Source organism: Leclercia adecarboxylata, from assembly GCF_023639785.1.
Classification (GTDB): Bacteria; Pseudomonadota; Gammaproteobacteria; order Enterobacterales; family Enterobacteriaceae; genus Enterobacter; species Enterobacter adecarboxylatus_D.
On sequence record NZ_CP098325.1, the window covers coordinates 458,014 to 515,332 of the forward strand.

Below are 57,319 nucleotides of genomic sequence, written 5' to 3' on the forward strand. Positions count from 1 at the left end.
GGTGAATCGCGCCAGCTTGCTACAGATTTTCCTGAAATGCGTTTCTCTGCTGCTGACATATGCGTAAAATGTGCGCCACATTGAAGAAGGATAGTGACGTATGCGCATTCATATATTGGGGATTTGTGGCACTTTCATGGGCGGCCTGGCTATGCTGGCGCGCGCTCTTGGCCATGAGGTGACAGGTTCGGACGCCAATGTGTATCCGCCGATGAGCACGCTGCTGGAAAACCAGGGCATCGATTTGATTCAGGGTTACGACGCCAGCCAGCTGGAACCGCAGCCGGATCTGGTGATCATCGGTAACGCCATGACCCGTGGTAATCCCTGCGTAGAAGCCGTGCTGGAAAGGAATATTCCCTACATGTCAGGCCCGCAGTGGCTGCATGATTTTGTCCTGCGCGATCGCTGGGTGCTGGCCGTTGCCGGTACTCACGGTAAAACCACCACCGCCGGTATGGCGACCTGGATCCTCGAAGCCTGCGGCTACAAGCCGGGCTTTGTGATCGGCGGCGTACCGGGCAATTTCGACGTCTCAGCCCGTCTGGGCGAGAGCCCGTTTTTTGTCATCGAAGCAGACGAATACGACTGCGCGTTCTTTGATAAACGCTCCAAATTTGTCCACTACTGCCCGCGCACGCTGATCCTCAACAACCTTGAGTTCGACCACGCGGACATTTTCGACGACCTGAAAGCGATTCAAAAACAGTTCCACCATCTGGTGCGCATCGTGCCGGGCCAGGGGCGGATCATTCTGCCGGAAAATGACATCAACCTGAAGCAGACCCTGGCGATGGGGTGCTGGAGCGAGCAGGAGCTGGTGGGCGAGCAGGGCCACTGGCAGGCGAAAAAGCTGACCAACGATGCCTCTCAATGGGAAGTGTTGCTGGATGGCGAAAAAGTCGGGGAAGTGAACTGGGCGTTGGTCGGCGAACACAACATGCATAACGGCCTGATGGCGATTGCCGCGGCCCGTCATGTGGGCGTGCTGCCCGCCGATGCGGCCAGTGCGCTGGGCTCATTTATCAATGCCCGTCGCCGTCTTGAGTTGCGCGGCGAAGCCCATGGCGTGACGGTGTATGACGATTTTGCCCATCACCCGACCGCGATCCTGGCCACCCTGGCGGCCCTGCGCGGCAAAGTGGGCGGCACGGCACGCATTCTGGCCGTACTGGAACCACGCTCCAACACCATGAAGATGGGGGTCTGCAAAGACGATCTGGCGCCCTCTCTGGGCCGTGCAGATGAGGTCTTCCTGCTGCAGCCGCAGCACATTCCGTGGCAGGTTGCGGAAGTGGCCGAAGCCTGCGTCCAGCCAGCGCACTGGAGCGCTGATGTGGATACGTTAGCGGAAATGGTGGTGAAAACCGCACAGCCTGGCGATCACATCCTGGTGATGAGTAACGGCGGGTTTGGTGGGATCCATCAGAAGCTGCTGGACGGTCTGGCGAAAAAAGCGGAAGCGACGCTGTAACGCAAAAAATGGCCTTGTGAAACACAGGGCCATTTTAATATTTTAAACGGAAGCAAAGCCCTGGTTGGCGCCGCCGTAGGATGCGCGGTATTCAGCGGCCCAGACTGCTGCTGCATCGCGGCCGTTGTTGAAGCCTTCAACGCCACAAGAAAAACCGCAGCTGACAAAACCGATTGCCGCTGAAACCAGCTGGTTAATAGCGCCGGTAATAAAGCTGCCAGAACCACTTACCTTGCCGGCCACCGCTGCGCCGGTCAGGCCGCCGTCCAGTATACCCCAGAGCGCACCGATTAAACGTTGTTCCCTCGTTAAATCAGCTGCACCGCCTACTGTACTTAACTCTACTGCATTTAATTCACGCATTTCAGAATCCTTCATTGATTACGCTGCGTTATTTCATCACCGGTAGTCGGACATTCATGACCCGCTCTCGTTTCTTTATGCTATGCGCATGTTGTAAAAAATGGCCCTGTATTCATACAGGGCCATGAGAAATAGCGCTGAATCTATACCGGTAAGGGGAAGGGTTTAGATAGTACCAAACGCCTGGCTCGCGCTACCGAAGGTTTCACGGTAGTTCTGAGCAACGACCTTGATTTCGTCACGGCCGTACAGGAAGCCACCGACAGCGCCAAAAAGACCACCGCCCACAATACCAATGATGGCGGAAACCAGCTGGTTAACCGCACCCGCGATGAAACCGCCAGCACCACTCACTTTACCGCCGATTGCAACGCCGGTCAGGATGCCATCCATCGCACCCCAGATTGCACCCTGAACACGTTCATCCATGGTCATTTCACCAGCACCGGTAACAAAACTCATATCCATAGCATTTAATTCACGCATTTTATATCCCTTAATAGTTAATTGGTTATTGTTATTAATAACCTAAAGAACCGCCAAATCAGATTGGACGATTTATACATTATGCAGATAATTAAACGAAAGCTATCGCTTCAATATATATTATTCACAAATGCATTGAAGAGTGAGGGTTAAAAGGTTTCTAAGAAATGATTAATTTTTAAAAACATTACCCGAGTAAATTATGGCTTAAATAGTACCAAACGCCTGGCTCGCGCTACCGAAGGTTTCACGGTAGTTCTGAGCAACGACCTTGATTTCGTCACGGCCGTACAGGAAGCCACCGACCGCACCAAAAATGCCGCCGCCCACAATGCCAATAATGGCGGAAACCAGCTGGTTAACCGCACCCGCGATGAAACCGCCAGCACCACTCACTTTACCGCCGATTGCAACGCCGGTCAGGATGCCATCCATCGCACCCCAGATTGCACCCTGAACACGTTCATCCATAGTCATTTCACCTGCACCGGTAACGAAGCTCATATCCATAGCATTTAATTCACGCATTTTAATACTCCATATCAAAATCAAAAAAGATGTGTTTCGCATAATGATAAAAACGATACAGCTATACACGCAGGTCGTCTTTATATTTGCGGCGCAGACATTAGCAAATCCATTTGTGCCGGGTAAATATTAATTAAGAAAATTCATTTTAAAAGGGGAAGGGTAGTGAATTGCCAGGTGTTTTTTTAACGTGAATTAATAAATGAAATGCCCCTGGAGCGGTAAGCTGAAAAATACCTTAAGGGGCGATTATTACACACTGTAGTGTAATGCTTGCGTTAACAACGCTAACAGAGAAGGACGATGATGAAGCTTTGTCAGGGGGCTAATTCATAGAGGTAAATTACAAAATCGAAGGGTAAAGGAGAGAGGAGCAGTTGCAATGTGAAGTACGCAAGCCAATGCCTGCGTACCCTTTTACAGAAAGTGGTTACTCCGCTTCCGCCAGTTCGCGCAGATACTGGAAAATCAGTCGTGCGGATTTTGGCGGCTTGTTCCCTTCTTTCTCTTTCTTCGCGTTACGGATAAGCGTACGCAGCTGCTGGCGGTCAGCGTCCGGCCACAGGTTCAGCACTTCCGCCAGGGCGTCATCACCATTATCAATAAGGCGATCGCGGATCTGCTCGAGCTTATGGAACAGCGCAACCTGCTGGTTGTGGCGGTTTTTCAGCTTATCCAGCGCCTGGCGGATCGGATCCACATCGCGCTGACGCAGCAGTTTACCAATCAACTGAAGCTGGCGACGGCGGCCCTCTTTCTTGATGCGTTGTGCCAGTTCGATGGCGGCACGCAGATCGGGGTCGAGCGGGATTTTATCCAGCGCGTTTTTACCCAGCTCTACCATTTCCGCACCAAGCTGTTTTAACTCTTCGGCGTCGCGTTTAATTTCACTTTTACTGACCCAGATGATCTCATCATCTTCGTCTTCGATGTCATCACCGGGAACGTCGTCGAGCCAGTCTTCGGGCTGCTTAGTCATGTCAGGCTCCTTAAAAAAAGAGGCTAATGTTACCAGTTTAGACGCGTACTGAGAAACGGTTCTCTGTTAGACTTCAGCTAACTACACCTTACATTATGGCATTTACGATGAAAGTGATCTCACAAGTTGCAGCGCAGCGTAAAGCACTGGAAGAGGCCGTCTCCATGGCCCTGGAGCTGGCGTCAGCGAAATCCGACGGGGCAGAAGTCGCCGTCAGCAAGACCACCGGCCTGAGCGTCAGCACCCGCTACGGTGAAGTGGAAAACGTTGAATTTAATAGCGATGGCGCGTTAGGGATTACTGTTTATCACCAGAACCGTAAAGGCAGCGCATCCTCTACTGATTTAAGTCCGGACGCCATTGCCCGCACCGTGCAGGCGGCGCTGGATATCGCTGCCTACACCTCGCCCGACCCTTACGCCGGCGTTGCAGACAGGGAGTTGCTGGCTTTCGAGGCCCCGGATCTGGATCTGTTCCATCCGGCAGAAGTGACCCCGGACGAAGCCATTGAGTTCGCGGCCCGCGCGGAACAGGCCTCCCTTAACGCCGATAAGCGCATCACCAACACCGAAGGCGGCAGCTTTAACAGCCACTACGGCATCAAAGTCTTCGGCAACAGCCACGGCATGCTGCAGGGCTACAGCTCCACCCGCCACTCGCTCTCCAGCTGCGTGATTGCCGAAGAGAACGGCGACATGGAGCGCGATTATGCCTACACCATCGGCCGGGCGATGGGCGATCTGCAGTCGCCAGAGTGGGTTGGGACGGAGTGCGCAAAACGCACATTATCCCGCCTTGCGCCACGAAAACTGTCTACCATGAAAGCACCGGTGATCTTCGCCAATGAAGTGGCGACCGGGCTGTTTGGTCATCTGGTGGGCGCGATTGCCGGTGGGGCGGTGTACCGTAAATCCACCTTCCTGCTCGATGCGTTGGGCACGCAGATCCTGCCGGAGTGGCTGACCATTGAAGAGCATCCGCACCTGTTGAAAGGGCTGGCCTCCACGCCGTTCGACAGCGAAGGGGTGCGCACGGAACGTCGCGATATTATCAAAGACGGCATCCTTACCCAGTGGCTGCTGACCAGCTACTCCGCGCGCAAGCTGGGGCTTAAGAGCACCGGCCATGCGGGCGGGATCCACAACTGGCGCATTCCGGGCCGTGGCCTGAGCTTTGAGCAGATGCTGAAAGAGATGGGCACCGGGCTGGTGGTGACCGAGCTGATGGGGCAGGGCGTGAGCGGGGTGACCGGTGACTACTCGCGCGGCGCGTCTGGCTTCTGGGTGGAAAACGGTGAGATTCAGTATCCGGTGAGTGAAATTACCATCGCCGGCAACTTAAAGGATATGTGGCGCAATATCGTGACCGTGGGCAACGATATCGAGACGCGGAGCAATATCCAGTGCGGTTCTGTTCTGCTACCGGAAATGAAAATTGCCGGTCAGTAATACTCAGGCGCACTTCGGTGCGCTTTTTTTCATAATAAAAAAGGAAGTGAGCAATGCGTAAAACCCTGTTAGCTATCCTCGCAGCGTCAACGCTGGTCATGAGCACGTCGGTCCTTGCCGACCTGGAAGACAATATGGACACCCTCAGCGAAAACCTGAAGGTGGTGCAAAAAACCGATAATGCCGGCGAGATGAAAGAGGCGTTAACCAAAATGCGTACCGCGGCGGTGGACGCGCAAAAAGAGACCCCGCCGAAGCTGGAAGGCAAAGCGGAAGACAGCCCGGAGATGAAAGATTTCCGCCATGGTCTTGAGACGCTGGTCGGTCAGATCGACGGCGCGCTGAAGCTGGCCAACGAAGGCAAAGTGAAAGAGGCCCAGGCGGCAGCCGACGGGTTTGTCGCAACACGTAATACCTATCACAAAAAATACCGTTAATGGGTGCCTGAGCCTTACGCCCTGTCCCCGTGTGCGGAGGCGCACTACACGCCTCCGCCTGTTTGCCCCTACGATCCGGAGCGACACTCCATTTGCGCAATCACTTCAAGCGAACCGTTTCGAAAACGGATCTCGCACAGTGTTTTCCGCGTCACCAAAGTTAAGATGATTATTGTCAAAGAAATAATCATCAAAACCCCGATACTGGGATCTCTGCGTTTCATGGATGCCTCCTTGCTTTTTAAGCGGGCGAGGTAGCGAACTCCACGTGGTTGGACGTGTCGTTTCGAGCCCCCGCCCTGATTTTTTATCAGGCGGGGCTTTCCACTTTCCGTCCCATGCAAGAGACGGTCAGTCTCAAGCACCCACGGCCACTCTACCCAATCCGCATAAGAAAACCTTATCCAGCTCACATTTCTACGAGTCTGCTCGTAAACTTTTTCACTTCCGGAACAGCGGGTTTGCCGTGCAGAAGCGTGATATTCATCACGTAAGACCAGCTCAAAATCGTTATTTGGGGCAATTATGTGGCACAGATCACTGGTGCCGCTCTCCTTTCCACTTCGAAGTGGAAAACAACTCGCTACAAACCCATAACCGCCAGCGTTAGTTTTATCCCAGAGCCAATAACGGGGTAATACGAGTGATTAACGGAACGGTAATAAACGACACTGGAGACCAGGCGGCACAAACTGAACAGCTTGCCGACAGCATGCTCAAGCAGACTTTCGCGCTGCTTAGTCATCACCACATTATCCCCAATGCCGTTCAGGAGCAGATGCTGACCTCCCACGTTCGCGCGATGGCGCACCGGTCGGTAACCGGCGAACCGCTGCCGGAGGTTGAAGCTGACCTGTTTGACGAAATTTCACCAGAATCCATGCGGCTTGCCCGTGAAGTGGTCGCGCTGTTTGGCAATCTTCCTGATGAAGAGGCCTGGCTGCTCTCCGTTCACTTCGAAGTCGCAAAAGACAACCTTTAAGGAGCACATCATGGAACAAATTACAGTTGTCATCGGCGATCGCCTGGGTAAAGGCCAGAAGGTTGCAGCAGGCGTTGAAAAAGCAGGTGGCCGCGCGGTTGTGGTCCCGGGCATGGCGGCGGATATGAAGCTCGGCGACGTCATGAAAGCGGAAAACGCCACCTTCGGCATCTCCTTCTGCGGCAGCGGCGGCGCGGGTGCCATCACCGCCCAGACCAAATATGGCTACAAAGCGAAGTACGGCATGCGTTCGGTGGAAGAGGGCGTGACCGCCATCAACGAAGGCTGCAACGTGCTGGGCTTTGGCTTTATGGATAAAGAAGAGCTGGGCGAGCGTCTGGTTCAGGCGTGGCAGAAGAAGCACGGCGCATAAGCATGAAAGAACAGTTCACCACCACGGTGAGAGTGAAAGGCAAGGGTGACGCCAAAGCGCGCGCCTTTGCCGACGCGCTGAACCACGTTCAGGCCGCGGTGATGAAAGCATCGCCGCATATCTTACTGCGTATTGAGCCACAGGATGTGCAGGTTGTTCAGGCGCAAGAAGCGGTGCGTAAAGAGGCGTTTCTGTTCTTCTTTTTGCGCCGGGAAAGACGCACCTACAGCGTGGAGCTGGACGTGACCGTCAACGTGACTGCCATCAATCTGGACCAGGTGGATTTCGTCACGCAACGCTGATTCTTACTAATAGGGCAGACTAATGTTCCTGATAATTTTAATAAAATCGCTCATCATCGGCGGCCTGGTGGGCGTCGGCGTTGGCGCCGGGGCTGCACGCATGTTTCATGCGCCTACCACACAGGGTATGGGCGCGTTTCGTACGTTGGGGGAACTGAACTCCTGCGAAGGGGATCCCGCGTCCCACTTCTCCTTTGGGTTAGGTTTCTTCTTCAACGCCTGGGCTTCGTCGGTTGCGGCGGGTTCCTTCACCCAGGACGTTGACCACCGCATCATCCCTAACTGGGGTGCCGCGGCGCTGATGATCAAAAACCGCAACGTCGGCGAGACGCTGCACGATCCCCGCAAAATGGCGATTGCCTGCGGCCTGATCGGCATGATTGTCGTCACCTTCCTTAACCTGACTGCCTCGTCCGTTCCGGCCGCGCTGCAGGTGACTGCCGTGAAGGTACTGGTACCGGCGGCAAACCTGCTGGTCAACACCGTGATGCCAGTGATCTTCTGGCTGGCGGCCATCGACGCGGGCAAAAAATCGGGCTTCTGGGCAACCGTCTTTGGCGGCGCGGCGCAGCTGATTATGGGTAACGCCGTACCGGGCCTGGTGCTGGGCATCCTGATCGGCAAAGGCGTGGAAGAGAGCGGCTGGAACCACGTTACCAAAGTGATGATGGTGGCCATCGTTCTGCTGTTCGTGCTGAGCGGTTTCTTCCGCGGCTTCGACATGAAGATGATTGAATCCTTCCATCTGACCGTGCCGAACTGGCTCGACATGATCCACAACTCGCTCAGCGGCAAGTAACAGGAGCCTCTAAATGGAACAGAATAAAGGTTTTTGGTATGCCGACTGGTCGTTCCCGATCTTCGTTGGCCTGCTCTCTTCCGGCGTCTTCGCCGGGACGCACATGTACTACCTCTACGGCATTGGCGCTTTTAACGAAGTGGCCTTCGTAGCGATGCTGAAAGCGGGCATCGATACCGGGGCTTACGGCGCGGTCGCGGCGTTCGGCGCCAGCTTCCTGTTTGCCCGTATTATCGAAGGTTCGCTGGTGGGGATCCTTGATATCGGCGGCGCGATCCAGACCGGCGTGGGCTTAGGCGTTCCGGCGCTGCTGCTGGGCGCGGGCATCATGTTCCCGGTGACCAACTTTATCGCCTCGCTTGCGACCGGCCTGGTGATTGGCCTGGCGATTGGCTACGTCATTATCCTGGCGCGTAAGTTCACTATCAATCAGAGCAACTCCACCTACGGGGCAGATGTGATGATGGGAGCCGGTAACGCCTCGGGCCGCTTCCTCGGGCCGCTGATTATCCTCAGCGCGATGACCGCGTCTATTCCAATCGGCATCGGTTCCCTGCTGGGCGCACTGCTGTTCTACATCTGGCAGAAGCCGATTACCGGTGGCGCCATCCTCGGTGCAATGCTGTTGGGCTGGCTGTTCCCGGTCGCCCTTTAATACCCGCGGGCGCTCAGGCGCCCGACTTATCAGGAGAACCCCATGTTTGATTTACTCCTGCGCCGTGCGCGCCTCACCGACGATACCCTGACCGATATCGCCATTCAGGACGGGAAGATCGCGGCGGTAGGCGACATTACCGATCCCGCACAGCAAACCGTTGAGCTTAACGGCGACACTTACGTCAGCGCGGGCTGGATCGACTCCCACGTCCACTGCTATCCGAACTCGCCGATTTATCACGATGAGCCGGACAGCGTCGGCATTGCCACCGGCGTTACCTCCGTGGTCGACGCGGGCAGCACCGGGGCGGACGACGTGGACGATTTCTACGACATTACCCGCAAAGCCTCCACCGAGGTTTTTGCCCTGCTGAACATCTCCCGCGTGGGGCTGATTGCCCAGAACGAACTGGCCAACATGGCCAATATCGACGCCGACGCGGTGAAGCAGGCGGTACAGCGCCACCCGAATTTTATCGTTGGCCTGAAAGCGCGCATGAGCAGCAGCGTGGTCGGTGAAAACGGCATTACGCCGCTGGAGCGTGCCAAAACCATCCAGAAAGAGAACGGCGACCTGCCGCTGATGGTGCACATCGGCAATAACCCGCCGAACCTCGATGAAATCGCTGACCTGCTGACTTCCGGCGACATCATTACCCACTGCTACAACGGCAAGCCGAACCGCATTCTGACGCCATCCGGCGAACTGCGCGCCTCCATCACCTCCGCCCTGCAGCGCGGCGTGCGTCTTGACGTGGGCCACGGCACGGCGAGCTTCAGCTTTGAAGTGGCGAAACGCGCCATCGCGATGGGCATTCTGCCGCACACCATCAGCTCGGATATCTACTGCCGCAACCGCATTAACGGCCCGGTAGGATCGCTGGCGAGCGTGATGTCGAAATTCCTCGCCATCGGTATGACGCTGCCGCAGGTGATTAACTGCGTGACCGTCAACGCTGCGGACGGTCTGCGCCTGGCGCACAAAGGCCGCATTCAGCCGGGTCTCGATGCCGACCTGACGCTGTTCACCCTTAAACGCCAGCCGACGGTGCTGGTGGACGCCGAAAACGACAGTCTGCAGGCTGAACACATTCTGGTGCCGCTTGCCGCGATCCGCGCGGGCAAGGGCTACATGACCGAACAAGGGAGCACGGAACATGCCTTCAATTTTTGAGAAATACAATTTAAAGCAGGTGATTAACACCTCCGGGCGCATGACCGCGCTGGGCGTCTCCACCCCGCGCCCGGAAGTGGTACAGGCGGCAATGGAGGGGATGAACCAGTACTTCGAGATGAAGGATCTGGTGAACAAAACCGGCGAATACATCGCGAAGCTGCTGGATGTGGAAGGGGCGACCGTCGTCTCCTGCGCGTCGGCGGGCATCGCCCAGTCGGTAGCGGCGGTGCTGGTGAAGGACAGCGACTGGCTGCTGGAAAACCTGCACGTCACCCCGGTTGAGAATAACGAGATCGTCATGCCGAAGGGCCATAACGTGAACTTTGGCGCCCCGGTTGGCACCATGGTGGCGCTGGGCGGCGGCAAGCTGGTAGAAGCGGGCTACGCCAACGAATGCTCCGCCGATCAGCTGGCGGCGGCGATCACTCCGCGCACCGCGGCGATCCTCTATATCAAATCTCACCACTGCGTGCAGAAGAGCATGCTCAGCGTGGAGCAAGCGGCCGTGGTGGCGCGTAAGCACGACCTGCCGCTGATCGTTGATGCCGCGGCGGAAGAAGATCTGCATACTTACTACCGCTCCGGCGCGGACCTGGTGATTTACAGCGGCGCGAAGGCCATTGAAGGCCCAACCAGCGGCCTGGTGATCGGCAAAACGCAGTACGTCGAGTGGGTAAAACGCCAGACGGCGGGCATTGGCCGGGCGATGAAGGTGGGCAAAGAAGGCATTCTGGGCCTCACCTGCGCCATCGAACACTACCTGACGGCAACTAAAGAGAGCGGTGCTGAGATGGTGGCGAAGATGACGCCGTTTATTGACGCGCTCAACACCCTCAACGGCGTGACCGCTCGCGTGGTCTGGGACAGCGCCGGTCGTGACATCGCCCGCACCGAAATTAAGTTTGACGAAGCCACCACCGGCGTCGGCACCGGCGACCTGGTGCACGCGCTCAGGCAGGGCGAATACGCCATCTACTTCCGTGGCTACAAGGCCAACGAAGGGATCATCGAAGCGGACGTGCGCAGCGTCAGCGCAGACCAGCTGAATATTGTTTATCGCCGCATCAGCGAAGTGTTAGGCCAGGAGAAAAAGGCATGAAACTGACCCCAAACTTTTACCGTGACCGCGTCTGCCTGAATGTGCTGGCCGGATCGAAAGCCAACGCCAGCGCCATCTATGAGGCCGCAGAGGGGCATGTGCTGGTGGGCGTGCTCTCCAAAAACTACCCGGACGTCGACAGTGCGGTGGCCGATATGCGCGAGTACGCCGCGCTCATCGATAACGCCCTCTCCGTGGGCCTGGGGGCAGGCGACCCGAACCAGTCGGCGATGGTGAGCGAAATCTCCCGTCAGGTGCAGCCGCAGCACGTGAACCAGGTCTTTACCGGCGTGGCAACCAGCCGCGCGCTGCTGGGGCAGAGCGAGTCCGTGGTTAACGGTCTGGTCTCCCCGACCGGTACTGTCGGCATGGTTAAAATCTCCACCGGTCCGCTGAGCAGCGCGGCGCCTGACGGCATTGTCCCGGTGGAAACGGCGATTGCCCTGCTGAAAGATTTTGGCGGCAGCTCAATCAAATACTTCCCGATGGGCGGCCTGAAGTGCCGTGATGAATACAAAGCGGTGGCGGAAGCCTGCGCCCGTCACGACTTCTGGCTCGAGCCAACCGGCGGCATCGATCTGGATAACTTCGAAGAGATTTTGCAGATTGCGCTGGACGCGGGCGTGAGCAAAATCATCCCGCATATCTACAGCTCGATTATCGACAAAGCCAGCGGCGACACCCGCCCGGAAGATGTGCGTACGCTGCTTGCAATGACGAAGAAGCGGGTTAAGTAATAAAAACAACACCCCTCAACCCCTCTCCCCTTTGGGGAGAGGGGTTGAGGGGCAGTAAAAAATTTCAGGATCCCCATGCACACCCAACACACGCAGTACGCCTGGGTCGGCACCTACCATCCCCACGGCGAAGGCTTATACCGCTTTACCCGCGACCCTGTCACCGGCGCGCTCAGCAACAGAACCCTCGTGCATACCCTGACAAATGCCGCGCAGTTGGCCATTGCGCCGGATGGCAACAGGCTCTATGTAGCAAGCGAAGTGGAGCAGGGTGTTGTCCAGGCGCTGCGTATTGATGAAGCCGGGAATGTGCATCTGCTGAACGAGGTGGCGTCCGGCGGCGCAGGCCCGGTATCGCTGTCGTTTACCCCCAATGGACGTTACCTGCTGGTGGCGAACTACGGGGGCGGAACGGTGGCTGTCCTGCCGGTAAATGCGGACGGCAGCCTGAGCGAGGCGAGCGATATTCATCTGCATCGTGGCGAGCCCGGCGCGGCAAAACCGGCCGCCGCCGTGGAGGGCAGTTTTGCCATCAGCGGGCATAGCGCCCCGCATGCCCACATGATCGCCGCGGATCCCCATAGCGGCGCAATATTTGCCACCGATCTGGGCCTCGATCGCATTTATCAGTACCAGTTTGACGATCAAAACGGCAGGCTTATCCCCGACGATCCGCCGTTTATCCCTGCGTCGTCAGCGGGCGCCGGGCCGCGTCATTTTGTCTTTACTCCACAGGGGGAAGGGCTGTGGCTGATTAATGAGGAGGCCTCCACGCTGACCTACTATCAGCGGGATCCGGTTTCCGGCAGATTGCACGAAGGCAAGAGCTGGTCTGCGCTGCCGGCAGGCTATAAAGGCACCAGCTTTGCGTCCGGCCTGGTACTGAGCCGCGATGGCAGACAGCTGTATGTCGCGAACCGGCTGCACAACAGCATTGCGCACTTTACCGTGACGTCAGAGGGCGAACTGATCCATCAGGATGATGTCTGGACGCGCGGCGATTACCCGCGCACCCTGACCCTCGATCGCGACGGGCGCTGGCTCTATGTGCTGAACCAGCGCAGTGATAATATCACCCGCTTTAGCGTGGAGCCGCACAGCGGCACCCTGCATTTTGAGCCAGACTACACCCCTGTCGGCAGTCCATCCCAGATGGTCATTTCCCCCTGAGCAGTAAGAGGATAACCACGTGCGATTTCCCAACCAACGTTTAGCGCAACTGTTTGAGATGTTGCAAAACGAAACGCTGCCGCAGGATGAACTGGCGCAACGGTTGTCGGTATCCACGCGTACCGTCCGGGCTGATATCACCGCGCTGAACGCTATGCTCGGCGACCACGGGGCGCAGTTTGTCCTCAGCCGGGGCAACGGCTACCAGCTGAAGATCGACGATCCGGCGCGCTACCAGCTGCTGCAGGATTCTCATCCGCGTATGCTGCGTATTCCGCGCACCGGCCCGGAGCGGGTGCACTATCTGGTGGTGCGTTTTCTTACCTCGGCATTCTCCCTCAAGCTGGAGGATCTGGCCGACGAGTGGTTTGTCAGCCGCGCCACGCTGCAGAGTGATATGGCGGAGGTGCGGGAGTGGTTTCATCGCTACCGTCTGACCCTGGAGACCCGTCCGCGCCACGGCATGAAGCTGTTTGGCAGTGAAATGGCGATCCGCGCCTGTCTGACCGATCTGCTATGGCAGCTGGCGCAGCAGGACAATCTCAACCCGCTGGTGACCGAAGTGGCGCTGAATACGGGCGTGCCGGAGTCGCTTGCCGCCGTCCTGCATGAGACCTTCACCCGGCATCACATCCGCCTCACCGATGAGGGCGAGCTGTTTTTGCGCCTCTACGGCGCGGTGACGGTGCGGCGCATCAGCGAAGGCTACCCGCTGCAGGAATTTAACGCCGAAGAGGTGGCTGAGAACGTGCATGCCGCCGCGCGGGATATCGCCAGCGCTATCGCCCGGCTGGCAGATAAAACCCTGGCACCCCCGGAAGTGACCTGGCTGGGAGTGCATATCGCCGCCCGCCAGGTGCAGGAGATCTCCCCCAGCGCGATCAACGCCGATGACGAAGAGGCGCTGGTGAACTACATCCTGGGTTATATCAACACCCACTATAACTACAACCTGCTCGACGACGCCCAGCTGCATGCGGATCTGCTGACCCACATTAAGACCATGATCACCCGGGTGCGCTACCAGATTATGATCCCTAATCCGCTGCTGGATAACATCAAGCAGCACTATCCGATGGCATGGGACATGACCCTCGCGGCGGTCTCCAGCTGGGGGAAATACACCCCGTACGCGATCAGCGAAAACGAGATTGGCTTTCTGGTGCTGCATATCGGCGTCGGGCTGGAGCGGCACTATAACATCGGCTATCAGCGCCAGCCGCGAGTGATGCTGGTGTGCGATGCGGGCAACGCAATGGTGCGGATGATCGAGGCGGTATTACAGCGCAAGTATCCGCAAATTGACGTCACCCGCGTTCTGACCCTGCGGGAATATGAGCAGTGCGAAAACATCAGCGAAGATTTTGTCATTTCCACCGCGCGCGTTGGCGAAAAAGCCAAACCGGTGGTGATGATTGCCCCGTTCCCGACGGACTATCAGTTAGAGCAGATTGGCAAGCTGGTGCTGGTGGACAGAACCCGCCCGTGGATGCTGGAAAAGTACTTCGACGCCAGTCACTTCCGCGTGATTGATCAACCCATCGACCAGCAGACGCTGTTCCAGGAGCTGTGCGGCCAGCTGCAGGAGGAGGGGTTTGTGGACGCGGAATTTCTCGACTCGGTGGTCGAGCGTGAAGCCATCGTCAGCACCCTGCTCGGCGACGGTATCGCCCTGCCGCACTCCCTGGGTTTGCTGGCGCAAAAGACCGTGGTTTACACCGTGCTGGCCCCGCAGGGCATCCAGTGGGGCGATGACACCGCACACGTCATCTTCCTGCTCGCCATCAGCAAAAGCGAGTATGAAGAGGCGATGGCGATCTACGATATTTTCGTGACCTTCCTGCGTGAACGGGCGATGGCGCGTCTCTGTCAATGTCGCGACTTTGTGGCGTTTAAAGCCGTGGCGATGGAGTGTTTGAGCCGGTTTTGAGCTCAACGCAAATGATGCACCACCTGGTTACTGCTGCCGCGCCAGATCAGCATCGGATCTTTCAGATCCTGCACAAACTTGCCGTCGATCAGCACGTTGATCAGATCCACCACCTGCATCTGGTCATCGTTCAGCTCGTCCAGCTTATAGCCCGTCCATACCCAGATATCTTTTCCGGCGCACTCGCGGCGGATACGTTTTACCAGCTTGAGAATATCCGGCACGTTTTGCGGATGCAGCGGATCGCCGCCGGATAAGGAAATTCCCTGACGTTTAATGCGCGTGTCGTTGAGATCGTCAACGATCCGCTGCTCCATCTCTGCGGTAAACGGCATCCCGGAGTTCAGCCGCCAGGTGCTTTTGTTGTAGCAGCCCGGGCATTCGTGGATGCATCCGGACACAAACAGCGTGCAGCGGGTGCCGGGGCCGTTGACGATGTCGACGGGATAGTACTGGTGATAGTTCATCGCGAATAACCACGCCGGGTGGCGCTACGCTTACCCGGCCTACAAAAGAGTGCGGTCCGTAGGCCCGGTAAGCGTAGCGCCACCGGGCATCAATGTGGCAGAGATGTTACCCGATCTGCCCATTCCCTAAATGCTTCACCCGGCGCTTCACCTCTTCCTGCTTACCGGCGTTAAACGGACGGGCGTCCGGGCTGCCGAGATAACCGCACACGCGGCGGGTCACGGAGACGCGGGTGGCATCGTGGTTACCGCATTTCGGGCAGGTGAAGCCTTTGCTGGTGCACTCGAACTCACCGGTAAAGCCGCACTCGTAGCACTCGTCGATAGGCGTGTTGGTGCCGTAATAAGGCACGTGCTGATAGCTGTAATCCCACACGTCTTCCAGCGCCTTCAGGTTGTGCTGAATGTTCGGGTATTCGCCGTAGCAGATAAATCCGCCGCTGGCGATGGGCGGATAGGCCGCTTCGAAGTCGATCTTGTCATACGGGTTCACCTTCTTCTCCACGTCGAGGTGGAAGCTGTTGGTGTAATAGCCTTTATCGGTCACACCCTCCACCACGCCAAACTCGGCGGTATCCAGGCGGCAGAAGCGGTCGCACAGGTTTTCGCTCGGGGTGCTGTAAAGGCTGAAGCCGTAGCCGGTTTCCTCTTTCCAGCGATCCACCGCGTCGCGCAGGCGCTGGACGATAGCGATGCCTTTCTCACGCAGGGCCTCGCTGTCATAGATGTGCTTGTCACCGCACAGCGCGTTAATGGTTTCGTGAATACCGATATAGCCCAGCGAGATGGACGCCCGGCCGTTTTTGAAGATCTCAGACACGTCGTCGTCGGCCTTCAGTCGCACCCCGCAGGCCCCTTCCATGTAAAGTATAGGGGCGACGCGGGCTTTGACGCCTTCCAGGCGGGCGATACGGGTCATCAGCGCTTTACGCGCCAGCTGTAAACGCTCGTCCAGCAGCGTCCAGAAGGCCGCTTCGTCGCCTTTGGCTTCCAGGGCGATACGCGGCAGGTTAAGGCTGATGACACCCAGGTTGTTACGCCCGTCGTGGATCTGCTCGCCGTTCTCATCTTCGTAGACGCCGAGGAAGCTGCGGCAGCCCATCGGGGTTTTGAACGAGCCGGTGACTTTCACTACCTGGTCATAGTTCAGAATGTCCGGGTACATGCGCTTGCTCGCGCACTCCAGCGCCAGCTGCTTGATGTCGTAGTTGGCATCGCCGGACTTGTGGTTCAGGCCGTCGCGGATGGCGAACACCAGCTTCGGGAACACCGCGGTTTTGCGGTTTTTGCCGAGGCCGGAGATGCGGTTGCGCAAAATGGACTGCTGGATCAGGCGCGACTCCCAGCTGGTGCCCAGCCCAAAGCCAAAGGTGACGAACGGCGTCTGGCCGTTGGCGGTGTGCAGGGTGTTCACTTCGTATTCCAGCGACTGGAAGGCGTCGTAGCACTCTTTCTCGGTGCGGGAGCGGGCATAGCCGTCCGCATCCGGGATCTGCCACTCTTCTGCCACCTGGCGATGCTTATCAAAGCTGGCGGTTACAAAGGGGGCCAGCACTTCGTCGATACGGTTGATGGTAGTGCCGCCGTAAATATGGCTGGCAACCTGGGCGATGATCTGCGCGGTCACCGCGGTGGCGGTGGAGATCGACTTGGGCGGCTCAATCTCGGCGTTACCCATTTTAAAGCCGTGGGTCAGCATGCCTTTCAGGTCGATCAGCATGCAGTTGAACATCGGGAAGAACGGGGAATAGTCGAGATCGTGGTAGTGAATATCCCCGCGCTCGTGCGCCTGCACCACGTCGCGCGGCAGCAGGTGCTGACGGGCATAGTGTTTGGCGACGATACCCGCCAGCAGGTCGCGCTGGGTGGGGATCACCTTGCTGTCTTTGTTGGCGTTTTCGTTGAGCAGCGCGGAGTTGGTCTGTTCCACCAGGCCACGGATCTCCTGGTTCAGGCGACCGCGTTTTTCACGTTCGATATCCCGGTCGTGACGGTATTCAATATAGGCGCGCGCCAGCTGCTTGTACGGGCCGGACATCAGCTGGTTTTCCACCGCGGTCTGGATCTCGTTGATATCGACCTTGCTGCGACCCTGCATCTGCTGGCTGACGACCTCTGCGACGGTGGCGCAGTAATCTGCGTCATCGACTCCCGCTGCTTTAGCTGCACGCAGAATCGCTTCCTGAATGCGCTCTGATTTGAAAGGCACGTTACAGCCATCTCGTTTCATCACATGCGGTGTCATGATCACTCCATTTTAAGAACAGGTTATCCACAGAGGCAGGGAAAAGGGGCGGGGCCGTAACTGCCGACGCGCGCGCGATTTCTCCTGATTTCGACCCTTTTTATCCACAAATTTATGTTGTGTGGTTTCCGTAGGCTTGTGGCAATAATAGACCATGGATACAACATCTTGGGTCGGCGAGCATTCTAAGTTCTATATGTAGTGATTTGCATCAAACTTGTTTGCGATTTATTTGATTCAGGACAAGGTAAAAAACGAAGTGTACAGATGGCGGGCGATCCGGGGTTTGTAAATTCTTCAGGGGTTAATCTGGTTGATTTTCCACCAAAAAAAGCGTGCGCCGGGCAGCCCTGCGGTGCCCGGCGGATAACATCAGCTCTGCAGCCACCATACCGCTTCAAAGGGGCGCAGGGTCATGGCGCCAGGCTGCGGTGACACCTCGGCATAGTTGCTCATCACCACCTGCCAGTTGCCGTCCACCGACTGCGGCTGCCACGGCTGGCACTCGCGGCTCAGGTTCGCCGCCACCATCAGCGTCTGGCCCTGCCACTGGCGGCGATAGCACCACAGCGACGGGTGATCCGGGAGCAGATCCTGATAATCTCCCCATGTCAGTACCGGCAGGGTTTTCCGCAGCTGAATAAGCGCCTGGTAGGTGTAAAACACCGAGCCGGGATCGGCCAGCGCCGCCTCGACGTTGATCCCCTCTGCGTTATCGGCCAGCGCAATCCACGGCTCGCCGGTGGTGAACCCGGCATTCGCAGAGGCATCCCACTGCATCGGCGTGCGGCTGTTATCGCGGGATTTACTCGCGAGGATGGCCAGCAGTTCGTCGGCATCCCGTCCCCGGGTACGCTGTTCGGCGAACATATTGTGGCTCTCCACGTCGCGGTAATCGGTGATGCGGCTGAAGTGCGGGTTGGTCATGCCAATCTCTTCACCCTGATAGATGTAGGGCGTGCCCTGCATGCCGTGCAGCACCATCCCCAGCATCTTCGCCGCCGGGACGCGGTACTCGCCCTCATCGCCAAAGCGTGAGACGATGCGCGGCTGATCGTGGTTACACCAGAACAGCGCGTTCCACGCCCGGTTGTGCATGCCCTGCTGCCAGTGGCTGAACAGCGCTTTTAGCGCCACATAGTCCGGTTTCGCCAGGGTCCACTTCTCGCCGTTGGGATAATCCACCTTCAGGTGGTGGAAGTTAAAGGTCATCGACAGCTCGCGCCCGTCGAGCGCCGCGTACTGCTGGCAGTGGGCAAGGCTTGTAGAGGACATCTCGCCCACCGTCATCAGGTTGCGCGGGGTAAAGACATCCCGGCTCATCTCCTGCAGATAGTCATGGATGCGTGGCCCGTCGGTATAGAAGCGACGACCGTCGCCGATCTCATCCTCCGGGAAATCCTGATCTTTCGACACCAGGTTGATGACGTCGAGACGCAGGCCGTCCACGCCGCGATCGGCCCAGAATTCGCACACCTTTTTCAGCTCGGCGCGCACCTGCGGGTTCTCCCAGTTCAGGTCCGCCTGTTCCGGGGCAAAAAGGTGCAGATAGTACTGCTCGCTCTCGGCATGCCAGCGCCAGGCGTTGCCGCCAAACTTGGAGCGCCAGTTGTTGGGCGCCTGCTCCGGGGTGCCGTCGCGCCAGATATAGAACTCCCGGTACGGGCTGGCTTTATTGAGCGACTCGCGGAACCACGCGTGCTGGGTGGAGGTATGGTTAAACACCATATCCAGCACGATGCGGATCCCGTGTTGATGGGCTTCGGCCACCAGCGCGTCGAAGTCGTCCAGCGTGCCGTAGGCGGGATCGATGCTGACGTAGTTCGCCACGTCGTAGCCGTTATCCACCTGCGGAGAAATATAGAACGGCGTCAGCCAGAGGGCGTCAACGCCAAGGGTTTTGAGGTAGTCGAGACGCGACGTCACGCCGCGCAGATCCCCGGTGCCACGCCCGGTAGTGTCCTGGAAGCTCTTCGGGTAGATCTGGTAGATGACGCCGTTTTGCCACCAGTGAGGAAGGGTATTCATCATGCGTTCCTGCAAATGCGAAGGGGGCGCAACTGCGCCCCGAAGAAGATTAAACGGCCTGCAACGCGCCCTGACGGTGCTTGCGTTGATAGACAACGGTGGTCAGCGCCATCGGGACGATGATCGCCACGGCCATGGCCAGAGAGAACACCTGCCAGTACGTCGGCTGAATGGAGAGGATGCCCGGCAGGCCGCCGACGCCAATGCCGTTGGCCATCACGCCGTTCAGGCCGCACAGCAGGCCCGCCAGCCCGGAGCCGATCATCGCGCACAGCATCGGGAAGCGGTATTTCAGGTTGATGCCGTACATCGCCGGTTCGGTGACGCCAAGGTAGGCGGAGATGGCCGCCGGCACCGAGATTTCACGCTCGTTATGCTTGCGGCTGACCAGAATAATGCCGGTGACCGCCGAGGCCTGGGCAATGTTCGACAGCGCAATCAGCGGCCATACCGGCGTGCCGCCGAGGCTCTGAATCATCTGCATATCAATGGCCAGGGTGGTCTGATGCACGCCGGTGATCACCAGCGGGGCATAGAGGAAGCCAAACAGCGCGGCGCCAATCGGGGCGAAGCTGCCGGTCATCAGGTGACGCACCGCATACGCCACGCCGTCGCCAATCAGGCGGCCAAACGGACCGATAAAGGCGTGGGCGAGGAACACGGCGAGGATCAGGGAGCACACCGGCACCACCACCAGATAGAGGTAGTCCGGCACCATGCGCTTGAGGCGGGTTTCAATCATCCCCAGCGCCAGGCCAGCCAGCAGGGCCGGGATCACCTGCGCCTGATAGCCCACTTTGGCGATAGTAAACAGACCAAAGTTCCACACCTCGGGCACCTGCTGTCCAAGTAAGTAAGCGTTCATTAACTGCGGAGAGACCAGCGTCACGCCCAGCACGATGCCCAGAATCGGCGTACCGCCCATTTTGCGCACCGCCGACCAGCAGATCCCCACCGGCAGATAGAAGAAGATGGCCTCGCCAATCAGCCACAGGAAATCATAGATGCTCTGCAGCGCCGGATACATCTGAGCCAGGGTTTTGCCGCCGCTCATCGGCACATCACCAATCACGTTACGGAAGCCGAGAATAAGCCCCCCGCTGATCAGCGCCGGCAGCAGCGGGAAGAAGATCTCCGCGAAATGTGAAATGAGCTGTTCATGCCACTTCATATTCTGGCGCGCCGCTTTTTTCGCCTGCTCTTTATCAGCAGATGAGTGGCCGGTGGTCGCCAGCAGTGCCTTGTAGTAGTCGCCCACTTCGGTGCCGATCACCACCTGGAACTGTCCGGCGTTGGTGAAGCAGCCTTTCACCATCGACAGATCTTCGATGGCTTTCGGGTCGGCTTTGGCCGGGTCGTTTAACACAAACCGCAGGCGGGTGATGCAGTGGCTGACCGTGGCGATATTGTCACGTCCGCCAACCAGCACGATCAGCTGGTCGATATCCGTTTGTTTTACTTTGCTCATCATGAAACCTCATGACACTCGTTCAGGGGGAGGAAGATAACTGACGGCAAGCCTACTCTTTCGCATTCATTACGAAAATGGGAACGTTCCCGAAACCGGGCGAGGATCACAATAAAGCGTTTTTTAACGCTCAGGAAAGGGTGGCGGGAATGACGATCTGGCGCGGTTTGCTGCGGCCGTTAATCTGCTCAATCAACTGCATCGCGGCCTGGCGGCCGGAGTTGGCGTAGCCCGGATCCACGGTGATGATCTCCGGGTGGAGGAACTTCATCAGCGGCGTGTTGCCCACGCTTGCCAGCTGCAGGCTATCAATACGCTGTTCTTGTAAGTACTTACTTGCGCCCAGAGCCAGGGTATCCGTGGCGCAGAGCAGCGCGGTAGTCTGTGGCATCAGCACGTCGGCCACTTTTTCATAGCCCTGCTTCATGCCCAGGCCGGGCAAGGCGGCCACGGCGGGCAGCCCGTGCTGCTTGCAAAAGGCGAGGTAGGCGTCATGTCGGCGCTGGCCGGTGGTGACGTCGCTGTGGGGCACCCCGAGATAGCTGATATTACGATGGCCGCTCTCATACAGGCGCTGCATCAGTATGTGGATCGCCCCTTCATCGTCATAGCATACCGAGGCAAACCCGCGGGCATCGCGCGCCATCAACACCAGCGACGACTGCCACGAGGTAAGCATCTCCTCAGTGATGCCGGTAAAGCCAAACAGCACCACGCCGTCGATATTGCGACGCTTGAGCATGCCGAGATGCTCTTCCACCATCTGCGGCGAAAACTGGCTCTCCATCATGATGGGATCGTAGCCCTGCTCGTAGAAGGCGGGAAGCATGGTCTGAACGGCCAGGTTCTCTGACAGCGAATCCAGACGGGTAAGGATGATCGCCACCACTTTGTCGCTCTGCCCACGCATGGCGCGCGCCGAGCGTGAAGGAGAGAAGCCGTGCTGATTCATTACCGCCTCGACGCGCTCGCGCGTGCGCTGGCTGACACCACTTTCGTTATTCAGCACCCGCGAGACGGTGGATTTACCCACGCCGCTCAGACGGGCAATGTCTTTAATGGTGAGGCGGTTCTGCATGCTTTATATCCTGTTATGCATCAATGAAATAATCAGTAAGCCTAAATCGGGTATCGCGTTGTGCAATGGGCAATGTCTGGTTTACGTTTGGTTTAATGCCCGGGCGGTATCATACCGCCCGAATTGTCACGAACGGTATGGCTAAAACACGATACTGCGCGCCGACTTCCCTTTTTTTACTTACCGGAGGCTGTATGGATCCCGATCCCACCCCTCTCCCGACAGGGAGAACCCCTTCACGCCGGTAAGCCTGTACTCACTGTCTTACCGGATGCGTAAGGCAGTGACGTTTCATACGTCCCTGCATAACTGATATCGCCGCTCAGGCGTGGCTTTGTCACGTCTGATGGTAAAAACTGCGCCCGTTTTCTGCGGGTGCGGGGGACTTGTTATGTTCAAAAATTTCACCCAACTGCTGTTTACCCGGCTGAGCCGTCACCTGCCGCGTCGTCTGGTGCAGCGAGCGCCCATGGCAACCGGTAAAACCGACACCGCGGTTCCCGGCGCCCTTGCCGCCCACTGCCTGCGGGTAGCCGCGATGGACGAGCCTGCCCTGTGGCGGACGTTCGGCAGCCACCCGGAAGGGCTGACCGCCGCCGAGGTTCAGGCGACCCGCGCCCTTCACGGCGACAACACCATCCCGGCGCAACAACCGGCCCGCTGGTGGGTTCATCTGTGGAGCTGCTACCGCAATCCTTTTAACCTGCTGCTGACGGTGCTGGGGGTTATCTCCTATGCCACCGAAGATCTGTTTGCCGCCGGGGTGATCGCCCTCATGGTGGGCATCTCCACGCTGCTGAACTTCATTCAGGAGGCCCGCTCAACCCGCGCGGCGGATGCCCTCAAGGCGATGGTCAGCAACACCGCCACCGTTCTGCGCACCCTTAACGACAAAGGCGAAAGCGGCTGGCAGGAGGTGCCCATTGACCAGCTGGTGCCGGGGGATCTGGTTAAGCTGGCGGCCGGGGACATGATCCCGGCGGACCTGCGCATTCTCCAGGCCCGGGACCTGTTCGTGGCGCAGGCCTCGCTGACCGGGGAATCCCTGCCGGTGGAGAAAGTCGCCCACAGCCGCGATCCGCAGCAGGACAATCCGCTGGAGTGCGACACCCTGTGCTTTATGGGCACCACGGTGGTCAGCGGCACCGCGCAGGGGATGGTTATCGCCACCGGGGGTAACACCTGGTTTGGACAGCTGGCCGGGCGCGTCAGCGAGCAGGAGAGCGAACCCAACGCCTTCCAGCAGGGAATTGGCCGCGTCAGCATGCTGCTGATCCGCTTTATGCTGGCGATGACCCCCGTCGTGCTGCTGATTAACGGCTACACCAAAGGCGACTGGTGGGAGGCGGCGCTGTTTGCCCTCTCGGTGGCGGTGGGACTCACCCCGGAAATGCTGCCGATGATTGTCACCTCGACGCTGGCGCGCGGGGCGGTAAAACTCTCGAAGCAAAAAGTAATCGTTAAGCACCTCGACGCCATCCAGAACTTTGGCGCGATGGACATCCTCTGCACCGATAAAACCGGCACCCTGACCCAGGACAAGATCGTGCTGGAGCACCACACCGACGTCTCGGGCAAGGTCTGCGAGCGGGTGCTGGAAACCGCGTGGCTGAACAGCCACTACCAGACCGGGCTGAAGAACCTGCTCGACGTTGCGGTACTGGAAGGGGTGGATGAGGCCGCCGCGCGCACGCTGTCAACCCGCTGGCAGAAAGTGGATGAGATCCCCTTTGATTTTGAGCGCCGCCGCATGTCGGTGGTGGTGAGCGAAGAGCAGGGCGTGCACCTGCTCATCTGCAAAGGGGCATTGCAGGAGGTCCTGAATGTGTCGACCCAGGTGCGGCATAACGGCGAGATTGTTCCGCTGGACGAGAGCATGCTGCGGCGCATCCGGCGCGTCACCGACAACCTAAACCGTCAGGGGCTGCGCGTGGTCGCGGTTGCCAGCAAGTTTCTGCCGGAACGCGCCGGGGATTATCAGCGCATCGATGAATCCGATCTGATCCTCGAGGGTTACATCGCCTTCCTCGATCCACCGAAAGAGACCACTGCCCCAGCGTTGAAAGCGCTGAAAGAGAGCGGCATTACGGTGAAAATCCTGACCGGCGACAGCGAGCTGGTGGCGGCGAAAGTGTGCCGTGAAGTGGGCCTGGACGCGGGCGAGGTGGTGACGGGCAGCGAGATTGAAGCGCTGACTGACGACGCGCTGGCAAACCTTGCGAAGCGCACCACGCTGTTCGCGCGCCTGACTCCGATGCACAAAGAGCGCATCGTCACCCTGCTGAAACGCGAAGGGCACGTGGTGGGCTTTATGGGGGATGGCATCAACGATGCGCCCGCCCTGCGTGCCGCGGATATCGGTATTTCAGTGGACGGGGCGGTGGATATCGCCCGGGAAGCGGCGGATATCATTCTGCTGGAGAAGAGCCTGATGGTGCTGGAGGAGGGGGTGATCGAAGGCCGCCGCACCTTCGCCAACATGCTCAAGTACATCAAAATGACCGCCAGCTCCAACTTCGGTAACGTTTTCAGCGTGCTGGTGGCGAGCGCGTTTCTGCCGTTCCTGCCGATGCTGCCGCTGCATCTGCTGATCCAGAACCTGATGTACGATCTCTCTCAGGTGGCGATCCCGTTTGATAACGTCGACGAGGATCAAATCCAGAAGCCGCAGCGCTGGGATCCGGCAGAACTGGGTCGTTTCATGCTTTTTTTCGGCCCGATCAGCTCCATCTTCGACATTCTGACCTTCTGCCTGATGTGGTTCGTGTTCCACGCCAACACCCCGGAACAGCAGACCCTGTTCCAGTCCGGCTGGTTCGTGGTCGGGCTGCTGTCGCAAACGTTGATTGTGCATATGATCCGTACCCGGCGCATTCCGTTCCTCCAGAGCCGCGCCGCATGGCCGCTGATCCTGATGACCGGCCTGGTGATAGTGCTCGGTATCGCGCTGCCGTTCTCGCCGCTGGCAGGCTACCTGCAGCTGCAGGCCCTGCCGCTCAGCTACTTCCCGTGGCTGGTGGCGATCCTCGCCGGGTATATGGTGCTGACGCAGCTGGTGAAAGGGTTCTATAGCCGTCGATATGGGTGGCAGTGAAAATTCTGCCCCTCACCCTAACCCTCTCCCCACAGGGGAGAGGGGACTGCAAGGAGCCGTTTTTTCTCCCTCGCCCCTTTGGGGAGAGGGCCGGGGTGAGGGGCTCCGTTTTCTCCCAAATTCAACAACCTGTGATCTCCATCATCCGCCGCGCTTGACGACAAATTGAACGCATGTTAACAGAATGTTTTGCCTTTTTTCGGCCCGTCAAATAAGGAACATTCATGTTACGGTACAGCCTCTTAACCGCCGGGCTTATGCTCGGCTTTTTCGCGTTTGCCGCTCCGGCAGGCGATCTCCCCCTGATGCCCTGGCCTGCGAAGGTTGAACGGCCTGCCACCCAGGGGACGCTGGTCATCAACAATACTTTCCAGGTGAGTGTTTCCGGGGACGATCTCGGCGATGCGGTCACCCGCCTGCGCCAGCGCGTGGCGCTGCAAACCGGCTGGACGCTCCAGCCCCAGGCCGACAAGCCGGAAAAACCGACCGTTACCATCGCCATCGCCCGCAAAGTGGCCCCGCTACCGAAACCGGACAGCGATGAAAGCTATAAGCTCACCGTCGACGCCAGCGGGGTGAACATCACCGCTAACACCCGTTTCGGTGCGCTGCGGGCGATGGAGACCCTGCTTCAGCTGATCCAGAACGGTCCGGAGAACACCTTCCTGCCATGGATCGCCATTGAGGATGCCCCGCGCTTCCCGTGGCGCGGCCTGCTGCTCGATTCCGCCCGCCACTTTATTCCGCTGGAGGATATCAAACGCCAGATTGACGGCATGGCGGCGGCGAAACTCAACGTGCTGCATTGGCACTTAACCGACGATCAGGGCTGGCGATTTGCCTCGAAGCGCTACCCGAAACTGACCCAGCTTGCCAGCGACGGGCTGTTCTACACCCAGGATCAGATGCGCGACGTGGTGCGCTACGCCGCCGCGCGTGGCGTTCGCGTGGTGCCGGAAATTGACATGCCCGGCCACGCCTCGGCCATCGCGGTGGCCTATCCGGAGCTGATGAGCGCCCCGGGGCCCTACGAGATGGAGCGTCACTGGGGCGTGCTCAAGCCGGTGATGGATCCCACCAAAGAGGCCACCTACACCTTTGCCGGGGCGATGATCGCCGAACTGGCGGCGATCTTCCCGGATCCCTATCTGCACATCGGCGGCGATGAGGTGGACGACAGCCAGTGGAAAGCCAACCCGGCCATCCAGCAGTTTATGCGCGACAACAAGCTGGCCGACAGCCACGCGTTGCAGGCGTACTTCAACCGCAAGCTGGAGACGATCCTCGAGAAAAACCAGCGTCAGATGGTGGGCTGGGATGAGATCTTCCACCCGGATCTGCCGAAAAGTATTCTGATCCAGTCCTGGCAGGGGCAGGACGCGCTGGGCGAGGTGGCAAAAAAAGGCTACAGGGGGATCCTCTCCACCGGCTTCTATCTCGATCAGCCTCAGTACACTGCCTATCACTACCGCAATGAGATCGTGCCCCAGGGGCTGAACAATGTGGACGTCATTACCGACAGCGACAGCGCCCAGAGCTGGTCATTCACCCTGCCGCGCCTGAAGGGCAGCCCGGTGGAGGGCAGCTTTACGCTGGTAAAAGGTGACGCGGGCTGGCGCGGATTTATTGATTTTAAAGGCAAATCCCGGCGGGCGGTGCAGGATATCGAATGGCGCAGCGACAATCAGGTGACCTTCACCGTCGACACCTGGATGGGGGAGACCCGCCCGGTGGTGACGGTGAAAGACGACAAGATTGACGGCTATTTCCTGCTGGGCAACAGCCGTTACCCGGTGACGGGCCAGCGGCTGGACGCGGTGCCGGAAGGGATCGCCCCGGCGGTGCCGGATGCCAGCCAGCAGGCCAATCTGCTGGGCGGCGAGGCGGCGCTGTGGGCAGAAAACGTGGCGGCGCCGGTGCTGGATATCAAGCTCTGGCCGCGGGCGTTTGCGGTGGCGGAGCGGCTGTGGTCGGCGCAGGAGGTAAACGACATCGACAACATGTACACCCGCCTGCAGGCGATGGACAGCTGGTCGACGGTGTCGGTGGGGCTGCAGCAGCATGCCCGCCAGCAGGTACAGTTCACGCGCCTGGGTAACACCACCGACACGATGGCGCTGAACATCCTCGCCCAGGCCCTGGAGCCTGCCCAGTACTACACCCGTAACCATCTCAAGTTCCAGGCCGGGAATTACGATCTCTTTGAGCCGCTGAACCGCCTGGCCGATGCGCTGTCGCCGGAGAGCAATACGGTGCGGCAGATGAACCGCTGGGTTGAACGGCTGGTGAGCGATGCCGAAGACAGCGAAAGCGCGGAGGCGCTGCGCCATCTGTTTACCCGCTGGCAGACCAATACCCCGGACGCGCTGGCGCTGGCCGAAAACAGCTATCAGCTGAAAGCGCTCAAGCCGGTGATTCAGACGGTAGATAAACTGTCGACGATTGGGCTGCGCTTAACGGATCTGGTGGCGCGTCAGGGAACGCTGGATGATACGGAGATTGCGTCGATTCAGGCCGAGCTGGATAAGGCGGCGCAGATTCAGGATGAAGTGGTGATTGCGGCGGTCTATCCGCTGGAGAAACTGCTGCGCGCGACGCGCAATCAGTAAAAAAACGCCGGGTGGCGGCTTCGCCTTACCGGGCCTACAAAAACCTGACCGTAGGCCGGGTAAGGCGAAGCCGCCACCCGGCAAACAGATCGCACAGACCTGTTTACCGGGCATCAGGATGCCTTATTTTTTCAGGGTCCACGCCATGGTCCAGTGGGAACCTACACCTGGTTCGAACTGGTTAGCGCCTGGTGCGTACTGTACGCAGTAGCCGCTGTATGGCGCTTTCTTACACTGGTAAGTTTTGCCATTTTTCGGCTGCAGAACCACGGTGCCTGATTTGTAGGAGGCGATATTCTGCGGGTAGGTGTACTGGTAGTCACCTGCAGGGGTGGTATCCGTGCCAGAGGCTTCATTTTCCAGCATCATGTCAATCACGTCCTGCGCGAACAGTACGCCATCTTTGTTGGTCGCGTAGTATTTCAGCATGTGGTGACCAGCAGTGACGTCAGACAGGTTCATGGTCACGTCCTGGTTGGCGTTGTTCATGTCCTGCTTCACGTAACCTTTTTCAGCACCGGCGTGGTTCATCACACGCGCTTCCAGGTTTACATCACCCTGGGTGTTCACGTGGAAGGTCACGGTTGCAGCGCCATTTTTGATTTTGCTGAACTGCACGTTGGTGACAGCGATATCTTCGCTGGCCTGAGTCTGCTGCTCTTCATAAGAGATAGCGACAGATTTCAGGGTGCTGCCGTCTTTCACGTAGACGTTGTTCACGCCGTGAGCCGGGTTAACCACACCGCTTTCATCTTTCACACCGACACGCACGTCGCTGTGTGCAGCGTTAATCGCCTGCGCCAGATCGTAAGACCACTGGCTTGCCTGACCCTGGGATGCAGAGGAGATGGTCAGTTCGGTGCGCATGGAGGTCACTTCGCCGTTGGCATCAAAGAAGCGAGCGATAACTTTGTCGCCTGCGTTGATGTTGTTACCAGAGATCTGGCCATCCAGCGTTTTGGTCCACTCGGATACGACTGCCGGGGTTTCGTCGTCTGGAATGACGTTGCCGCCGTTACCGAAATCAACGTCAATTGCCTGGTAGAAGCTATTAGTGGTATCCGCAATTTCCCATACCGCGTAAATAACCTGGTAGCCAGTACGCTGAGGAACATTACAGGTCATATCCTGACGCTGAGCAGGTGCCTGGCCATTACCGTTAACGGTACAGAAAGGCGTGGATTCAAATTGATCGCGGGTCAGCGGTTTATTTGGATTCCAGTCTTGCTTGGTAATATACCAGCGCCAGTTGGTGGTTTTATGTGGTGCAGTGTGGAACCAGGTAAATTTATTTGGGCCAGCAGTAATAGGTGTTTTAGTCCAGGCATTCAGGCTCTGGCGATCCAGCTGGGAATATTGGGAAATACCGGCGGAAGCCAGCTGACCATCCGGCGGCAGGGCGCCAGTAGGGAAGCCAGAAGTACGTTCAACGCTCTGTGGTTCATATTGAACAGTACCGCAGTCGATATTTTTACCCAGCTTACACATATAAGCGCGGCTGGCTGGAGATTCTACATAACCGTGAGCTAAAGCCGAGGAAGCAACCGTGAGTGTGGCAAGTGCCAGTGCAATTTTAGACAGTTTCATTTTTTATTCCATTAAAGGGGGATCAATTCGTTTTGGGCGTGACTAGTGTTGTCCGGAATAAAAAATTAGTCATTTCAAGCTGCGATGAAAAATAATAGTGAAAATACTTGAAGGTTATTTCGCTCTGTGTATTCACCCAATAAAAAAGGCAGCCCAGGCTGCCTTTTGCTTTTCAAAATCAATAATTAGCGGCGCACGGCAATCGCTTCGATTTCGATTTTCACGTCTTTGGGCAGACGCGCCACTTCCACGCAGGAGCGCGCCGGGAAGCCCGCATTATTCTCGGTGAAGAAGGCTTCGTAGGTAGCGTTAACGGTGGCGAAATCGTTGAGATCTTTGACGAACACCGTCGTTTTAACGATATCGCCCACTTTCAGGCCAGCGGTTTCAACGATCGCTTTGACGTTTTCCAGCGACTGACGCGTCTGAGCGGAGACGTCTTCCGGCACTTCACCGGTTTTTGGGTTTACCGGGATCTGGCCGGAGGTGATGATCATGCTGCCAAGATCAACACCCTGAACGTATGGGCCGATAGCTGCAGGTGCATTTTCCGTCGCGAGTACTTTGGTCATGATTTCTCCTGAATAACAGCGTTATGAATAGTCCCGGCCATTATAGAAAGCCGGGAATGCATTGCCACCTCAATTAGTTGGCCAGCACCACATTATGTGAAAACTCTTTTTCACAGTATTTGCATTTAAGTGCGATGTCATTGGCGCGTTTTTTCACTGCAAAACTGGAGTTTACCGGCTCAGCATGGCTGATGCAGTTGCTGTTCGGGCAGACCAGCACGCGCTCAATGCGCTCCGGCAAGCTCGGACGGGATTTACCCACCACTTCGTAGTCGTCGATACGGTTGACGGTCGCTTCCGGGGCATACAGCGACAGCTGGTTAACCTGCTCGTCGGTCAGGAAGGTGTTCTCGATTTTAATCAGGTCTTTACGGCCCATCTCGCCGGAAGGCAGGTTCAGACCGATGGTGATGCGCTGGTCGGTTTCGGTCAGTTTGAACAGGGTCAGCAGCTTAAAGCCCACCTGCGCAGGGATGTGGTCAATTACGGTGCCGCGTTTGATGGCTTCGACCTGGAGTTTGTTATCGTGTGTCATTGTCATTTCCCCTTACAGAACTAAATCGCGATTCAGAACCAGTGCCAGTAACGCCTGGCGGGCGAAGATGCCGTTCCCGGCCTGCTGGAAGTACCAGGCGTGCGGCGTTTTATCCACGTCGGTGGTGATCTCATCGATACGCGGCAGCGGGTGCAGCACCTTCATGTTGCTGCGCGCGCCTTCAAGGTCGCTGGCGCGCAGGACGAACTGCGCCTTAACGTTGGCGTACTCCGACGGATCCAGACGCTCTTTCTGCACGCGGGTCATATAGAGAATATCCACGTCGCCCATCACCTCTTCGATACTGGCGTGCAGGCTCCACGGAATGCCTTTCTCATCGAGCATATCGAGGATGTACTGCGGCATCGCCAGCGCGTCCGGGGCGATAAACAGGAAGCGGTTGCCGTTGAACTTCGCCAGCGCCTGGGTCAGGGAGTGGACGGTACGGCCATATTTCAGGTCCCCGACCATGGCGATGTTCAGGTTCTCCAGCCGTCCCTGGGTCTCCTGGATGGTGAACAGATCCAGCAGGGTCTGGGTCGGATGCTGGTTAGCCCCGTCACCGGCATTCAGCACCGGCGTACCGCCGGAAAACTCGGTTGCCAGACGGGCCGCACCCTCCTGCGGGTGGCGCATCACGATGGCGTCGACGTAGGTGCCGATCACCGAGATGGTGTCCGCCAGGGTTTCGCCTTTTTTGCCGAGCGAGGTGTTGCTGCTGTCGGAGAAGCCGACCACGCTGGCGCCCAGGCGGTGAATGGCGGTCTCAAACGACAGGCGGGTACGGGTGGAGGCTTCAAAGAAGCAGCTGGCGATCACCTTGTGCTTCAGCAGCTCCGGTTGCGGATGGGCTTTCAGTTTTGCCGCGGTCGCCAGAACCAGCTCCAGCTCTTCACGGCTGAGGTCGTTGATGGAAATGATGTGTTTTTGATAAAGCGGATTCATTTTTATCTCCTGACGCCGGGCAAAAAAAAGCCCCTCAAATGAGGGGCTTCTGGAATAGGGATCGCAACGGGAAGAAAAACGGCAGGCCAGCGTCTGATTGAAGACGCGCTGGGGCACTCTGTCGTACATGTTTGAGCATGCTTCCTCCTGGCAAATTGTGGGGCATTATACGCAGCCTGAATCATGGATCAAGCGAATAATGCACACTTTACGCAGCGAAAACGGTTGGGCATGCATGGTTATGCGCAAGAGCAAATCCCCGCTAAAAAGTGGTGGTATGGCAGCTGAAATTCTCGTATAAAAGTTGAAAATGAAACGATGTTTTATATTGAGGATTTAAAGATGATCGTTGGTAACATTCACAACCTCCAGGCCTGGCTGCCACAAAAACTGCGTCAGGCGATCGAACACGTTAAAGCGCACGTGACAGACGCCACGCCGACCGGCAAACACGACATCGACGGCAACAACCTGTTCTGTCTGGTCTCCGAAGACATGACCCAGCCGTTTGCCGAGCGTCGCGCGGAGTACCATGCCCGCTATCTGGACATTCAGATCGTGCTTAAAGGCCAGGAGGGGATGACCTTCAGCACCCTGCCAAACGGCACGCCGGACACCGACTGGCTGGCGGACAAAGACATCGCGTTCCTGCCGGAAGGCGAGCAGGAAAAAACCCTTGTGCTGAGTGAAGGGGATTTTGTGGTCTTCTACCCTGGCGAAGTCCACAAGCCGCTGTGCGCGGTGGGCAACCCGGCGCAGGTGCGCAAGGTGGTTGTGAAGATGCTGGTGGGGTAAATACCCCTCAACCCTCACCCCTCACCCTAACCCTCTCCCCATAGGGGAGAGGGGACTGCACGGTGCGGTCTTTTCCCCCTCGCCCCTTTGGGGAGAGGGCCGGGGTGAGGGGAAAATAATTTGTGATCCAGCTTAAAAAAACCGCACTCCCTCCTTTTTCCGCATTGTCCTTCGCTTTCACCGCGTTCTAGTATGATCGTTAAATAAAAGAACACTGTTCTATAATGTAGAACAAAACGAATCAGCAAGGAGATCTCATGCCGCAGACCGTGCAGTTTTCGGGGATTATTCCCCCTGTCTCCACCATTTTTACCGCCGACGGAAAGCTGGATAAACCGGGCAGCGCCGCGCTCATCGACCACATGATCGACGCCGGCGTCGATGGCCTGTTCTTCCTGGGCAGCGGCGGCGAGTTTTCCCAGCTCAATACCGCAGAGCGCAAAGCGATCGCTGAATTCGCCATCGCCCACGTGAACCGTCGCGTGCCGGTGCTGATCGGCACCGGGGGCACCAACGCCCGGGAAACCATCGAGCTGAGCCAGCACGCCCAGCAGGCCGGTGCCGACGGCATCGTGGTGATCAACCCCTACTACTGGAAAGTGTCTGAAGCGAACCTGATCCGCTACTTTGAACAGGTGGCCGACAGCGTGACCCTGCCGGTGATCCTCTATAACTTCCCGGCGCTGACCGGGCAGGAGCTGACCCCGCAGCTGGTTAAAACCCTGGTCGACTCCCGGAGCAATATCGTCGGGATCAAAGACACCATCGACTCCGTGGCCCACCTGCGCAGCATGGTGCTGACCGTGAAAGCGGCCCACCCGCAGTTTGTGGTGCTGTGCGGCTACGACGATCACCTGTTCAACACCCTGCTGCTGGGCGGTGACGGGGCGATCTCCGCCAGCGGCAACTTTGCGCCGCAGGTGTCGGTCAGGCTGCGACAGGCCTTCCGCGACGGCGACCTGGCCCGGGCGGCGCAGTATCATCAGACTCTGCTGCAAATTCCGCAGATGTATCAGCTGGATACGCCGTTTGTGAACGTCATTAAAGAGGCGATCGCCCTCTGCGTTCAGCCGGTCTCCACCCATGTGCTGCCGCCAGCCGGTCCGCTGGACGACGCGCGCAAGGCGCAGCTCAAAACGCTGCTGCAACAGCTCAAGCTCTGCTGAAGCCGGAAGGTCACGATGTCGATAGAAACCATTTTTACCCCGCAGGATGACGCCTTCTATTCGGTGATCACCCACGCGGCCGGGCCGCAGGGGGCGCTGCCCCTGACCCCGCAGATGCTGATGGAATCCCCCAGCGGCAATCTGTTTGGCATGACGCAAAACGCCGGAATGGGCTGGGATGCCAATAAGCTCACCGGCAAAGAGGTGCTGATTATCGGCACCCAGGGCGGGATCCGCGCGGGGGATGGCCGCCCGGTGGCGCTGGGTTACCACACCGGCCACTGGGAGATTGGCCTGCAGATGCAGGCGGCGGCAAAAGAGATTACCCGCAACGGCGGGATCCCTTTTGCCGCGTTCGTCAGCGATCCCTGCGACGGCCGTTCCCAGGGTACCCACGGGATGTTTGACTCCCTGCCATACCGCAACGATGCGGCGATCGTGTTTCGCCGCCTGATCCGCTCCCTGCCCACGCGCCGGGCGGTGATTGGCGTGGCCACCTGCGACAAAGGCCTGCCCGCCACCATGATCGCCCTGGCCGCGATGCACACTCTGCCCACCATTCTGGTGCCGGGCGGGGCCACGCTGCCGCCGACGTTCGGCGAAGACGCCGGGAAGGTGCAGACCATCGGGGCGCGTTACGCTAACCATGAACTCTCTTTGCAGGAAGCCGCCGAGCTGGGCTGCCGGGCCTGCGCCTCGCCGGGGGGCGGCTGTCAGTTCCTCGGCACCGCAGGCACCTCCCAGGTGGTGGCCGAAGCCTTGGGCCTGGCGCTGCCGCACTCGGCGCTGGCGCCGTCAGGCCAGGACGTGTGGCTGGAGATCTCCCGCCAGTCCGCCCGGGCGGTATTTGAGCTGGATAACCGCGGGATCACCACCCGGGATATTCTCACCGACAAAGCGATTGAAAACGCGATGGTGATCCACGCCGCGTTTGGCGGCTCCACCAACCTGCTGCTGCACATTCCGGCCATCGCCCACGCGGCGGGCTGCGCTATTCCGGACGTGGAGCACTGGACCCGGATCAACCGCAAGGTGCCGCGGCTGGTGAGCGTCCTGCCGAACGGGCCGGATTATCACCCGACGGTGCGGGCGTTCCTTGCGGGCGGCGTGCCGGAGGTGATGCTCCATCTGCGCGATCTCGGCCTGCTGCATCTGGATGCCATGACCGTCACCGGCCAGACGGTGGGAGAAAACCTCGACTGGTGGCAGAGCTCTGAACGGCGGGAACGCTTCCGCCAGTGCCTGCGCGAGCAGGACGGCGTAGAACCTGACGACGTGATCCTGCCGCCGGAACGCGCTAAAGCCCGCGGGCTGACCTCCACGGTGGCCTTCCCGATGGGCAACATCGCGCCGGAAGGCTCGGTAATCAAGGCCACGGCCATCGATCCCTCAGTGGTGGGTGAAGATGGCGTCTACCGCCACACCGGCCGGGCACGGGTGTTTGTCTCAGAAGCCCGGGCGATCAAGGCGATCAAAAACGGCGAGATCGCCCAGGGCGACATCATGGTGGTGATCGGCGGCGGCCCCTCCGGTACCGGCATGGAAGAGACCTACCAGCTGACTTCAGCGCTGAAGCATATCTCCTGGGGTAAAACGGTATCGCTGATCACCGATGCCCGCTTCTCGGGCGTCTCTACCGGGGCCTGTTTTGGTCACGTTGCCCCCGAGGCGCTGGCTGGCGGGCCGATTGGCAAGCTGCGGGACAACGACATCATCGAGATTGTGGTGGATCGCCTTGCCCTGACCGGCAGCGTCAACTTTATCGGCACGGCCCAGGCACCGCTCACCCCGCAGGAGGGGGCGATGGAGCTGGCACGTCGCGAACCGCACCCTGAACTGCATGCCCATGAATTTTTACCGGACGATACGCGCCTGTGGGCGGCGTTACAGTCGGTGAGTGGCGGCACCTGGAAAGGCTGTATTTACGACACGGATAAAATCATCGAGGTAATTAACGCCGGTAAAAAAGCACTCGGGATTTAATTATATTTATCACGCCTGTCGCCTGCGGAAAGTATTCCGCGGGCGGCTTTGTTGTTTTTGTTATTGGTGATTTAAAACAATTACTTATGTTATTTCGATGGGTATCACAAAAGCAAAATAACGTAATTCAGAAACAAGATATGACCATTGTTGGTTAATTGAACAGCTCATTACACTCTATTAACACGATGTTGTGAATTCAGCACACTAAATAAGGGTGTATTTCTGATGATGCAATTAACCATGAAAGATAAAATTGGCTACGGGCTGGGTGACACCGCCTGCGGCTTTGTCTGGCAGGCGACCATGTTCCTGCTCGCCTATTTCTACACCGATGTGTTTGGCCTGTCGGCCGGGATTATGGGCACGCTGTTCCTGGTGTCCCGCGTGCTCGATGCGGTAACCGACCCGCTGATGGGGCTGCTGGTGGACCGCACCCGCACCCGCCACGGCCAGTTCCGCCCGTTCCTGCTGTGGGGGGCGATCCCGTTTGGTGTCGTCTGCATGCTCACCTTCTACACCCCGGATTTCTCGGCCAACGGCAAAATTATCTACGCCTGCGTCACCTACATCCTGCTGACACTGGTCTATACCTTCGTTAACGTGCCGTACTGCGCCATGCCGGGGGTGATCACCGCCGATCCGAAAGAGCGCCACGCCATGCAGTCCTGGCGCTTCTTCCTGGCGGCGGCAGGATCGCTGGCGATCAGCGGCATTGCCCTGCCGCTGGTGGGGATCATCGGCAAAGGTAACGAACAGGTCGGCTACTTCGGTGCGATGTGCGTGCTGGGGCTCTGCGGCGTGGTGCTGCTGTACGTCTGCTTCTTCACCACCAAAGAGCGCTACACCTTTGAGGTGCAGCCGGGCTCGTCGGTCAGAAAAGATCTCAGACTGCTGCTCGGCAACAGCCAGTGGCGGATCATGTGTGCCTTCAAGATGATGGCCACCTGTTCCAACGTGGTGCGCGGCGGGGCGACGCTCTATTTCGTGAAGTACGTGATGGACCACCCGGAGATGGCGACCCAGTTCCTGCTCTACGGCAGCATCGCCACCATGTTTGGCTCGCTCTGTTCTTCGCGCCTGCTGGGCCGTTTCGACCGGGTAAAAGCCTTCAAGTGGATCATCGTTATTTACTCCCTGATCAGCCTGCTGATCTTCTTCACCCCGGCCGAACATATGGCCCTGATTTTCGCCCTCAACATCCTGTTCCTGTTCGTCTTTAATACCACCACGCCGCTGCAGTGGCTGATGGCTTCCGACGTGGTGGATTACGAAGAGAGCCGCAGCGGCCGTCGTCTGGACGGGCTGGTGTTCTCCACCTACCTGTTCAGCCTGAAGATCGGCCTGGCGATTGGCGGCGCGGTGGTGGGCTGGATCCTGGCGTACGTCAACTACTCCGCCAGCAACAGCGTGCAGCCGGTTGAGGTGCTCACCACCATCAAAATTCTGTTCTGCGTGGTGCCGGTGGTGCTCTACGTGGGCATGTTCACCATGCTGTCGTTCTATAAGCTCTCGGATGCGCGGGTGGAAGCCATCAGCAAGCAGTTGCTCAAGCATCGCGCGGCCCAGGGGGAAGCGATCCCTGAGGCAGCAACGGCGGCATCTCATTAAGCAGGAGGCACTATGTACACCATTACCAACCCGATTCTGACTGGCTTCAACCCGGATCCGTCGATGTGCCGTCAGGGCGAGGATTACTACATCGCCACCTCGACCTTTGAGTGGTTCCCGGGCGTGCGCATCTACCACTCCCGGGACCTGAAGAACTGGCGGCTGGTGAGTACCCCGCTGGATCGCGTATCGATGCTGGATATGAAGGGCAACCCGGACTCCGGCGGCATCTGGGCGCCGTGCCTGAGCTACGCCGACGGGCAGTTCTGGCTGCTCTATACCGACGTGAAGATCGTCGATTCCCCGTGGAAAAACGGGCGCAACTTCCTGGTGACCGCCCCCTCCATCGAGGGGCCGTGGAGCGAGCCGATCCCGATGGGCAACGGCGGGTTCGATCCCTCGCTGTTCCACGACGACGATGGCCGCAAATACTATATCTACCGCCCCTGGGGGCCGCGCCATCACAGCAACCCGCATAACACCATCGTGATGCAGGAATTTGATCCGCATACCCGCACCCTGTCGGCGAAGCGTAAAACCCTCTTCACCGGCACGCCGCTGTGCTACACCGAAGGGGCGCATATCTACCGTAAAGAGGGTTGGTACTATCTGCTGGTCGCTGAGGGCGGCACCAGCTATGAGCACGCGGTGGTGGTATTACGGGCCAGAAACATCGACGGGCCTTACGAGCTGCACCCCGATGTGACGATGATGACCAGCTGGCACCTGCCGGAAAATCCGCTGCAAAAAAGCGGCCACGGCTCGCTGCTCCAGACCCACACCGGGGAGTGGTACATGGCCTATCTCACCAGCCGCCCCCAGCGCCTGCCGGGCGTTCCGCTGCTGGCCTCCGGCGGGCGAGGATATTGCTCCCTGGGGCGTGAGACGGGGATCTCGCGCATCGAATGGCGCGACGGCTGGCCTTACGTTGAAGGGGGCAAACATGCCCAACTGACGGTGCCAGGCCCGCAGATGACCGAGTGCGCAGCCGTGGTGCAGGCCGACTGGCGGGACGACTTCGACGGCGAGCGTCTCGACCCGGAGCTGCAGACGTTGCGTATCCCGTTCGACGATTCCCTCGGCTCTCTGCGGGCGCGTAAAGGCTTTTTGCGCCTGTACGGCAACGACTCCCTTAACTCGACTTTTACCCAGTCCACCGTGGCGCGCCGCTGGCAGCACGTCGCGTTTCGCGCCGAGACGCGCATGGAATTTTCACCGCGTCACTTCCAGCAGAGCGCGGGCTTAACCTGCTACTACAACAGCAAAAACTGGAGCTACTGCTTTGTTGATTATGAGGAGGGGCAGGGCAGAACCCTGAAGGTGATCCAGCTTGACCACAACGTGCCGTCATGGCCGCTGCACGAGCAGCCCATCCCGGTACCGGATGAGGCGCAGAGCGTCTGGCTGCGGGTGGATGTCGATCGTCTGGTCTACCGCTACAGCTACTCCTTTGACGGCGAGACGTGGCACAGCGTGCCCGTGACGTACGAGGCGTGGAAGCTGTCCGATGACTATATCGGCGGGAGAGGGTTCTTCACCGGGGCCTTTGTCGGGCTGCACTGCGAAGACATCAGCGGCGACGGCTGCCACGCTGACTTCGACTACTTCACTTACGCGCCGGTATAAGGGTTCAGGCCGGGTAGCCCAGCGCGCGTGAGAGCTGGCGCCCGGCCTCCTGCAACTGCTCGCGAAAGCGGGCCAGCTCGTCGTCGTTCACGCGGGAGGTTAAGGTGGAGAGGCTCAGGGCGGCAATGACCCGGGACTCATGGTTACGCACCGGGACCGACACGCAACGCACCCCCTGTTCGTTCTCTTCGCTGTCCAGGGCATAGCCCTGCTCGCGGGTTTGCGCCAGCGCGGCCAGCAGCGCCTCGCGGGAGGCCAGCGTCGCCGGGGTAAAAGTGGTGTACTGATAGCCCTCAAGGAGGGTGTCCAGCTCGGCGTCGCTCAGCCAGGCGATCAGCACTTTGCCGATGGCGGTGGCATGCACCGGCAGGCGGCGGCCAATGCGCGAGTAGGCGATGGCCGCCAGCTTGCCTTCAATCTTCTCGATATAGACCCCTTCGCGCCCGTCCAGAATGCCCAGATGGGTGGTCTGCCCGGTGCGCTCTGACAATTCCGTCAGAAAATGCTTCGCTTTCTGGCGGATATCCATGGTGCTCACCACAAAGTGACCGCGTTCAACCAGCTTCATGCCGGGGCGATATTTGCCGTTCTCCGGGTTCTGATCGATATAGCCGTGCAGCTGTAGGGTTTTGAGAAGCGAGTGAAGGGTGCTTTTACTCAGGCCCATCTGTTTACTGATGTCGGTGATTTTAAGTTCCGTCGCCTGTTCGTTAAACAGATCGAGGATCTGCAGGGCACGTTCAACAGATTGAATAATAGGCATAAGATCGGCATATCCGCGCTGAAATCAGGGCAAAAAAGTACCCTTTTTACGCTGAAAAATCAATCGACACGGGAAGCGGTCAAACTATTCCTGACGGAGGAATTTGACTTAAGTAAAAGTTTAGACTTATTGACCTTAATAAAAAGGATAGGCTGTGCCTATTACCACATTTTCATTGTTCTTTTACACTTATTTACCGTATGGCTTTCCGCTCTTTGCACCGTTTGTTTAAAGGTATTTTGATGACCGCTTCTAAGACATGGATTACTTTAGGCACTATTGCCAGCCCGGCCACCGGAACCTTATTTTCGAAAATTCTGACTCAGCATAATCATACTTATATTCTCTGGTATAACGGCGACCAGCTCTTTAAACCCGGAGATCAGATAAAAGTTTGTCATAACCGTTTACGGGTGAATGACACGCTATGCGATATACATATTATACAGATCGATAAATACAGCCACACCCTGTGGCGCGTGATGCACAATATGTCCAGCTGCCCCGGCCATCGTGACCCTGAGAGCAAGAGGTGTGAGGTACCGGTAAAATGTATCTTTAAAAAATGCCCTTACGGCAAGGAACGGGTAACGACAAAGTAATCATCCGCTGAACTATTTAGTCGGCAAGCAGATAATAAGAGCATTACTCCGAACGGATAATATAAATATCAGGAGGGTCGACCCCTCCCGCTATTTAATCTGTTTACTACCAGAGGTTATTCACCCAGGGTGGCGACCATCACCGCCTTAATGGTATGCATGCGGTTTTCCGCCTGGTCAAACACGACGCTGGCCGCAGATTCAAATACTTCGTCCGTCACTTCCATCCCGCCGTGCAGATCGAACTCTTTCGCCATCTGTTTGCCGAGCGTGGTCTGATCGTCGTGGAACGCCGGCAGACAGTGCAGGAACTTCACCTCCGGGTTACCGGTGAGCGCCATCATCCGCGCATTCACCTGATAGCCACGCAGCAGGGCGATACGCTCCGCCCACTTCTCTTTGGCTTCACCCATCGATACCCACACGTCGGTGTAGATAAAGTCTGCGCCCTTCACGCCCGCCGCCACATCTTCCGTCAGGGTGATCCTGCCGCCGTTCTTTTCTGCCAGCGCGCTGCACTCTGCCACCAGGCTCTCTTCCGGCCAGCAGGCTTTGGGCGCAACCAGACGCAGATCCAGCCCGGTGAGCGCCGCCGCTTCCAGCATTGAGTTACCCATGTTGTTACGCGCATCGCCGGTATAGACCAGCACCATCTCGTTAAAGGCTTTGCCCGGCAGGTGCTCCTGCATGGTGAGCAGGTCCGCCAGCAGCTGTGTCGGATGGAACTCGTTGGTCAGGCCGTTCCACACCGGCACACCGGCGAATTCCGCCAGGGTTTCGACAACCTCCTGGCCGTGGCCGCGATACTGAATGCCGTCGTACATCCGGCCCAGCACCCGCGCGGTATCTTTAATTGACTCTTTATGCCCAATCTGGCTGCCGCTCGGCCCTAAATAGGTGACGCGTGCGCCCTGGTCAAATGCGGCAACTTCGAAAGAGCATCGTGTGCGGGTCGAGTCTTTTTCGAAGATGAGCGCGATATTTTTGCCAGTAAGCTTCTGTACTTCTGTGCCTTTTTTCTTATCGGACTTCAGCTGTGCAGACAGGGCAAGCAGAGAGGAGAGCTGTGCAGGGGTAAAATCGAGCAATTTCAGGAAGTGTTTTTTATACAGTTCAGACATTTTATCCTCACATGGCAAAGGCCACTTATTGAATTAAAATTCACTTTATAAGTATTAATATTCACTTGCAACCCCGTTTCACAAATCTTTCTTACAAAGGTGGAGGCAAACACATCCGTGTGTGAAAATAGAAGTATCTGCCGCACTTTAAAGAGGAATGAGCCATGGCAAACCCAGAACTGCTGGAAGAACAGCGCGAAGAGACGCGACTGATTATTGAAGAACTGCTGGAAGACGGCAGCGATCCGGATGCGCTGTACACCATCGAGCATCATTTCTCTGCGGATGATTTCGAAGCGCTGGAAAAGCTGGCGGTTGAAGCGTTCCGCCTGGGTTACGAAGTGACGGAGCCGGAAGAGCTGGAAGTGGAAGAGGGCGACACCGTCATCTGCTGCGATATCCTGAGTGAAGGCGCGCTGAAGGCAGAGCTGATCGACGCCCAGGTTGAACAGCTGATGAACCTCGCCGAGAAGTTTGAAGTGGAATACGACGGCTGGGGCACCTACTTCGAAGATCCGAACGGCGAAGAGGGTGACGAAGACGACGAAGATTTCATCGACGAAGATGACGACGGCGTGCGTCACTAAGTGTTATTTGCGGCAGCTTCGGCTGCCGCTTCAGGAAAAATAATGGATTACCCGCAGATACTCGCCCCTGTTTTAAACTTCCTCCAGTGTCCGACCCCGCAAGCGTGGATTGATAAAGCCCGCGACCCGGCGAACCTGCCGCTGCTGCTCACCGACCATATGGTGTGCGAGCTCAAAGCCGCCCAGACCGCGCTGTTATTAGTGCGCAAATACGTCGCCGACGAGAGCGGTGCCGACGCGCTCCTCGAGTGGCTCAAACCCTACGAAGCCTTTACCTTCCGCGAAGGCCCGGAACCGGACTTTGTCGCCCTGCACAAACAGATTGGCAAAAGCGTGATGCCGAAGACCGACGATCCCTGGGGTCAGGCGCTCATCGACAGCATGGTGCTGCTGATTAAAGAGGAGCTGCACCATTTCTGGCAGGTGCGGGAGGCGATGCTGATGCGTAACATTCCCTACGTCAAAATCACCGCCAGCCGCTACGCTAAAGGGATGCTGAAAGCCGTGCGCACCCACGAGCCGCTGACGCTGATCGACAAGCTGATTTGCGGGGCCTATATCGAAGCGCGCTCCTGCGAACGCTTCGCCGCGCTGGCGCCATTCCTCGATGAGGATTTGCAGAAGTTTTACCTGTCGCTGCTGCGCTCCGAGGCGCGGCACTATCAGGACTATTTGCGTCTGGCGCAGCAGGTGAGTGATGACGACATCACCCCACGCGTGAAGCTGTTTGGCGAGGTGGAGGCAGAGCTTATCTTATCGCCCGACACCGAGTTCCGCTTCCACAGCGGGGTGCCGGTTTAATAACAAAAGGCAGGGAATGATGAAAAAGGGTTTACGTATCGCCATCGCCGTGGTGGTGGGGATGGTGGCAGCAGGCTGGTTTTATCGCGACAACGCGCCCAGCACCGAACAGCAGCTGGATACCGCGCTGAGCAGCATGCCGGTGTGGCAGGTTATCAAGGAGCAGGAGCCGGCGTTCCGCAAGCAGGTGCAGGACGAGATGCTGGCCCTGCAAAAAGCGGGTAAAAACGAACAGCAGATTATCGACACCCTGCAGCCAAAGATTCTGAAGCTGCAGATGGCGCGCCTGCAAACCGCCCCGGACGCCAACGTGGTGGCCTATATGAAGCTCAACATGGAGCAGACCGCCGCCATGCAGAAGGTGAGCGATGACAGCTGCTTCCGCTTCCTGTACCCGGATGTGAAGGGGGGCGTTAACCCGATGCGTCTGCTGGATAAAGAGCTGATGCAGCGCCGCATGCAGGCCGACGTCGACATGATGCGTGCCGCCGTCGGGCCGGATAAACACACCGTGACGCCGCAGGAGATCAAGCAGGCCGAAACCGATGTGGTGCCGATTGTCCAGAAGCTGACGACGAAGTACGGGGACGATATCGAGCTACTGCAGGCCCCGCAAAAAGGGAAGGGCAAAGAGAAGCAGAGCTGCGACCTGGTGCAGGATCTGTGGAACAACGTGCTGGCCCTGCCGGAACCGAACGCCGCCGGGCTGATACGCTATGCGGTGTCGGACCTGTAAGGGCGGAGTGGGTTACGCTGGTTTTTTGGACACTTAGCGAAACAACCGTACGTCGCCGCTTGCATGGCGGCGTGCGACAGGTATAATCCACAACGTTTCCGCATCCCCTTCAGTGCCGAAGTGGCGAAATCGGTAGACGCAGTTGATTCAAAATCAACCGTAGAAATACGTGCCGGTTCGAGTCCGGCCTTCGGCACCATCGGAACATCAATAGACGTCAACGGACGTCTTTTTTTGTGCCTGAAATCCAGTATCCGCAAGGCTTTCCTCGCTTTTTCACTCAACCTAAGTCAACCCGATTCAATCTATATCAACTTACTGATGCGGGTACAACTGCGGGTATATCCCGGTTCGATTATGTTTGTACCCACACAGGACCCTTGAAAGAATACTTATCATGGCTCTGAGTGATGTGAAGGTTCGTTCGGCAAAGCCTGAAGCAAAAGCCTACAAACTGACTGACGGCGATGGCATGCTTTTGCTGGTTCACCCCAACGGCTCAAAATACTGGCGGCTTCGTTATCGCTTTGGTGGTAAAGAGAAGATGCTGGCGCTGGGGAAATACCCCGAAGTCTCACTGGCGGATGCCAGGGCACGCAGGGATGAGGCCCGGAAATTATTAGCTAATGGCGTCGATCCCAGTGAGAGCAAGAAAGCCGTTAAGGTAGAGCAGGAGCAAGAGGCGATAACGTTTGAAGTGGTTGCCAGAGACTGGCATGCCAGCAATCAGAAATGGTCTGCATCGCATAGTGCTCGTGTATTGAAAAGCCTGGAAGATAATCTCTTTGCTACTATCGGTAAGCGGAATATTGCTGAATTGAAGACGCGGGATCTGCTTGTCCCTATCAAAGCGGTGGAGTCATCCGGGCGTCTTGAAGTCGCCGCCCGTTTACAGCAGCGCACTACCGCGATTATGCGCTTTGCTGTGCAGAGCGGATTAATCGACTACAACCCCGCGCAAGAGATTGCCGGTGCGGTTGCTACGGCGAAAAGAAAGCACCGTGCGGCATTAGTACTTAACCGCATTCCCGCATTACTTCATCGAATTGATCACTACTCCGGTAGGCCGTTAACCCGGTTAGCTGTTGAACTCATCTTGTTGGTTTTCATCCGTTCAAGCGAGCTACGCTTTGCTCGCTGGTCAGAAGTGGATTTCCAAACTGCTATGTGGACGATTCCGGGCGAGCGTGAGCCACTGGAAGGAGTCAAGCATTCTCAGCGTGGTTCAAAGATGCGGACACCTCATCTTGTTCCCTTATCGCGTCAGGCCTTAGCTATTCTGGAAAAGATCAAATGCATGAACGGGAATCGAGAGCTGATTTTCGTAGGCGATCACGATCCCCGTAAGCCGATGAGTGAGAATACGGTGAACAAGGCTCTTCGAGTGATGGGCTATGACACAAAAACGGAAGTTTGTGGGCATGGTTTCAGGACCATGGCTTGTAGTTCACTGATAGAATCGGGGTTGTGGTCGAGGGATGCAGTAGAACGGCAGATGAGCCATCAGGAACGTAACTCGGTGCGTGCGGCTTACATCCATAAGGCGGAACATCTTGGGGAGCGTAGGTTGATGTTACAGTGGTGGGCGGATTATCTGGATGCTAATCGGGAGAAGATTGTAAGTCCGTTTGAATTTGGAAAGTAGCAACAATATTAAGACATATATTATTAGTATCTAGGGTATATGCTTTTTTAGTTCTTAACTAAATGAAAGTTAAACCCTTTCAAAACTAAATAAAAGTCAAGGGAAGTTATTTCCGTGACTTTTATTTTATCTATGTGTGTCCAACCTAGGTTTGCTCAAAAAAAAGCTGTATTTATGTACAGTAGTTGTTGAGTATTCACACTCAAAATGATACAATCTTATCCTGATGATGGAAGAGATATATAACATGAAACATATCCATTTAATTAATTCACTGTCTTTAAATAATGCGGAAAAGTTCACTGAGAAAGCGACAGGCAAGTACTATACTGATGAAAAAATTGCATTTTTGATGATAGAGAAATTATTACCATTAATAAATGCAACTGGTAAAAAAAATTATAATATTGCGGATCCATTTTCAGGAGACGGGCGACTTATCACATTGCTTATTAAACAATGGATATTAAATGGCTTTCCTGATGTGGAATGGAATGTTTATCTATTTGATATAGAACATGCTGGCCTTGTTCATGCTCAAAGTGAGTTAGCTGAACTTAAATTAGCTGGTGCAAATATTAAAGTTACTGTAAAAAATATTGATGTTTTTTATGAGTTTGAAAACTATATCGATTACTTTGATTGTGTTATTACTAACCCACCTTGGGAGAATATAAAACCAGATTCCAGGGAACTCAATCTATTTGAGCCATCTATTAAATCGAAATATATCGAGTCGCTTCGAGAGTTTGATGATTATTTGTCAAAAGTTTTACCATATTCACAACCGAAGCGCAAATTTGCTGGTTGGGGGACTAATCTTTCACGTGTTGGTGCAGAGCTTAGCTTAGAAATATGTAACAAAAATGGTATATTAGCTATTGTTATGCCTGCATCTTTTTTCGCTGATGAACAGTCTTTTACTTTGCGTCAAAAGTTCTTTAACACTGGAAGGCTTGATTTCATAAACTATTATCCAGCGGAAGCAAAGTTATTCAATGGTGCTGATGTGTCTTCATGTTCTTTTATTTTAATTAAAGGCGACTCTTTTAATAAGGACATGCAGCTTAGTGTATATGATAAAAAATTAAATATTAATTCATTCGGGTGTTTTGATTTATCTAGTATAGATACTCAACATCTTAGTATTCCAATATCTCAAGGTGTTCATGCAATCCATTTATTAAAGAAGCTGCAAGAGGAATACTCAACTTGGAATAGCTTAGAAAAAAATGGAGAAATATGGGCGGGAAGAGAAATCGATGAGACAGGGAGTAGCAATTGGACAAAAAAAAATGGGGATGGATACCTATTTGTTAAAGGGAAAATGATCGGAAGATACAACTTTGACATTAGTTATAATTTAAAGATAACTAAAAGAATTGATAAGGTTCCATCCAGTTCTAATTTTAAAAGAATTGCATGGCGTGATATTTCTCGTCCAAGTCAAAAGAGAAGAGTAATCGCAACAGTAATTCCTCCTGATTCATTAGCAGGGAATTCACTGGGGGTGGTCTATTATCAAAATGGATCACAGGATTCACTTTTTAGTTTATTGGGAATAATAAACTCCCTTTGTTTTGAATTTCAATTAAGAAGCTTTTTAGCCACTGGCCATGTTTCATTGTCAGCTTTAAGAAAGACTGCGATACCGTCTGAAAAAATATTATCGCAACATACTGAGTTAAAACAGCTGGTAATCTCTTGCATGAATGGGTGCTGTGATGCTGAACTGAAAATTGAGGCTTATATAGCCAAAAAAATTTACAAATTGAATTTGAATGAATTTGATAAACTTTTGTCTTCATTTGATAAGATTGAGTTAGCAGAAAAAGAAAATTTACTGAGGATGTTTCAACATTATGGCTAAAAATGAAGCATTAATGATTCCCAATCATAAGGCTGCAAAGCTAAGTGAACTGGATATGATGATTGTTAATTCGGTACCGCCAGGCGGTAACTGGAAAAACATTCCTTTAGATGTACCATCTAAAAGAATAGAGCAAATTCGGGAAAGCTATGCACAAGGAAAAGGAAGCCGTTCAACCTACTACGGTAGATTACTTCCAGATATGCCTGCATATACTATTAATACTTATTTTAACCGGCCTGGAAATGGTTGTCATATCCACTATGAGCAAAATCGTGTCCTATCCCAGAGAGAAGCAGCAAGATTGCAATCATTCCCAGATGATTTTATTTTCTGTGGAGGGCAAACAGCAGTTAATACCCAAATTGGTAATGCCGTACCTCCCTTTTTGGCTTTTTTGATTGCGAAAGAAATAGAGAGAGCCATAGGTAATACTGGTTACTATGTCGATTTGTTTTCTGGGGCAGGGGGGCTTGGCTTAGGATTCAAATGGGCTGGATGGACTCCATTATTAGCTAATGATATTGAGGAAAAATATCTACAAACATATTCAAGAAATGTTCATGAAGAAGTTATTTGCGGAAGTATTTCTGATGATGAAAATTTCTCAAAAATAATAACTAAATTATCAGGAATCAAAAAAACATATTCTGATAAACAATTGTGGATACTGGGGGGGCCTCCATGTCAAGGATTTTCTACGGCAGGAAATGCAAGAACAATGGATGATCCAAGAAACTCACTCTTCATGCATTATAAATCCCTCTTGGATCAGATAAAACCAAACGGTTTTATTTTTGAAAATGTTGCAGGTCTGTTGAATATGGAAAAAGGCAAGGTGTTTGAAAGGGTTAAAGAAGAACTATCATCAACCATGAAAACTATGAATGGGTGGGTATTAAACTCTGAACATTATGCAATTCCTCAACGCCGAAAAAGAGTTATATTAGTAGGTTCAAACGATCCTTTATTTTCAATCGAACCTCCGAAAAAAATAACAGAGCAAAAGGATTCTTGGGTTTCTGTTAAACATGCATTATCTGACCTTCCTCCTTTACTGCATGGAGAAGATGGAATTGGTAAATACTATATCCATCAACCTGAAAATGACTATCAACTGTTCATGAGAGGTTATATCACTGCTTCAGAGTATTATAACAGGAATGTAAAGCCCTCTTTTTAAGAGGGCTTTTTTTTATTCTATTACCTCATCAGGGCTTGAGCGAACATAACGATCACTTGTCCAAGATAATTCTAATTCCTTTCCTATTTCACTCATCCCTGACATTAGGTTTTTTAATATTATATTGAATTCTTGTTGATTTTTTGTAAGTATTTCTTGTAGCTCCAAAATGATGTCTTTGAACTCGTTTTCTGAATTTGAATTCTCGGACATTATTCCGGCTATTCTTTCATCTAAGCTGTTTGTAACTGTGCTTAATGATTGTAGGTTATCCAAGGCTTCAGTAAAGTAATTATCAGACAATTCATTTGATACTATAAATGCATTCCTACTTTCTTTTCTATGATAATCATTCAATGAAGCAAATGCTATTCTTATTCTTCTTGCTTTTTGCACAATTGTATATTTTGTTTCACGTTTTAATCTTTTTATTGCTTTAAAATAAGTTACATGCTTTGAAATATATAACCCTTCAAATTCTGGAGTATAATTAGCTACTTCAAGATGTAAAAGACTCGCAAGGAAAGTATAATAACCTTGATCAAGTATTTTTTTAAGGAGGTTCATGTACGTATGTCTGTTATCACGTAGTATTTTACTTAGTCTTAAGGCTTTTTCAGTATCATCTACAGAGTGTTTCAGACGATTCCATACCTCCTCTGCGAACCATGAAATAACTGTATGCCCTTCATTCTCAGCTTCTAATAAAGAGGTTATATCGCTTAAATACATTCGATTATTTTTGGCACTATTACATGATTTACAAAGTAGTTGAAATTGAGGACGATGGGAAAATCCTAGTGATATCGGGCCAATATGGTCTGCTTGGCAAGGCATAGGGTGTAACCCTCCATTCCCTGTATTCAAGCATTCTTCTTTAATAAAAATATCATTTGTTCTAACTTGGCCCATTAGCCTATCAGCAGCAACCCAATCACCGTCAACCCAATATTCGAAAACTCTTCGATCAGTAACATAGGATTTAAGATTTTCTTTAGTTCTTCCTTTATCAGCAGTAGAGCGACAACAGCGGTTAAATGAATGGAATCCATCAAAACGGTCTGGAGGGTTTGCCATAGCTCCAGGGCTTAGCATGCGAGATTCTTGAGGTATGTATTGTTCTTTCAGATACTCAATCCATGCTTCGAGATTGTTTGGTAGTTCAGGCGTTATGATAAATTTTGTAGAAAATAAATATGATAAGTCTGAGTATATTTTTTCACCAAAACGATCATCCAAGCGTGTTAAAAGATCGATTATGTGTTCGTTTTGAGATAGCTCAAAAGTCTCATCGATATAATTAAGTTTTTTAACCCGAGAAAAGAAATGTTCGTTGGGATAAGAGTAAGACAATTCCATTTCTTTACCGCATTTTTTGCAGGGTTTAACTCCAAATGGATGAATTATTTTAGCTGTTTTACTAATCCATGCATTTTCAGTATCGGGATTTATCCCGATGCTTTTTGCTTTATTTTTCCACCATTCATAGCGTCGTTGATGAGTGTGCTTAAATTTTCCTGATGCCCTATTTGATGGGGCTTCCCATTGAATCTCACCTTTTTCCCCAAAAGGGTCTGGCATTCCAGCATAATTTGGATGCATAACTATTTTTTGGGAATACGCTAAAAATGCCGCATCACCATATTTAGGTTTTACATTTTTTTTCATTATATTTTGGTCTGAGTGGTTACTTTTGTAGTCGCTAATTATTTTATCAAAATCCGGAACAACAACAATTTTTGCAATTTTCATAACATCTCCATGTAAGAAAGTCGTAATTAGACATTATTTTCATTTTCACCTAAAACTATACTTAGAGAAAACCCATTTTGTCATAGGACTGGTTCCTGATCATCTTAGCTCCTAAGCGATATACTGAACACATCACTCGCCCACATCATCTTCTCCCCACGCTTTGCTGTAATCCGGTATGGCGCAACCCATAATTTTAAAGTGTCCGAGAAAGCAAAGTGCTGCGGTATCGGTTGGCTAAAGTCATCATGCGCAGGGTAAATCAGATACATTTCGCCGCTCCCATCAAGATATGTTTGGCCGTAGGCAAACATTTGATAAAAGTCGGATTGCGCAAGTCCATATAGTGATTTTTTTTGCTCGTTACTGTTCACCAGCTTCCATTTCGTGTCCATCACCATTTTGGTTTGAATCGGTTGCCGAGATTGAATCAGCAAGTCTGGGCGAAGCTTAAAGCAATCTTTAAGTCCATGCTTTACCAAAGAATAAGTTGCTGCTTGAGGAAAAACTTTTAGGTGAGAAGGTAATTCGTAGGGTAGGGTCTGTGCCACAAAGGATTCAAATACCGCTTCCATAGGAAACAAAAGTGATATCGCTTTGGTGTTTCCTTGTAATGCACTTGGGCTCATTCCTCTCAGGATCAACTGCGCCCAAGCCATTGGCTCGCTGTAATGAGTCATACCACGCTCAATGCGTAAGCTGTTCATATCGCTCTCAACATCCCTACTAAGTTGAATACCGTCAAAAGCAAAGCGTAGTTCGTAAAGCCAGCGTTGATTCTCTGATGACAGCTTCAGACTAAGTAACTTATCCAGTGTGGAGTGTAAGAGCCGATTGGCAGCACAATCAGGCATATACTCATCATAATCGACACAAAACTTATGGCGATTTACCGCGTTATGTCGTAGCTGTGCAGAGAGCATCAGCTTGCCCTTCATAAAAGCCAGATTACCTTGCTCGCTCACATAGTCGGAGCGTAAACCTTGTTTAAGCAATTGGCTGACGCTTTGCAAAAATTGGCTGATAAAAATCTCGAGCAAAGGCATGCGTTGTGCCTGAAGAGTGGCCTGCTGGGTTTGAATATGTCGAAACCCAGGCAGGTGACTTAGCATCGTAATGAATGTTTCTCGCGCACTCGCAGCCGTGAGGTTTTTACCAATCTTGGGCAGTATCTCAAGCTGGATACCGTGAGGCGTAGAAAGCATCCCTGCGTAGTTTTGCACCTGCAGCAATTTGAAACCTGAACGAGAGGTGAGTTTGAGAAACTGGCTTCCTTGATCACTTGTTAGGCTAAGTGTTTCTAAATAATCAAAGACCTGTTGAGGCACCAGCTTTGCGCCAACTGAAGCCGCTTTTCCACTCCCCAGCAGGTCATATTCAAAAACTGAGATAACTTCACCCATGGTTTACGGCCTGCTCATCAGGAGTGGTCTGCTGTGGCTGATAAATTGAACGATAAGCCTGTGGCATATTCCAGACCTCTTGATCAAATGCTTCGAGCTCGTAAGCTGTCGATTGCTGATCATGGTGTCGTAAACCATGGTTGTTACCAAAAAGCGTATCGAGATCGTCGGTTTTCTCAATTACGAATTGCAGGCTGTCGTCTTGCTTTTGGTTGTCTGCCAGCACCAACCTGATCTTGTTCCAGTCATCGAAAAAGTATTCCTGTAAAAGCGGAATGATCTTTTTCTGGAATGCGATCTTCAATTGTTTAAACGCAGCTTCTTCATCACCGGCATCGAGTGCATTTTTTACCGGCATAAAGAACGCATGCCCCAGTGTATGTTCGCGATCGTAAAGTGCTTCGATGCGGCTGTTGAGTTTCTCTAACAACGACTCGAGCTCTATGCCTTTCACCTTAGCTCCACTCAGTAAAGAGAGATCTGGCATCATTTCGACAAAGTCAAAGCGACGGCGCAAAGCCGTGTCCATCAGAGCTAAAGAACGGTCCGCTGTATTCATGGCTCCGATGATGTCGACATTGGCGGGGACGCTGAAGTGATCACCGCTATAAGACAGTTGCAGGCTCATTGCATTAGACATACCCGCACGCTTGTCTACTTCAATGAGTGAGATCAGTTCCCCAAAGATCTTGGAGATGTTGCCGCGATTGATCTCATCAATGAAAATGGCGTAGCGATGTCCTGGATCGGCGTTGGCACGCTGACATAGGCGTATAAAGATTCCCGGCTCAATGGGATAAGAGATATTGCCACTTTCGTCAGAGCGAGCGCGTATACCTTCAATAAATTCTTCATAGCCGTAAGATTGGTGGAACGTAACCACTGCAAAACGCTGTATGGCTTCGGCAGATTTTGGACCACGTTTAAGTTCGGCGTAGAGCTCTACCAAATCCTCCACTTGCTCGAGCTGTGAATCAACTATCAACCATTCGCTGTTATCTGTTTTGTTAAATACGGCAGGCTCACGCCGATTCTTATAATCAACGGTTAACGACTCGGGAACTGTATAGGATTGCAAAGCTGCCCAGGCAGTATTCGATAGGTTGCCATTACGACCGTTTAATAATGCCTTACGTTGAAACCACATATGTTCAATAATTTGCCGAACTTTGGCTCGTTTCCCAAGATCGAGCAGCACCAGCGTTATAACCTGCATCCAGTTCAACGATTCAAGGCGAGAATCCAGCCAGGCATCACGATCAGCAGGAACTGCATGAGAAGTGTACTCTTTCATTTTTTGCTGCAACGTGAAGGTCTTGCCAGTGCCTGGGGGGCCAAAGAAGATCACGTTAGTTGGTGAATGTGGAATAGTCTTGTTCTCGATGGGCTCACTGCTGGCTACTTTCTCTTGCTTCTGTTCATTATCGCGCTTACGGAGCAATTCATAGATATGCCAGATAGCCATATTCACGTAATAAGGATCTGTGTTAGGGGATTGGGCGTGTATGGCTTGTTTCAATTCATAGTTTTTCTGTAACCAATTTCCGGTCAGTACCAAACCGAGATGGAAGTGTTGATTTAGGAATTCTGCTGCTTTATTGAAAGCATTCTCATCCACAGTACTGGTGTATTTCTCTGGTGAAAATGCGGCAAAGACACGGTTTCTTAAGCTTCGATACATGCGCTTAAGCTGTCCGGTTTCTTTGGCCTGCTGCAGCGCATTGCCTACGTATTGGTAGGTAGCTTCATTCGGTTGTTGACGAACACGTTCGGTGAGTTCTCTAAGCAATGGGAGGCTTTGCTGATATTCTGCTAATGATGGAACGCCCTGACGAATACTGGCAATACCGTTGTCACGTTCGTACCACAGTCGTTTAACTAAATTATCTGTTTCAGGGTCTGTAAAGGTTGAGATTTGCTGTAACTGTGCTGTAAATTCACGGTAACGCTGATTCCAATTGGAAGAAGCGTATTCTTTATCTTTAACGAGGGTCTTAATCAATTCAATGATGGTCAGCTTGCCAGCTTCTACATTCTCTACGAGATCCACGTAATAATTCCTTTAATGGGAAACATTTCATAAGAAGTGATTATGCAAATTATCAGACATTCATTTTAAATACCTCTTGCCGATGCCACTCTACAAACACCTCCTGGGGATGATCCTCTTTCTCAAATGGCAACGCTATCTGCTTCCCTTTAAAATCCCAAAACAAACTCCGAACAATCCCCGTTCCATTAACCGCTGGTGAAACCAACACCCGCATATCCTTATCCAACCCAATAGACCCTTTATCAAATGCCTTATGGTGTATCGCACATAGCGCCAGACCGTTAGGGACTTCGCACGGCCCGCCGTTCTGCTTCCATTTGATATGCGCAGCTTCAAGCGCAACAGAAGTATGATCGTGTCGCATATTGAATCCACAGATCGCGCATTGGTAGTTATAAGCACGTAACACCTGCTGACGGAACTGCGGATCGCGAACCTTGCGGATCTGCCTGATATCAAACCCCATCTCGTCAGCAATCTCTTCCTGGATGCTTTCTGGAAAGTGGGCTTCCAGAATCTGCTGCGCCAGCGAACCGATAAGGTTTTTGTTTTTACTCAGCAGGGCAAAGTGTTGCTCATCAAACCCACCCGCGACGTTGTGCTTTACCAGTTCTCCAGCGGGTGGTTGCTTGCTGCTACCCGTCGTTGAGCAAAACTCATCATTCTGTAGCTCCCAGAATCCATCACCTTTAAGCCGCCAGAAAGGCATGTCGGGGCGATATTGCGCACGCTGTGGGCCAAAACGTTCCAGCAGGCTATGTAGCTGATCGCAGATTTCCGTACCGTAATTGAACAGGCGAGCGTGTCCCTGCTGATAATTCGCCAGCACATAAAGGAGCAATAATGGTTTATGCGGAGCACGCTGATCGCCTTTGCGCCAGATGGTGATATCGGTAATTGCTTGTTCGAGAGTTTTGCTGGAAGCCATCGCGTTACGGAAGAAGGTAAATAATTGCGATGATGCTCGCAAAACCGCACCCGATCAACCTACCAGCTTCTCACAAGTCACAAAAAGGTACCCATCGCTGCCCTTGTCTCAGCCTTTACTTCGAGAATGAGCTTATCGGTCTATGATGAATGCAGCGATGAAGGCCCCGCCTTAACGCATCGCTCAGCCCACGATAAATCGAGGATTACCATTAGCACCTATCCAAAATCAGCAAACCTTCTGACCTATTCAGGAGATACCTGAAGCAGTCAGGAACCAATAATAGCAATTTAAATTTACGCGACGTTTTACCCCTTCCAAAGGCACCACTAAAAAAAATTAACATTAAACGTCAAACCCCTAATTACCTCACATCCATTCCAGCGCATTTTATATACGCACCCCCCCCCCACATCCCCCCAACTCCGTTTATTAGTAGTTGCCTGACCTATACAAAACCCTATCATTCTGCCGATAAACAATCTCAATCCAGGTAATAAAGATGAAAGACGCGTGGCTGGAAACGTGCTCGACCACCATCCAAAACTTCGTGGAACGCTCTACGAGGCTACAGCCAGATAAACTTGACCTGGAATTAGTCGAAAATATTGATTTCGACTACCAGATTAACTTAAGTCTGCATTTTCGTGTTGAGACGACAGATCACACTCAGGTGGGGAGAGTCACCGCCGGGAACGGCACCCGCGTTTTTACCAGTACTTTCCAGTACGCCGAGGCGCTCCAGGAGGAGTCCAGCGCGGTTTTATCCCGCCAGGCCACGCTTCGTGAAGCACAGGCCCTGGTGCTTTCCCACCCTTACGGTGCGCTTCAGAAAGAGCAAGAAATCTACTCACATCCCACGCGCCTCTGTTTAACTGAAAACTGCGCTAATTGTCATGGACGCGGACAGGTCAACTGCTCCTGGTGCTATGGTTCTGGTCGCGTGAGCTGCACCACCTGTGGCGGAAGCGGGCAGGTCCTGGAACAGCGTAGCCATTTCGATCACTACACCAATCAGTATCGCACAGAGAGCCATTACCGGATGTGCTCGACCTGCACCGGGGGTAAAGTGCATTGCAACCACTGTAGCGGTTCAGGCAACCAGCGCTGTTCTCCCTGCGAGGGAACAGGCGAAACAACCCGCGTTACCCGGCTGGCCAGTATTGCCGTGCCTCGATACCAGCTGATCTATCATCGTGAAGATGTCCCGACGTTCATTAAGGATGGCCTCTACAAAGCGGGCATCCCGGAACTGGCGGGTTATGGCGCCGTTGAGCTGGCAGATTCCAGTATTGACGAGGGACTGCGGAACGTTAACTTCATCTACAATGCCAGCGTGCCCTTTGCCAGATTTAAGAGCCAGCTGCGCCAGGCTCAGGTGGCGGAACAGCCTGTTAACTGGATTGTTTACGGTCGACGTCCGCAGATACTTGATGCCGGACACGTCGTTGAGTTGATGTTAAAAAACGATCTCAATGAGCTTGTCCATCGCACCACCAGAGGGAGCTTGCTCAACCCTCTTGTTGCGGCGTTCAGCCGTAAAACGGTGGCCACCTTTATGGAGTCAGAAGCCCATCAGGAGATGCTGGATGCGAACCGCAAGGGGAAATCCGGGGAGATGCTCCGCGAGGCGATGAATCGTGGGGTCACCACCACCTATATTGATGAAGCCCTGACCAGCCTGAACGCCATCACCCGGGCTGTGCAAAACTGGTCGGTGGTGAAGTGGGCCATCTTCAGCGCGGTCATTATCTATCTGTTTATGCCGCTCTACACCGCTTATGGCAACATCTGGTTCAACGACATGGCGTCCGGACGGGTCTACCTTACGCCGTTCCTGCGCTGGGATAATCAGCATAATTTACTCGCTTCTCTGGAGATACTGGCGCTTTACTGCGGCCTGTTTATCGCCATCGCTGCCGTTGTTATCCCTTTCCTGGGGTATGTATGGCGCAGGGGATGGGTTCGCTGGCGAATGGGCCAGCATCTGGCGAGCTGGGCGGTGAATAAGAAGATTTTACGCAGCGGCTGGTTTATGAGTTTTGTTCTGACGTGCCTGCTCACTGCTTGCCTGCTACTGTTTTTCCCGATCTGGGTGACGAATGAGGGGGCGTTATTCGGGCTATACCCGTTAACCGATCTCATCCTCTGGGTTGTGCAGTTTATTCAGTAATACGGTCCAGGCCTCGGCCATATCAACAAAAGGCGCCCGTCGGCGCCTTATCTGTATAGCTGAGGTCAGTTTTTCCCGGCCTTCCCCGATATCACCCCAACAAAATCCATCACCTGCTTCTGCTTACCTGCCGACAGTTGGCTCACCTCACGCATCAGCTTTTCAATCTCCGGCTCTCCCTGCCGGGACGTCAGTATCATGCAGCCCTTCATCACCTTCACATCCACCTTCGTTCCGGTGCTGAACCCGGCTTCGTTTAGCCACAGGCCTTTCATGATGAAGGCGGGAATGCGGGTGTAATCCCCATAGCGCGTCGCATAACTTACGGTAAACACCCGGTCGTCAGCGGCAAAGACTTCTGGTTGCAGGGAATCTGCAATACAATCGATATCAGTCATGGTTACTATTCTCCGTAAATAGTGATTGTGATGAGCGATACGGGCATGTTGGCGCATGCCCGTATTGCGTTAAATAACCCTGTAAATCTAACCAGTAAATAAGAATAAGTCCAGATTAATACAGGACGTAATAAGCGCCATTAAACTACTTTCAGATATTAATATGATTAACTAATAAAGAATTTATATATTCAGTCTTAATGATTTTGTTCTTTTACCACTTCAGCTATTACACAATGCAACTCAAAGCCAGCACCTCTGCTGGCTTTGCTTTCAGAAGGGTGAAGAGGAGAGATAAACAGAAATGGAATAGAGCGAGCCATTCGCACGATAAGCCGCCGGGCTTTGAAACATGTAGATTTTCCCTTTCACTGACAAAAAGATCGCATCGTTCTCGACTTTCTTCAACGCATGCCGATCCGTTGTGATTAGAAAAGGTGCACTATCATCTTCAAGACTTGCTATAAAGGCTTTATCGTTTTTGGCCGCGTCATAGAGATAGAAGCGATACGAAAAATCGGTAGTGGCTCCCGCGCTTGCTTCTGTGATGTACA

52 protein-coding genes and 1 tRNA gene (1 of these 53 cut by a window edge) are annotated in these 57,319 nt (G+C 54.6%); 29 read left to right on the forward strand and 24 right to left on the reverse strand.

Annotated features, from left to right (window positions below; translation table 11 throughout):
* Window positions 1-100: 100 nt before the first annotated feature.
* A complete protein-coding gene (mpl, locus tag NB069_RS02170; RefSeq protein ID WP_250587370.1) occupies window positions 101-1,474 on the forward strand; it encodes a UDP-N-acetylmuramate:L-alanyl-gamma-D-glutamyl-meso-diaminopimelate ligase in 1,374 nt (457 codons plus the stop codon).
* Between the two features lie 42 nt (window positions 1,475-1,516).
* Here the strand turns inward: mpl and NB069_RS02175 are convergent, their stop codons facing one another.
* The 4 genes from NB069_RS02175 to yjgA form a co-directional block, all read right to left on the reverse strand.
* Window positions 1,517-1,852: a DUF5862 family protein gene (locus NB069_RS02175; protein ID WP_250587372.1), complete on the reverse strand. Its 336-nt coding sequence runs from the start codon at window positions 1,850-1,852 to the stop codon at window positions 1,517-1,519.
* 150 nt (window positions 1,853-2,002) lie between these two features.
* Window positions 2,003-2,323, reverse strand: coding sequence for a DUF5862 family protein (locus NB069_RS02180; RefSeq protein WP_250587373.1), 321 nt, complete (start codon window positions 2,321-2,323; stop codon window positions 2,003-2,005).
* Between the two features lie 207 nt (window positions 2,324-2,530).
* Complete coding sequence (locus NB069_RS02185; protein ID WP_250587374.1) at window positions 2,531-2,851, reverse strand: DUF5862 family protein; 321 nt, start codon at window positions 2,849-2,851, stop codon at window positions 2,531-2,533.
* A gap of 430 nt (window positions 2,852-3,281) precedes the next feature.
* Complete coding sequence (gene yjgA / locus NB069_RS02190; RefSeq protein ID WP_250587376.1) at window positions 3,282-3,830, reverse strand: ribosome biogenesis factor YjgA; 549 nt, start codon at window positions 3,828-3,830, stop codon at window positions 3,282-3,284.
* A gap of 95 nt (window positions 3,831-3,925) precedes the next feature.
* On the opposite strand from yjgA, the gene pmbA reads away from it, so the two are divergent.
* Together pmbA and cybC are read left to right on the forward strand one after the other, a co-directional pair.
* Entirely contained in the window at window positions 3,926-5,278 is a 1,353-nt protein-coding gene (gene pmbA, locus NB069_RS02195) for a metalloprotease PmbA (RefSeq protein ID WP_250587378.1), read from the forward strand.
* Between the two features lie 53 nt (window positions 5,279-5,331).
* Window positions 5,332-5,715 carry a cytochrome b562 gene (gene cybC, locus NB069_RS02200; RefSeq protein ID WP_250587380.1) on the forward strand — a complete coding sequence of 128 codons (384 nt, stop codon included), beginning with the start codon at window positions 5,332-5,334 and terminating at the stop codon, window positions 5,713-5,715.
* Window positions 5,716-5,783: 68 nt separating this feature from the next.
* Here the strand turns inward: cybC and NB069_RS02205 are convergent, their stop codons facing one another.
* Window positions 5,784-5,939: a Hok/Gef family protein gene (locus NB069_RS02205; RefSeq protein WP_039030612.1), complete on the reverse strand. Its 156-nt coding sequence runs from the start codon at window positions 5,937-5,939 to the stop codon at window positions 5,784-5,786.
* A 419-nt stretch (window positions 5,940-6,358) separates the two neighbouring features.
* Between NB069_RS02205 and NB069_RS02210 the strand changes: the two genes are divergently transcribed.
* The 10 genes from NB069_RS02210 (at window position 6,359) to NB069_RS02255 (ending at window position 14,941) form a co-directional block, all read left to right on the forward strand.
* A complete protein-coding gene (locus NB069_RS02210) occupies window positions 6,359-6,697 on the forward strand; it encodes a glycine dehydrogenase (RefSeq protein ID WP_250587382.1) in 339 nt (112 codons plus the stop codon).
* Between the two features lie 10 nt (window positions 6,698-6,707).
* Complete coding sequence (locus NB069_RS02215) at window positions 6,708-7,070, forward strand: SFCGS family glycine-rich protein (RefSeq protein ID WP_032616243.1); 363 nt, start codon at window positions 6,708-6,710, stop codon at window positions 7,068-7,070.
* Window positions 7,071-7,072: 2 nt separating this feature from the next.
* Window positions 7,073-7,372, forward strand: coding sequence for a DUF4312 family protein (locus tag NB069_RS02220; RefSeq protein ID WP_006810338.1), 300 nt, complete (start codon window positions 7,073-7,075; stop codon window positions 7,370-7,372).
* Window positions 7,373-7,394: 22 nt separating this feature from the next.
* Window positions 7,395-8,171: a DUF4311 domain-containing protein gene (locus NB069_RS02225; RefSeq protein ID WP_250587384.1), complete on the forward strand. Its 777-nt coding sequence runs from the start codon at window positions 7,395-7,397 to the stop codon at window positions 8,169-8,171.
* A 13-nt stretch (window positions 8,172-8,184) separates the two neighbouring features.
* Window positions 8,185-8,826 carry a DUF4310 family protein gene (locus NB069_RS02230; protein WP_103178023.1) on the forward strand — a complete coding sequence of 214 codons (642 nt, stop codon included), beginning with the start codon at window positions 8,185-8,187 and terminating at the stop codon, window positions 8,824-8,826.
* 42 nt (window positions 8,827-8,868) lie between these two features.
* Window positions 8,869-10,002 carry an amidohydrolase/deacetylase family metallohydrolase gene (locus NB069_RS02235; protein ID WP_250587386.1) on the forward strand — a complete coding sequence of 378 codons (1,134 nt, stop codon included), beginning with the start codon at window positions 8,869-8,871 and terminating at the stop codon, window positions 10,000-10,002.
* Complete coding sequence (locus NB069_RS02240) at window positions 9,986-11,104, forward strand: DgaE family pyridoxal phosphate-dependent ammonia lyase (protein ID WP_250587388.1); 1,119 nt, start codon at window positions 9,986-9,988, stop codon at window positions 11,102-11,104. The genes NB069_RS02235 and NB069_RS02240 overlap by 17 nt, the downstream gene beginning before the upstream one ends.
* On the forward strand, window positions 11,101-11,841 hold the full coding sequence (gene dagF / locus NB069_RS02245) for a 2-dehydro-3-deoxy-phosphogluconate aldolase (protein ID WP_250587390.1): 741 nt from the start codon (window positions 11,101-11,103) through the stop codon (window positions 11,839-11,841). The genes NB069_RS02240 and dagF overlap by 4 nt, the downstream gene beginning before the upstream one ends.
* Window positions 11,842-11,916: 75 nt before the next feature.
* Window positions 11,917-13,011: a lactonase family protein gene (locus NB069_RS02250; RefSeq protein WP_350223402.1), complete on the forward strand. Its 1,095-nt coding sequence runs from the start codon at window positions 11,917-11,919 to the stop codon at window positions 13,009-13,011.
* A 19-nt stretch (window positions 13,012-13,030) separates the two neighbouring features.
* Window positions 13,031-14,941, forward strand: a complete 1,911-nt coding sequence (locus NB069_RS02255; RefSeq protein WP_250587392.1) for a BglG family transcription antiterminator — start codon at window positions 13,031-13,033, stop codon at window positions 14,939-14,941.
* 2 nt (window positions 14,942-14,943) lie between these two features.
* Here the strand turns inward: NB069_RS02255 and nrdG are convergent, their stop codons facing one another.
* From nrdG to treR, 5 genes are all read right to left on the reverse strand, one after another.
* Window positions 14,944-15,408 carry an anaerobic ribonucleoside-triphosphate reductase-activating protein gene (gene nrdG, locus NB069_RS02260; protein ID WP_250587394.1) on the reverse strand — a complete coding sequence of 155 codons (465 nt, stop codon included), beginning with the start codon at window positions 15,406-15,408 and terminating at the stop codon, window positions 14,944-14,946.
* 106 nt (window positions 15,409-15,514) lie between these two features.
* Window positions 15,515-17,653, reverse strand: coding sequence for an anaerobic ribonucleoside-triphosphate reductase (nrdD, locus tag NB069_RS02265; protein ID WP_250587396.1), 2,139 nt, complete (start codon window positions 17,651-17,653; stop codon window positions 15,515-15,517).
* A 372-nt stretch (window positions 17,654-18,025) separates the two neighbouring features.
* Window positions 18,026-19,681 carry an alpha,alpha-phosphotrehalase gene (gene treC / locus NB069_RS02270; protein ID WP_250587398.1) on the reverse strand — a complete coding sequence of 552 codons (1,656 nt, stop codon included), beginning with the start codon at window positions 19,679-19,681 and terminating at the stop codon, window positions 18,026-18,028.
* A 49-nt stretch (window positions 19,682-19,730) separates the two neighbouring features.
* Entirely contained in the window at window positions 19,731-21,149 is a 1,419-nt protein-coding gene (gene treB / locus NB069_RS02275) for a PTS trehalose transporter subunit IIBC (RefSeq protein ID WP_250589435.1), read from the reverse strand.
* 130 nt (window positions 21,150-21,279) lie between these two features.
* A complete protein-coding gene (gene treR / locus NB069_RS02280) occupies window positions 21,280-22,227 on the reverse strand; it encodes a trehalose operon repressor TreR (RefSeq protein ID WP_250587400.1) in 948 nt (315 codons plus the stop codon).
* 391 nt (window positions 22,228-22,618) lie between these two features.
* Between treR and mgtA the strand changes: the two genes are divergently transcribed.
* Both mgtA and NB069_RS02290 read left to right on the forward strand, forming a co-directional pair.
* The gene (gene mgtA, locus NB069_RS02285) at window positions 22,619-25,321 is read left to right on the forward strand and encodes a magnesium-translocating P-type ATPase (protein WP_250587402.1); all 2,703 of its coding nucleotides are present in this window, start codon (window positions 22,619-22,621) and stop codon (window positions 25,319-25,321) included.
* A 224-nt stretch (window positions 25,322-25,545) separates the two neighbouring features.
* Entirely contained in the window at window positions 25,546-27,930 is a 2,385-nt protein-coding gene (locus NB069_RS02290) for a beta-N-acetylhexosaminidase (protein WP_250587404.1), read from the forward strand.
* Between the two features lie 123 nt (window positions 27,931-28,053).
* On the opposite strand, the gene gbpA is transcribed toward NB069_RS02290, so the two are convergent.
* From gbpA to NB069_RS02315, 5 genes are all read right to left on the reverse strand, one after another.
* Window positions 28,054-29,517, reverse strand: coding sequence for an N-acetylglucosamine-binding protein GbpA (gene gbpA / locus NB069_RS02295; protein WP_250587406.1), 1,464 nt, complete (start codon window positions 29,515-29,517; stop codon window positions 28,054-28,056).
* Between the two features lie 185 nt (window positions 29,518-29,702).
* Window positions 29,703-30,089, reverse strand: a complete 387-nt coding sequence (gene ridA, locus NB069_RS02300) for a 2-iminobutanoate/2-iminopropanoate deaminase (protein WP_250587408.1) — start codon at window positions 30,087-30,089, stop codon at window positions 29,703-29,705.
* Window positions 30,090-30,162: 73 nt separating this feature from the next.
* Window positions 30,163-30,624 carry an aspartate carbamoyltransferase regulatory subunit gene (pyrI, locus tag NB069_RS02305; protein ID WP_250587410.1) on the reverse strand — a complete coding sequence of 154 codons (462 nt, stop codon included), beginning with the start codon at window positions 30,622-30,624 and terminating at the stop codon, window positions 30,163-30,165.
* Between the two features lie 12 nt (window positions 30,625-30,636).
* Complete coding sequence (gene pyrB, locus NB069_RS02310) at window positions 30,637-31,569, reverse strand: aspartate carbamoyltransferase (protein WP_250587412.1); 933 nt, start codon at window positions 31,567-31,569, stop codon at window positions 30,637-30,639.
* Between the two features lie 34 nt (window positions 31,570-31,603).
* A complete protein-coding gene (locus NB069_RS02315; RefSeq protein WP_250587414.1) occupies window positions 31,604-31,708 on the reverse strand; it encodes a pyrBI operon leader peptide in 105 nt (34 codons plus the stop codon).
* Window positions 31,709-31,911: 203 nt separating this feature from the next.
* Here NB069_RS02315 and NB069_RS02320 point away from each other — a divergent pair, with 203 nt between their 5' ends.
* The 5 genes from NB069_RS02320 (at window position 31,912) to NB069_RS02340 (ending at window position 38,750) form a co-directional block, all read left to right on the forward strand.
* Window positions 31,912-32,364, forward strand: coding sequence for a YhcH/YjgK/YiaL family protein (locus tag NB069_RS02320; protein WP_250587416.1), 453 nt, complete (start codon window positions 31,912-31,914; stop codon window positions 32,362-32,364).
* Window positions 32,365-32,621: 257 nt separating this feature from the next.
* Entirely contained in the window at window positions 32,622-33,530 is a 909-nt protein-coding gene (locus NB069_RS02325) for a dihydrodipicolinate synthase family protein (RefSeq protein ID WP_250587418.1), read from the forward strand.
* A gap of 15 nt (window positions 33,531-33,545) precedes the next feature.
* On the forward strand, window positions 33,546-35,513 hold the full coding sequence (gene yagF, locus NB069_RS02330; RefSeq protein WP_250587421.1) for a xylonate dehydratase YagF: 1,968 nt from the start codon (window positions 33,546-33,548) through the stop codon (window positions 35,511-35,513).
* Window positions 35,514-35,741: 228 nt separating this feature from the next.
* Window positions 35,742-37,124: an MFS transporter gene (locus tag NB069_RS02335; protein ID WP_250587423.1), complete on the forward strand. Its 1,383-nt coding sequence runs from the start codon at window positions 35,742-35,744 to the stop codon at window positions 37,122-37,124.
* A 12-nt stretch (window positions 37,125-37,136) separates the two neighbouring features.
* Entirely contained in the window at window positions 37,137-38,750 is a 1,614-nt protein-coding gene (locus tag NB069_RS02340; protein WP_250587425.1) for a glycoside hydrolase family 43 protein, read from the forward strand.
* Window positions 38,751-38,754: 4 nt separating this feature from the next.
* On the opposite strand, the gene NB069_RS02345 is transcribed toward NB069_RS02340, so the two are convergent.
* Window positions 38,755-39,513 carry an IclR family transcriptional regulator gene (locus NB069_RS02345; RefSeq protein ID WP_250587427.1) on the reverse strand — a complete coding sequence of 253 codons (759 nt, stop codon included), beginning with the start codon at window positions 39,511-39,513 and terminating at the stop codon, window positions 38,755-38,757.
* A 242-nt stretch (window positions 39,514-39,755) separates the two neighbouring features.
* On the opposite strand from NB069_RS02345, the gene NB069_RS02350 reads away from it, so the two are divergent.
* Window positions 39,756-40,115, forward strand: a complete 360-nt coding sequence (locus tag NB069_RS02350) for a hypothetical protein (RefSeq protein ID WP_250587429.1) — start codon at window positions 39,756-39,758, stop codon at window positions 40,113-40,115.
* Window positions 40,116-40,231: 116 nt separating this feature from the next.
* On the opposite strand, the gene argF is transcribed toward NB069_RS02350, so the two are convergent.
* Both argF and argL read right to left on the reverse strand, forming a co-directional pair.
* Entirely contained in the window at window positions 40,232-41,236 is a 1,005-nt protein-coding gene (argF, locus tag NB069_RS02355; protein WP_250587431.1) for an ornithine carbamoyltransferase, read from the reverse strand.
* Window positions 41,206-41,511 carry a putative translational regulatory protein ArgL gene (gene argL, locus NB069_RS22595; RefSeq protein ID WP_405023070.1) on the reverse strand — a complete coding sequence of 102 codons (306 nt, stop codon included), beginning with the start codon at window positions 41,509-41,511 and terminating at the stop codon, window positions 41,206-41,208. Before argL ends, argF begins: the two co-directional genes overlap by 31 nt.
* Between argL and rraB the strand changes: the two genes are divergently transcribed.
* The 7 genes from rraB to dcm all read left to right on the forward strand — a co-directional run bounded on the left by rraB (window position 41,401) and on the right by dcm (window position 48,058).
* Window positions 41,401-41,823, forward strand: a complete 423-nt coding sequence (rraB, locus tag NB069_RS02365) for a ribonuclease E inhibitor RraB (RefSeq protein WP_103178050.1) — start codon at window positions 41,401-41,403, stop codon at window positions 41,821-41,823. The two genes, argL and rraB, sit on opposite strands and share 111 nt — an antisense overlap.
* A 42-nt stretch (window positions 41,824-41,865) precedes the next feature.
* Window positions 41,866-42,624 carry a tRNA isopentenyl-2-thiomethyl-A-37 hydroxylase MiaE gene (gene miaE / locus NB069_RS02370; RefSeq protein ID WP_250587433.1) on the forward strand — a complete coding sequence of 253 codons (759 nt, stop codon included), beginning with the start codon at window positions 41,866-41,868 and terminating at the stop codon, window positions 42,622-42,624.
* Between the two features lie 16 nt (window positions 42,625-42,640).
* Window positions 42,641-43,360, forward strand: a complete 720-nt coding sequence (locus tag NB069_RS02375) for a topoisomerase II (protein WP_434543601.1) — start codon at window positions 42,641-42,643, stop codon at window positions 43,358-43,360.
* Between the two features lie 114 nt (window positions 43,361-43,474).
* Window positions 43,475-43,559, forward strand: a tRNA-Leu gene (locus NB069_RS02380).
* A 198-nt stretch (window positions 43,560-43,757) separates the two neighbouring features.
* Window positions 43,758-45,005 (forward strand): tyrosine-type recombinase/integrase, encoded by a 1,248-nt coding sequence (locus NB069_RS02385; protein ID WP_250587435.1) that lies wholly within the window; start codon window positions 43,758-43,760, stop codon window positions 45,003-45,005.
* Window positions 45,006-45,252: 247 nt separating this feature from the next.
* Window positions 45,253-46,875: an Alw26I/Eco31I/Esp3I family type II restriction adenine-specific DNA-methyltransferase gene (locus NB069_RS02390; protein WP_250587437.1), complete on the forward strand. Its 1,623-nt coding sequence runs from the start codon at window positions 45,253-45,255 to the stop codon at window positions 46,873-46,875.
* On the forward strand, window positions 46,868-48,058 hold the full coding sequence (gene dcm / locus NB069_RS02395) for a DNA (cytosine-5-)-methyltransferase (RefSeq protein ID WP_250587439.1): 1,191 nt from the start codon (window positions 46,868-46,870) through the stop codon (window positions 48,056-48,058). Before NB069_RS02390 ends, dcm begins: the two co-directional genes overlap by 8 nt.
* Before the next feature lie 12 nt (window positions 48,059-48,070).
* On the opposite strand, the gene NB069_RS02400 is transcribed toward dcm, so the two are convergent.
* The 4 genes from NB069_RS02400 to NB069_RS02415 all read right to left on the reverse strand — a co-directional run bounded on the left by NB069_RS02400 (window position 48,071) and on the right by NB069_RS02415 (window position 54,194).
* Window positions 48,071-49,810: an Alw26I/Eco31I/Esp3I family type II restriction endonuclease gene (locus NB069_RS02400; protein WP_250587441.1), complete on the reverse strand. Its 1,740-nt coding sequence runs from the start codon at window positions 49,808-49,810 to the stop codon at window positions 48,071-48,073.
* A 104-nt stretch (window positions 49,811-49,914) separates the two neighbouring features.
* Window positions 49,915-51,213 (reverse strand): McrC family protein, encoded by a 1,299-nt coding sequence (locus tag NB069_RS02405; protein WP_250587443.1) that lies wholly within the window; start codon window positions 51,211-51,213, stop codon window positions 49,915-49,917.
* A complete protein-coding gene (locus tag NB069_RS02410) occupies window positions 51,206-53,263 on the reverse strand; it encodes an McrB family protein (protein WP_250587445.1) in 2,058 nt (685 codons plus the stop codon). The genes NB069_RS02405 and NB069_RS02410 overlap by 8 nt, the downstream gene beginning before the upstream one ends.
* Window positions 53,264-53,315: 52 nt before the next feature.
* Complete coding sequence (locus NB069_RS02415; protein ID WP_250589437.1) at window positions 53,316-54,194, reverse strand: phosphorothioated DNA-binding restriction endonuclease; 879 nt, start codon at window positions 54,192-54,194, stop codon at window positions 53,316-53,318.
* Between the two features lie 502 nt (window positions 54,195-54,696).
* Here NB069_RS02415 and NB069_RS02420 point away from each other — a divergent pair.
* On the forward strand, window positions 54,697-56,367 hold the full coding sequence (locus NB069_RS02420) for a DnaJ-like cysteine-rich domain-containing protein (protein ID WP_250587446.1): 1,671 nt from the start codon (window positions 54,697-54,699) through the stop codon (window positions 56,365-56,367).
* Window positions 56,368-56,432: 65 nt separating this feature from the next.
* Here NB069_RS02420 and symE read toward each other — a convergent pair whose 3' ends face one another.
* Entirely contained in the window at window positions 56,433-56,765 is a 333-nt protein-coding gene (symE, locus tag NB069_RS02425; protein WP_250587447.1) for an endoribonuclease SymE, read from the reverse strand.
* A 273-nt stretch (window positions 56,766-57,038) separates the two neighbouring features.
* On the reverse strand, window positions 57,039-57,319 hold the 3' portion of the coding sequence (locus NB069_RS02430) for a hypothetical protein (protein WP_250587449.1). 145 nt of this gene lie beyond the right edge of the window; the window shows 281 of its 426 coding nt (coding positions 146-426); the start codon falls outside the window, past its right edge; it ends in the stop codon at window positions 57,039-57,041.

What these genes read in the sequence shown, in the direction of transcription:
- mpl (WP_250587370.1), top strand. Translation starts at nt 101, where the DNA reads ATGCGCATTCATATATTGGGGATTTGTGGCACTTTCATGGGCGGCCTG.
- NB069_RS02175 (WP_250587372.1), bottom strand. Translation starts at nt 1,852, where the DNA reads ATGAAGGATTCTGAAATGCGTGAATTAAATGCAGTAGAGTTAAGTACA.
- NB069_RS02180 (WP_250587373.1), bottom strand. Translation starts at nt 2,323, where the DNA reads ATGCGTGAATTAAATGCTATGGATATGAGTTTTGTTACCGGTGCTGGT.
- NB069_RS02185 (WP_250587374.1), bottom strand. Translation starts at nt 2,851, where the DNA reads ATGCGTGAATTAAATGCTATGGATATGAGCTTCGTTACCGGTGCAGGT.
- yjgA (WP_250587376.1), bottom strand. Translation starts at nt 3,830, where the DNA reads ATGACTAAGCAGCCCGAAGACTGGCTCGACGACGTTCCCGGTGATGAC.
- pmbA (WP_250587378.1), top strand. Translation starts at nt 3,926, where the DNA reads ATGGCATTTACGATGAAAGTGATCTCACAAGTTGCAGCGCAGCGTAAA.
- cybC (WP_250587380.1), top strand. Translation starts at nt 5,332, where the DNA reads ATGCGTAAAACCCTGTTAGCTATCCTCGCAGCGTCAACGCTGGTCATG.
- NB069_RS02205 (WP_039030612.1), bottom strand. Translation starts at nt 5,939, where the DNA reads ATGAAACGCAGAGATCCCAGTATCGGGGTTTTGATGATTATTTCTTTG.
- NB069_RS02215 (WP_032616243.1), top strand. Translation starts at nt 6,708, where the DNA reads ATGGAACAAATTACAGTTGTCATCGGCGATCGCCTGGGTAAAGGCCAG.
- NB069_RS02220 (WP_006810338.1), top strand. Translation starts at nt 7,073, where the DNA reads ATGAAAGAACAGTTCACCACCACGGTGAGAGTGAAAGGCAAGGGTGAC.
- NB069_RS02225 (WP_250587384.1), top strand. Translation starts at nt 7,395, where the DNA reads ATGTTCCTGATAATTTTAATAAAATCGCTCATCATCGGCGGCCTGGTG.
- NB069_RS02230 (WP_103178023.1), top strand. Translation starts at nt 8,185, where the DNA reads ATGGAACAGAATAAAGGTTTTTGGTATGCCGACTGGTCGTTCCCGATC.
- NB069_RS02235 (WP_250587386.1), top strand. Translation starts at nt 8,869, where the DNA reads ATGTTTGATTTACTCCTGCGCCGTGCGCGCCTCACCGACGATACCCTG.
- NB069_RS02240 (WP_250587388.1), top strand. Translation starts at nt 9,986, where the DNA reads ATGCCTTCAATTTTTGAGAAATACAATTTAAAGCAGGTGATTAACACC.
- dagF (WP_250587390.1), top strand. Translation starts at nt 11,101, where the DNA reads ATGAAACTGACCCCAAACTTTTACCGTGACCGCGTCTGCCTGAATGTG.
- NB069_RS02250 (WP_350223402.1), top strand. Translation starts at nt 11,917, where the DNA reads ATGCACACCCAACACACGCAGTACGCCTGGGTCGGCACCTACCATCCC.
- nrdG (WP_250587394.1), bottom strand. Translation starts at nt 15,408, where the DNA reads ATGAACTATCACCAGTACTATCCCGTCGACATCGTCAACGGCCCCGGC.
- nrdD (WP_250587396.1), bottom strand. Translation starts at nt 17,653, where the DNA reads ATGACACCGCATGTGATGAAACGAGATGGCTGTAACGTGCCTTTCAAA.
- treC (WP_250587398.1), bottom strand. Translation starts at nt 19,681, where the DNA reads ATGAATACCCTTCCTCACTGGTGGCAAAACGGCGTCATCTACCAGATC.
- treB (WP_250589435.1), bottom strand. Translation starts at nt 21,149, where the DNA reads ATGAGCAAAGTAAAACAAACGGATATCGACCAGCTGATCGTGCTGGTT.
- treR (WP_250587400.1), bottom strand. Translation starts at nt 22,227, where the DNA reads ATGCAGAACCGCCTCACCATTAAAGACATTGCCCGTCTGAGCGGCGTG.
- mgtA (WP_250587402.1), top strand. Translation starts at nt 22,619, where the DNA reads ATGTTCAAAAATTTCACCCAACTGCTGTTTACCCGGCTGAGCCGTCAC.
- NB069_RS02290 (WP_250587404.1), top strand. Translation starts at nt 25,546, where the DNA reads ATGTTACGGTACAGCCTCTTAACCGCCGGGCTTATGCTCGGCTTTTTC.
- gbpA (WP_250587406.1), bottom strand. Translation starts at nt 29,517, where the DNA reads ATGAAACTGTCTAAAATTGCACTGGCACTTGCCACACTCACGGTTGCT.
- ridA (WP_250587408.1), bottom strand. Translation starts at nt 30,089, where the DNA reads ATGACCAAAGTACTCGCGACGGAAAATGCACCTGCAGCTATCGGCCCA.
- pyrI (WP_250587410.1), bottom strand. Translation starts at nt 30,624, where the DNA reads ATGACACACGATAACAAACTCCAGGTCGAAGCCATCAAACGCGGCACC.
- pyrB (WP_250587412.1), bottom strand. Translation starts at nt 31,569, where the DNA reads ATGAATCCGCTTTATCAAAAACACATCATTTCCATCAACGACCTCAGC.
- NB069_RS02315 (WP_250587414.1), bottom strand. Translation starts at nt 31,708, where the DNA reads ATGCTCAAACATGTACGACAGAGTGCCCCAGCGCGTCTTCAATCAGAC.
- NB069_RS02320 (WP_250587416.1), top strand. Translation starts at nt 31,912, where the DNA reads ATGATCGTTGGTAACATTCACAACCTCCAGGCCTGGCTGCCACAAAAA.
- NB069_RS02325 (WP_250587418.1), top strand. Translation starts at nt 32,622, where the DNA reads ATGCCGCAGACCGTGCAGTTTTCGGGGATTATTCCCCCTGTCTCCACC.
- yagF (WP_250587421.1), top strand. Translation starts at nt 33,546, where the DNA reads ATGTCGATAGAAACCATTTTTACCCCGCAGGATGACGCCTTCTATTCG.
- NB069_RS02335 (WP_250587423.1), top strand. Translation starts at nt 35,742, where the DNA reads ATGATGCAATTAACCATGAAAGATAAAATTGGCTACGGGCTGGGTGAC.
- NB069_RS02340 (WP_250587425.1), top strand. Translation starts at nt 37,137, where the DNA reads ATGTACACCATTACCAACCCGATTCTGACTGGCTTCAACCCGGATCCG.
- NB069_RS02345 (WP_250587427.1), bottom strand. Translation starts at nt 39,513, where the DNA reads ATGCCTATTATTCAATCTGTTGAACGTGCCCTGCAGATCCTCGATCTG.
- NB069_RS02350 (WP_250587429.1), top strand. Translation starts at nt 39,756, where the DNA reads ATGACCGCTTCTAAGACATGGATTACTTTAGGCACTATTGCCAGCCCG.
- argF (WP_250587431.1), bottom strand. Translation starts at nt 41,236, where the DNA reads ATGTCTGAACTGTATAAAAAACACTTCCTGAAATTGCTCGATTTTACC.
- rraB (WP_103178050.1), top strand. Translation starts at nt 41,401, where the DNA reads ATGGCAAACCCAGAACTGCTGGAAGAACAGCGCGAAGAGACGCGACTG.
- argL (WP_405023070.1), bottom strand. Translation starts at nt 41,511, where the DNA reads ATGATGCTCGATGGTGTACAGCGCATCCGGATCGCTGCCGTCTTCCAG.
- miaE (WP_250587433.1), top strand. Translation starts at nt 41,866, where the DNA reads ATGGATTACCCGCAGATACTCGCCCCTGTTTTAAACTTCCTCCAGTGT.
- NB069_RS02375 (WP_434543601.1), top strand. Translation starts at nt 42,641, where the DNA reads ATGATGAAAAAGGGTTTACGTATCGCCATCGCCGTGGTGGTGGGGATG.
- NB069_RS02385 (WP_250587435.1), top strand. Translation starts at nt 43,758, where the DNA reads ATGGCTCTGAGTGATGTGAAGGTTCGTTCGGCAAAGCCTGAAGCAAAA.
- NB069_RS02390 (WP_250587437.1), top strand. Translation starts at nt 45,253, where the DNA reads ATGAAACATATCCATTTAATTAATTCACTGTCTTTAAATAATGCGGAA.
- dcm (WP_250587439.1), top strand. Translation starts at nt 46,868, where the DNA reads ATGGCTAAAAATGAAGCATTAATGATTCCCAATCATAAGGCTGCAAAG.
- NB069_RS02400 (WP_250587441.1), bottom strand. Translation starts at nt 49,810, where the DNA reads ATGAAAATTGCAAAAATTGTTGTTGTTCCGGATTTTGATAAAATAATT.
- NB069_RS02405 (WP_250587443.1), bottom strand. Translation starts at nt 51,213, where the DNA reads ATGGGTGAAGTTATCTCAGTTTTTGAATATGACCTGCTGGGGAGTGGA.
- NB069_RS02415 (WP_250589437.1), bottom strand. Translation starts at nt 54,194, where the DNA reads ATGGCTTCCAGCAAAACTCTCGAACAAGCAATTACCGATATCACCATC.
- NB069_RS02420 (WP_250587446.1), top strand. Translation starts at nt 54,697, where the DNA reads ATGAAAGACGCGTGGCTGGAAACGTGCTCGACCACCATCCAAAACTTC.
- symE (WP_250587447.1), bottom strand. Translation starts at nt 56,765, where the DNA reads ATGACTGATATCGATTGTATTGCAGATTCCCTGCAACCAGAAGTCTTT.